Annotated in this window: 47 protein-coding genes (2 of these 47 cut by a window edge); 36 read left to right on the forward strand and 11 right to left on the reverse strand. The window is 46.1% G+C overall.

Features of this window, described 5'->3' with window-relative positions:
• The 4 genes from MHH92_RS05190 to MHH92_RS05205 all read left to right on the forward strand — a co-directional run.
• A protein-coding gene (locus MHH92_RS05190) for an ATP-grasp domain-containing protein (protein ID WP_036606276.1) crosses the window boundary here: on the forward strand, window positions 1-741 show its 3' portion. It extends 309 nt beyond the left edge of the window; only the last 741 of its 1,050 coding nucleotides appear in the window; the start codon falls outside the window, past its left edge; it ends in the stop codon at window positions 739-741.
• Window positions 742-888: 147 nt separating this feature from the next.
• Entirely contained in the window at window positions 889-1,641 is a 753-nt protein-coding gene (locus MHH92_RS05195) for a hypothetical protein (protein ID WP_340902427.1), read from the forward strand.
• An 11-nt stretch (window positions 1,642-1,652) separates the two neighbouring features.
• A complete protein-coding gene (locus MHH92_RS05200) occupies window positions 1,653-2,756 on the forward strand; it encodes a toxic anion resistance protein (protein ID WP_340902429.1) in 1,104 nt (367 codons plus the stop codon).
• 138 nt (window positions 2,757-2,894) lie between these two features.
• A complete protein-coding gene (locus MHH92_RS05205; RefSeq protein ID WP_340902430.1) occupies window positions 2,895-3,461 on the forward strand; it encodes a hypothetical protein in 567 nt (188 codons plus the stop codon).
• A gap of 64 nt (window positions 3,462-3,525) precedes the next feature.
• Here the strand turns inward: MHH92_RS05205 and MHH92_RS05210 are convergent, their stop codons facing one another.
• The 4 genes from MHH92_RS05210 to MHH92_RS05225 are packed head-to-tail and all read right to left on the reverse strand — an operon-like array spanning window position 3,526 to window position 6,495.
• Window positions 3,526-4,188: a DUF2642 domain-containing protein gene (locus MHH92_RS05210; RefSeq protein WP_340027373.1), complete on the reverse strand. Its 663-nt coding sequence runs from the start codon at window positions 4,186-4,188 to the stop codon at window positions 3,526-3,528.
• Window positions 4,189-4,201: 13 nt separating this feature from the next.
• The gene (locus tag MHH92_RS05215) at window positions 4,202-5,548 is read right to left on the reverse strand and encodes an arsenic transporter (protein WP_340902432.1); all 1,347 of its coding nucleotides are present in this window, start codon (window positions 5,546-5,548) and stop codon (window positions 4,202-4,204) included.
• Complete coding sequence (locus MHH92_RS05220; protein ID WP_161799422.1) at window positions 5,549-5,686, reverse strand: hypothetical protein; 138 nt, start codon at window positions 5,684-5,686, stop codon at window positions 5,549-5,551.
• A gap of 53 nt (window positions 5,687-5,739) precedes the next feature.
• Complete coding sequence (locus tag MHH92_RS05225) at window positions 5,740-6,495, reverse strand: hypothetical protein (RefSeq protein WP_340902433.1); 756 nt, start codon at window positions 6,493-6,495, stop codon at window positions 5,740-5,742.
• Window positions 6,496-6,839: 344 nt separating this feature from the next.
• On the opposite strand from MHH92_RS05225, the gene MHH92_RS05230 reads away from it, so the two are divergent.
• The 4 genes from MHH92_RS05230 to MHH92_RS05245 all read left to right on the forward strand — a co-directional run bounded on the left by MHH92_RS05230 (window position 6,840) and on the right by MHH92_RS05245 (window position 12,375).
• Window positions 6,840-7,892, forward strand: a complete 1,053-nt coding sequence (locus MHH92_RS05230; protein WP_340902434.1) for a CotH kinase family protein — start codon at window positions 6,840-6,842, stop codon at window positions 7,890-7,892.
• A 245-nt stretch (window positions 7,893-8,137) separates the two neighbouring features.
• Entirely contained in the window at window positions 8,138-9,946 is a 1,809-nt protein-coding gene (locus MHH92_RS05235) for an ABC transporter ATP-binding protein (RefSeq protein WP_340902435.1), read from the forward strand.
• The gene (locus tag MHH92_RS05240; protein ID WP_340902436.1) at window positions 9,927-11,765 is read left to right on the forward strand and encodes an ABC transporter ATP-binding protein; all 1,839 of its coding nucleotides are present in this window, start codon (window positions 9,927-9,929) and stop codon (window positions 11,763-11,765) included. Before MHH92_RS05235 ends, MHH92_RS05240 begins: the two co-directional genes overlap by 20 nt.
• 274 nt (window positions 11,766-12,039) lie before the next feature.
• Complete coding sequence (locus tag MHH92_RS05245; RefSeq protein ID WP_340902437.1) at window positions 12,040-12,375, forward strand: hypothetical protein; 336 nt, start codon at window positions 12,040-12,042, stop codon at window positions 12,373-12,375.
• Window positions 12,376-12,472: 97 nt separating this feature from the next.
• Here the strand turns inward: MHH92_RS05245 and MHH92_RS05250 are convergent, their stop codons facing one another.
• Window positions 12,473-14,077 carry a bifunctional metallophosphatase/5'-nucleotidase gene (locus MHH92_RS05250; RefSeq protein WP_340902438.1) on the reverse strand — a complete coding sequence of 535 codons (1,605 nt, stop codon included), beginning with the start codon at window positions 14,075-14,077 and terminating at the stop codon, window positions 12,473-12,475.
• Between the two features lie 315 nt (window positions 14,078-14,392).
• Between MHH92_RS05250 and MHH92_RS05255 the strand changes: the two genes are divergently transcribed.
• The 5 genes from MHH92_RS05255 to MHH92_RS05275 all read left to right on the forward strand — a co-directional run bounded on the left by MHH92_RS05255 (window position 14,393) and on the right by MHH92_RS05275 (window position 18,538).
• Complete coding sequence (locus MHH92_RS05255; RefSeq protein WP_445744701.1) at window positions 14,393-15,334, forward strand: phosphate/phosphite/phosphonate ABC transporter substrate-binding protein; 942 nt, start codon at window positions 14,393-14,395, stop codon at window positions 15,332-15,334.
• A 177-nt stretch (window positions 15,335-15,511) separates the two neighbouring features.
• Complete coding sequence (gene phnC, locus MHH92_RS05260; RefSeq protein WP_076253378.1) at window positions 15,512-16,309, forward strand: phosphonate ABC transporter ATP-binding protein; 798 nt, start codon at window positions 15,512-15,514, stop codon at window positions 16,307-16,309.
• A 101-nt stretch (window positions 16,310-16,410) separates the two neighbouring features.
• Complete coding sequence (phnE, locus tag MHH92_RS05265; protein ID WP_340907627.1) at window positions 16,411-17,157, forward strand: phosphonate ABC transporter, permease protein PhnE; 747 nt, start codon at window positions 16,411-16,413, stop codon at window positions 17,155-17,157.
• The gene (phnE, locus tag MHH92_RS05270; protein WP_101314703.1) at window positions 17,154-17,960 is read left to right on the forward strand and encodes a phosphonate ABC transporter, permease protein PhnE; all 807 of its coding nucleotides are present in this window, start codon (window positions 17,154-17,156) and stop codon (window positions 17,958-17,960) included. Before phnE (MHH92_RS05265) ends, phnE (MHH92_RS05270) begins: the two co-directional genes overlap by 4 nt.
• A 317-nt stretch (window positions 17,961-18,277) precedes the next feature.
• The gene (locus MHH92_RS05275) at window positions 18,278-18,538 is read left to right on the forward strand and encodes a hypothetical protein (protein WP_340902441.1); all 261 of its coding nucleotides are present in this window, start codon (window positions 18,278-18,280) and stop codon (window positions 18,536-18,538) included.
• 96 nt (window positions 18,539-18,634) lie between these two features.
• Here the strand turns inward: MHH92_RS05275 and MHH92_RS05280 are convergent, their stop codons facing one another.
• Window positions 18,635-21,421 (reverse strand): DUF5689 domain-containing protein, encoded by a 2,787-nt coding sequence (locus MHH92_RS05280; RefSeq protein ID WP_445744702.1) that lies wholly within the window; start codon window positions 21,419-21,421, stop codon window positions 18,635-18,637.
• 222 nt (window positions 21,422-21,643) lie between these two features.
• Complete coding sequence (locus tag MHH92_RS05285) at window positions 21,644-22,120, reverse strand: RNA polymerase sigma factor (RefSeq protein ID WP_036606312.1); 477 nt, start codon at window positions 22,118-22,120, stop codon at window positions 21,644-21,646.
• 216 nt (window positions 22,121-22,336) lie between these two features.
• Between MHH92_RS05285 and MHH92_RS05290 the strand changes: the two genes are divergently transcribed.
• From MHH92_RS05290 to MHH92_RS05325, 8 genes are all read left to right on the forward strand, one after another.
• The gene (locus tag MHH92_RS05290) at window positions 22,337-23,050 is read left to right on the forward strand and encodes a response regulator transcription factor (RefSeq protein WP_340902442.1); all 714 of its coding nucleotides are present in this window, start codon (window positions 22,337-22,339) and stop codon (window positions 23,048-23,050) included.
• On the forward strand, window positions 23,047-24,513 hold the full coding sequence (locus tag MHH92_RS05295) for a sensor histidine kinase (protein ID WP_047841817.1): 1,467 nt from the start codon (window positions 23,047-23,049) through the stop codon (window positions 24,511-24,513). The genes MHH92_RS05290 and MHH92_RS05295 overlap by 4 nt, the downstream gene beginning before the upstream one ends.
• Window positions 24,510-25,673, forward strand: a complete 1,164-nt coding sequence (locus MHH92_RS05300) for a hypothetical protein (protein WP_340902444.1) — start codon at window positions 24,510-24,512, stop codon at window positions 25,671-25,673. Before MHH92_RS05295 ends, MHH92_RS05300 begins: the two co-directional genes overlap by 4 nt.
• 220 nt (window positions 25,674-25,893) lie before the next feature.
• Window positions 25,894-26,550 carry an ABC transporter ATP-binding protein gene (locus MHH92_RS05305; protein WP_340902446.1) on the forward strand — a complete coding sequence of 219 codons (657 nt, stop codon included), beginning with the start codon at window positions 25,894-25,896 and terminating at the stop codon, window positions 26,548-26,550.
• 45 nt (window positions 26,551-26,595) lie between these two features.
• Complete coding sequence (locus MHH92_RS05310) at window positions 26,596-27,966, forward strand: ABC transporter permease (protein ID WP_340902448.1); 1,371 nt, start codon at window positions 26,596-26,598, stop codon at window positions 27,964-27,966.
• Window positions 27,967-27,994: 28 nt separating this feature from the next.
• The gene (locus MHH92_RS05315; protein ID WP_340902449.1) at window positions 27,995-29,071 is read left to right on the forward strand and encodes an efflux RND transporter periplasmic adaptor subunit; all 1,077 of its coding nucleotides are present in this window, start codon (window positions 27,995-27,997) and stop codon (window positions 29,069-29,071) included.
• Between the two features lie 571 nt (window positions 29,072-29,642).
• Window positions 29,643-32,087: a glycoside hydrolase family 6 protein gene (locus MHH92_RS05320; RefSeq protein ID WP_200869431.1), complete on the forward strand. Its 2,445-nt coding sequence runs from the start codon at window positions 29,643-29,645 to the stop codon at window positions 32,085-32,087.
• Window positions 32,088-32,939: 852 nt separating this feature from the next.
• Complete coding sequence (locus MHH92_RS05325; RefSeq protein ID WP_340907629.1) at window positions 32,940-35,276, forward strand: rhamnogalacturonan lyase; 2,337 nt, start codon at window positions 32,940-32,942, stop codon at window positions 35,274-35,276.
• 409 nt (window positions 35,277-35,685) lie between these two features.
• On the opposite strand, the gene MHH92_RS05330 is transcribed toward MHH92_RS05325, so the two are convergent.
• Window positions 35,686-36,303 (reverse strand): histidine phosphatase family protein, encoded by a 618-nt coding sequence (locus MHH92_RS05330; RefSeq protein WP_340902452.1) that lies wholly within the window; start codon window positions 36,301-36,303, stop codon window positions 35,686-35,688.
• A gap of 181 nt (window positions 36,304-36,484) precedes the next feature.
• Between MHH92_RS05330 and MHH92_RS05335 the strand changes: the two genes are divergently transcribed.
• The 9 genes from MHH92_RS05335 (at window position 36,485) to MHH92_RS05375 (ending at window position 44,629) form a co-directional block, all read left to right on the forward strand.
• A complete protein-coding gene (locus MHH92_RS05335) occupies window positions 36,485-37,498 on the forward strand; it encodes an AraC family transcriptional regulator (protein WP_047841824.1) in 1,014 nt (337 codons plus the stop codon).
• A gap of 190 nt (window positions 37,499-37,688) precedes the next feature.
• Window positions 37,689-39,194, forward strand: a complete 1,506-nt coding sequence (locus MHH92_RS05340) for an alpha-glucosidase/alpha-galactosidase (RefSeq protein WP_340902453.1) — start codon at window positions 37,689-37,691, stop codon at window positions 39,192-39,194.
• Between the two features lie 450 nt (window positions 39,195-39,644).
• Window positions 39,645-40,004, forward strand: coding sequence for a PadR family transcriptional regulator (locus tag MHH92_RS05345; RefSeq protein WP_047841826.1), 360 nt, complete (start codon window positions 39,645-39,647; stop codon window positions 40,002-40,004).
• Entirely contained in the window at window positions 40,001-40,696 is a 696-nt protein-coding gene (locus tag MHH92_RS05350; RefSeq protein ID WP_340019406.1) for a permease prefix domain 1-containing protein, read from the forward strand. Before MHH92_RS05345 ends, MHH92_RS05350 begins: the two co-directional genes overlap by 4 nt.
• On the forward strand, window positions 40,693-41,250 hold the full coding sequence (locus MHH92_RS05355) for a DUF4825 domain-containing protein (RefSeq protein ID WP_340902454.1): 558 nt from the start codon (window positions 40,693-40,695) through the stop codon (window positions 41,248-41,250). Before MHH92_RS05350 ends, MHH92_RS05355 begins: the two co-directional genes overlap by 4 nt.
• A 132-nt stretch (window positions 41,251-41,382) precedes the next feature.
• The gene (locus MHH92_RS05360) at window positions 41,383-42,153 is read left to right on the forward strand and encodes an amino acid ABC transporter substrate-binding protein (RefSeq protein WP_145320967.1); all 771 of its coding nucleotides are present in this window, start codon (window positions 41,383-41,385) and stop codon (window positions 42,151-42,153) included.
• 112 nt (window positions 42,154-42,265) lie between these two features.
• Entirely contained in the window at window positions 42,266-42,925 is a 660-nt protein-coding gene (locus tag MHH92_RS05365; RefSeq protein ID WP_340902455.1) for an amino acid ABC transporter permease, read from the forward strand.
• 33 nt (window positions 42,926-42,958) lie between these two features.
• The gene (locus MHH92_RS05370; protein WP_340902457.1) at window positions 42,959-43,714 is read left to right on the forward strand and encodes an amino acid ABC transporter ATP-binding protein; all 756 of its coding nucleotides are present in this window, start codon (window positions 42,959-42,961) and stop codon (window positions 43,712-43,714) included.
• A 573-nt stretch (window positions 43,715-44,287) separates the two neighbouring features.
• The gene (locus MHH92_RS05375; protein ID WP_237176756.1) at window positions 44,288-44,629 is read left to right on the forward strand and encodes a DUF4190 domain-containing protein; all 342 of its coding nucleotides are present in this window, start codon (window positions 44,288-44,290) and stop codon (window positions 44,627-44,629) included.
• A 128-nt stretch (window positions 44,630-44,757) separates the two neighbouring features.
• On the opposite strand, the gene MHH92_RS05380 is transcribed toward MHH92_RS05375, so the two are convergent.
• Window positions 44,758-46,944, reverse strand: a complete 2,187-nt coding sequence (locus MHH92_RS05380; RefSeq protein ID WP_340907630.1) for a YhgE/Pip domain-containing protein — start codon at window positions 46,942-46,944, stop codon at window positions 44,758-44,760.
• 66 nt (window positions 46,945-47,010) lie between these two features.
• Window positions 47,011-47,589, reverse strand: coding sequence for a TetR/AcrR family transcriptional regulator (locus tag MHH92_RS05385; protein WP_211081901.1), 579 nt, complete (start codon window positions 47,587-47,589; stop codon window positions 47,011-47,013).
• A gap of 698 nt (window positions 47,590-48,287) precedes the next feature.
• On the opposite strand from MHH92_RS05385, the gene MHH92_RS05390 reads away from it, so the two are divergent.
• The 3 genes from MHH92_RS05390 (at window position 48,288) to MHH92_RS05400 (ending at window position 50,650) form a co-directional block, all read left to right on the forward strand.
• Window positions 48,288-49,079, forward strand: a complete 792-nt coding sequence (locus tag MHH92_RS05390; RefSeq protein ID WP_017690356.1) for a hypothetical protein — start codon at window positions 48,288-48,290, stop codon at window positions 49,077-49,079.
• Between the two features lie 251 nt (window positions 49,080-49,330).
• Window positions 49,331-49,492, forward strand: coding sequence for a hypothetical protein (locus MHH92_RS05395; RefSeq protein ID WP_340902461.1), 162 nt, complete (start codon window positions 49,331-49,333; stop codon window positions 49,490-49,492).
• A gap of 381 nt (window positions 49,493-49,873) precedes the next feature.
• Window positions 49,874-50,650 (forward strand): hypothetical protein, encoded by a 777-nt coding sequence (locus tag MHH92_RS05400; protein ID WP_340902463.1) that lies wholly within the window; start codon window positions 49,874-49,876, stop codon window positions 50,648-50,650.
• 182 nt (window positions 50,651-50,832) lie between these two features.
• Here MHH92_RS05400 and MHH92_RS05405 read toward each other — a convergent pair whose 3' ends face one another.
• Window positions 50,833-52,569 (reverse strand): methyl-accepting chemotaxis protein, encoded by a 1,737-nt coding sequence (locus tag MHH92_RS05405; RefSeq protein WP_340907631.1) that lies wholly within the window; start codon window positions 52,567-52,569, stop codon window positions 50,833-50,835.
• 466 nt (window positions 52,570-53,035) lie between these two features.
• On the opposite strand from MHH92_RS05405, the gene MHH92_RS05410 reads away from it, so the two are divergent.
• From MHH92_RS05410 to MHH92_RS05420, 3 genes are all read left to right on the forward strand, one after another.
• Complete coding sequence (locus tag MHH92_RS05410) at window positions 53,036-55,021, forward strand: CotH kinase family protein (RefSeq protein WP_340902465.1); 1,986 nt, start codon at window positions 53,036-53,038, stop codon at window positions 55,019-55,021.
• 371 nt (window positions 55,022-55,392) lie between these two features.
• On the forward strand, window positions 55,393-57,081 hold the full coding sequence (locus tag MHH92_RS05415) for a methyl-accepting chemotaxis protein (RefSeq protein ID WP_340902467.1): 1,689 nt from the start codon (window positions 55,393-55,395) through the stop codon (window positions 57,079-57,081).
• A gap of 35 nt (window positions 57,082-57,116) precedes the next feature.
• Window positions 57,117-57,671, forward strand: the 5' portion of a protein-coding gene (locus MHH92_RS05420; RefSeq protein ID WP_253505998.1) for a Vat family streptogramin A O-acetyltransferase. It continues 90 nt past the right edge of the window; only the first 555 of its 645 coding nucleotides appear in the window; it begins with the start codon at window positions 57,117-57,119; its stop codon lies off the right edge, out of view.

A 57,671-nucleotide genomic window follows, 5' to 3' on the forward strand; every position in this document is an offset into this window, starting at 1 on the left:
TGCTCGGACACGGAATTGCTGGAACAATTGATGGAGAAAGACCGCTTCTATGAATCGGTGCGTGAGAAGGGCATTATGGAGATTCCGGATTATTTCACGGTCAGTAATGCTGCACAATTCCAGCAAGCCTATGAGGCGCTACGTGCACGTGGACACGATGTATGCTTCAAACCATGTAATGGTGAGGGTGGTATGGGATTCCGAGTGATTAATAATGAACGTGATCCGTTGCAAGAGTTGTTCGGATACGCGCTTAACTCCATTTCGTATGAAGATGCCCTGCGTGCGTTCTCTTCTGCTCCGTCCTTTCAAAATGTCATGGTGATGGAGGTACTGGAAGGATATGAATACAGCATTGATTGTCTTTCGGATCGCAATGGGAAACTTATAACGGCTATCCCGCGTAGAAAAGAAAGAGGACGTTTGCGCTTGCTCGAAGAAAACGAGGAATTGCTGGCGATTGCCCGCAATGTGGCAGAAGTATATCGGATTCCTTATAATTTTAATATACAGATGAAATATCGCAAGGATACACCGAAGCTGCTGGAGATTAATCCACGTATGTCGGGTGGGTTGCACATGTCTTGTCTGTCGGGCGTGAACTTCCCGTATCTGGCGGTCAAGTCTGCACTTGGCCATGATATTGGACCACTTCATCCGAAGTTTGGCATACTGGGAAGTCATATCGAACAGCCATTTATAATCGACGTTCAGAAGGTAAGCGGAGTACACCACGTCTAGCTGAGAATTTCCCTCAACATTGACACCTTCTGGATGGTTTTTTTACAATACGGATGAGAGGTTATTCAAAAAGTCCATCTTCTCGGTACTGAAAATCAGACTTTTTGAATATGCACTGTATGTGTTGTTAAGGCAGGAGGACAAGTAATGTTACGGAAAACGAAGATAGGTATAGGCGCATTGGTCGGTTATGGTCTCGCGGCGATCTCGAGTCCCTTTCTACCGGATGTCATCACGTGGGCAATTCCGGCACTGGCAACTGTGGTCGGGGGACTGATTCCTTCACGTTCCACGCCACGTACACAGGTCCAGGGTTCGTCATCAGCCCCTGTACCCATTACAGATATCGGAAATGAACCATCCCGCTTGAATGGTGGACAAGCACCGAGCACAGTGCCAACAGGGGCACGAGAAGCTTCTCTGGCAGAGCCCCAACCGAGCTCCACTCCCGCACAGCATGCGGGCACAGAACAAGCGAAGCCTTCCCGCACCGAACCAGATCCTGTATTTGATCCGGTGATTGAGTACCTGGAAGTTCTGGAGGACATGATCATCTCCGAAGGTCAGAAGAACGAGCTGGATAATGAGATCGTGGAGAAATCATTGGCGTTGTTTGCCCGTTTGCAGCGTGTGATTCCTTCCCTTCAGGAACTAAATAACGGAGATATCAACCATACGGTGCGCAGACTGATTTTGAAAGACCTGAACGGTTTTATTAATCCATTTTTACGTTTAAGTGGAGAAGCCAAACGCAACAATCGGCGTATGCTGCTGAATGGTCTTCGAGACGTGGATTCCAAGATATCGGATATTGTATCAACGATTGAACATAAAGACTTAATGGAGCTCCAGAACAAAGCGGAACTAATACATCAACGGTATAACAGCTCTGAATTATAGGAGGGATTGGCATGGCAACGGAATGGGCTCAGTTGAAGCAGGAAGATGAGCAACGGATTAACCAGGAAGCAACACAGCTTATTCAGAAAGTGTCCCAAAGTGATCCGGCTCATCTGGATACCTTAATGGATGATATTGGCAAGTTGGGCGTGAAAACACAAGAGAGAGCAGGACAGACTCTCAAGTTGCTTGATCGCCCAGTCAATGAATTGATGTCCGGGAACCGGGCAGAGGTATCAACCATGATCCTGAAGCTCCGTGATGAATGTGAGAGTTTGCAGCAGAGTAAAAATGTGAGTTTTGTCGGGAAGTTGTTACGTAAAAGCCCGCTGAAAAACTATGTATACCGTTATCAATCTGTTCGCACGAACATTGATGCGATCATTAACGGGTTGCGGGACGGCAAGGACAACCTGGAAGAAAGCATCGTAAATATGCGCCAATTGAAACGTTCCTCCATTCAGGAGATCTACAATCTGCAGACCAAAATCTCTTTTGGTAATCAATTGAAAGCATTGTTCGAAACCGAGATTGCCAAGCCTGAGAACGAGAATCGTAAAGCACATCTGGAGCGTGGGTTGCGCAAAGTGGTAACACGTACCCAATCCATGACAGAGATGATCATGCTGTACAATCAGGCAATCGCAGCTACCGACATCATTAATGATAACAATGACAAGCTGATTGATTCCGTTAATAATGCCATTGATAAAACAGCGAATTTGATCACCGTTTCGGCCATGATTGCGATGGCTCTTAATGATCAGGAGAAGGTCATTTCTGCTGTGGAAGCTACGAATAAGACGATTGAAGATCAATTCAAGGAGAACGCCAGATTGTTGAAGACAACAACAGAGAAAACAAATGAACTGTTGTCCAAACCTGCGATGTCCCTTGAAGCAGTCAATCAGGCGATGGGTGATCTGATGTCTGCACTGGATCTGTCCGAGCAGTCCAATCGCCGGATCATCGAGAGCTGTAATGACTATACCAACAAGATGACAACCCTTAACGCCAAAATGAGCGATCGACTGGGTCTGGAAGGGCCGAAGGCTGCTGCCATTCCGGAGAAAAACAAACCGGATTCCAGTGCATTAGGATCTTTCCTGGATTAGGGTAGGACTCGCTGCATATCGTATCGAGATTGCTACATGGTTTTATTTTCTACGAGGGACGCCGAGTGCGTCTCTTTGTTTCATTTATTTGATAGAATAAAGCTAAAATCTGGGGTTACACGAAGGAGCTTGCTGAACATGCTGGACTTTTCATTTGAGATTATTGATGAGACCAAGATTAATATTCAATACAAATATGGCAGTGAGTTCTTTAACTTTAACCTGTATTATGCAAACGGGGAGTGGACGCTGCATCCTTTTGACGGCATACTGATCCAAAACCGTGAAATGTGCAGTCTGATTGTATCGGAGCTGCTCCGTAACAAAGATTTTCATGTCATGTTGGCTAAAGAGAAAATCATCTTATCCCAATTACGTACCAGTGTTAACCTCCAGTCCAATGAGTCGGATGAATGGGTAGCAGATCGGAGAAACGCAGATTATTCCAGTCCTGATGATGAGTTGATGGATTACATAGGGAACCACAGTTTCGAAGACATATTACAGCTTGAGCAAGAACAGATTGAGGCCAGAGTGCAATTCTTCCAACAGATCATTCAGAGAATGTTTATGGAGGGGCTTGGACCGGAAGATGCTGATTTTATCAAAGTTCAGGCCGTGATTCGGATATATAAGGAGACATACGATCGTCTTGGTGAGTTGAATGATCATAATAGGGGTGATCGTGGACGCAGAAGATGGTAGGATGTAAAGGTGAAAAAAAGGTTCATCAGCCATAGGCAGATGAACCTTTTTGTTCTTCTGATATTCAAGGGAGATGAATGGTTTGGATATGATCGGTATGCATAATTAAAGAAGTCCCATCCGCTTCTACCAACGCAAGCAAGTGGCTGTCTGCATTTTTCAATAACCCTGCTCGGTAAGGTTTGCAACCGAGGTTGAGTACAACAAGTTCACCTATCATTTTATGAAGTTGCTGATCGAGTGTACGGGAGAGTGACATGGACGAAGGTTGCATAGGGAAATGTTGCTTACTAAGAGAATAAGGTGTGCTGTTAGTAGGGGAAGGAATAATATATTTCAGATGATTAATGGAAACATAGATAGAATGATATAACGGAGAGTAGAACATAAAGTAGTCATTCATAATATTTGTAATATAACCATGCAATGTTTTCCCTCCGATGGAGATTTCACTGAAACGTCCACGGGCGTTCATCAGCATTTTGCGGTAAGAGATGTTGGTGTGATCCATCTCGGGGTCAGGTGTTGGCAAAACTATACTTGAATCATCTGCCGTATTGACATGCATGGATTGAACATGATGAAGTGGAATATACACAAATCGCTGATTTCCATAGACTACAATCAGATCCTGACCTACATCAACGATTTCACCCTGGATCGGTAGTTTACAGCCAGACAGCTCCAATTCGACGGATTTACCCAGCCAATGCGTAAGAAGTTCCACAGTATTCCTCCTCTCAATAGAGAATAGATGTCCAAATATATAGTGAAATTAGGCTAACAATTAGACTTATTGGTATCACAATAAAGGTAACTTTCATATACTGTTTCCAGGAGATTCGAATATGATGGGTCTTTAATATATACATCCAAATTAACGTTGCCAAGGTGCCAATAGGCGTCAGCAAGGCTCCGATATCACTTCCCAGAATGTTGGCAAGATACGCAAGATGCAGTTGAGATTCACTTAGTGGAAGATCTGTAACAGCAAAGGTCCCAATCATGACGGAGGGCAAATTGTTGAATAGATTGGAAAGCAGAGTGAGCATTAACCCCGACACAGCAATGATGCTGGCATTTCCTCCTTCTATTATAGGTTTCATCCACTGAATGATCGATGCGGTCATGCCTGCTCGGTGAAGACTATCCACAATAACATAAATGCTGAAGGCAAAGAGTAGAATGTGCCAGGGCGTTTGTGTTATCACATCTTTGAGTCCAGTCCGGGTGCGATACCAACGCACAGCGAGCATGAGAATAACACCAGTGATTGCAACTACCTCCATACGTATACCGACTTGCTCAGCTAGAAAATATCCTGCACGGATAAATACAACGATACCAATACAGACACGGAACAGCCACCAGTCTACTTTATTCTCGGGTTCAGTTGTCTGCAGCGGATGATATCCTGAACCTGATGAAGACTGCAGGGATACAGGGAAATGATGAATAACTTTGGGAATACTTCTGCGAAAATAATAGAATAGCAGTACAGTCATCACCATGATCGCAAGCATGGATGGCACAAACATCATCTGAGTATAAGTATTCAGATTTAAGCCAACCATTTGCAAAGCAATCAGATTAGCCAGATTACTAAGTCCGATTGGCGCACTGGAAGCCGTAGCGATTAGAGCACCGGAGATCAGGTAGGGTAACTGTTGATGCATTTTCAGACGAAGTATAGAACAGATTCGAATAATGATCGGAGTTGTGATCAGAATACTACCATCATTGTTGAAGAAGATGGTCATGAGAAAACAAAGTAATAGAATTAGCCAGAACAATCGAAAGCCAGAACCTCTTGCTTTCTCAATCATATTCAAAGCGATCCAGCGAAAAAAACCGATGCTATCTAAAATAATCGACATGACAATGGTAGAGAGGATTGTTACGGCTGCACCAGATACGATCCCGAAGATTCCAACTATGTGAGCATAGCTGCTCACTCCAGTTAAAATAAGAAGAAGGGCGCCAAGCGAGGTGGGTATAGATTCATTCAATCCGCCAGGACGCCACATCAGGAAAATGACAGTGATGATAAAGACCCCGAAGGTTAACCACAACTGGTAGTCAGGCATTTACTGTGATTCACCTCCCAGGGGGAGAAGTCCTGACGAAGCCTGAAGCAGATGTTCATGGGATGGAGTGGGCCTTCCGGGTGCAACGATCCAGTAAAAAGGCACACCAATCAAGACTAATGCGACGAAGATCAACATGATAATTCCCCCCTTTAAGCTGGTAGATAACTTAAGTTGTCAGTTTATTTTATTTACTTCTTTTTATTGCCGGATTTGTTACCACGGGATTGACTGCCTTGGTTGCCTTGATTGCCACGCGACTTGTTGCCACCTGATTTATTGCCTTGAGATTGGTTGCCTTGAACTCGTTGCCCCTGAGAACGATTGCCTTGATTGCTTCGAGATTTATTGCCGCCGGACTTATTCCCCTGAGCTTGGTTGCCTTGAGCTGCTTGGTTCCCTTGAGAACGATTGCCACGCGACTGGTTGCCTTGAGCCGCCTGATTACCTTGGGCTGCTTGGTTCCCTTGACTTTTATTATTACTGCTATTGTTGTTGTTGTTGTTGTTGTTGTTGTTGTTGTTCCCACCACCACGTACGAGGGATACGGATTTCACATGTTGCATCGGAATACGAACAATCTCCTGATTTTTCAAAGTCATGATCAATTGGTTCTGGTTGGCATCGGCCAGGATGCCTTCCACTTTTTCAGGTCCTCCCCGGTTAATCTGAACATGGCGAAAGCGGAGTGCTTGCATAACGCCCAAAAACGTGTTGGAAGGAATAGGATTCCCCATGGTTGCATTTCGGTTACCACCGGAACGGCCTGTATCTGTTATGCTTTTGACATGTGATTCATTAACGTAGACAATCCCTTCTTTGCAGTTCATTGCCATGTAGTCCCAGCGTACGTCCGTAAGTGTACCTTGAATTGAATCAGGTCCTCCCCGGTTAATCTTAATCTCTCTTCCCAACAAACCTCTTATTCCTTGACCATTCATAGACATTGTGTTTGACCCCTTCCATGATATAAGTTCAGATGGACAGAAATGGTGGATGTAATTATGATCCCTTCCATTCGTCATTCGTGTCTGTCTGTAGTTTAAGCATATGTGACATGCTTCTTGGAGGGACTAGCCAGTTAACTATATTTATACCATTTCGGCTATAATCTATGAAAATGATGTAAATTTATAGATTAATAACTCGGTTATTCCGCGTTATGACAAGTGAATTTGGATGTGATAAGTATCAGGACTGTGCATTCGCCCGTACGACTTTCTGTGCATCTGCATAGGATGATGTAAGAGCCTACGGGCGAATCTTACAGGTATTCGAAAGGCGGATGGAAATGGCTCTACCTGTCTACCATATCAGCTTGTCTCCAACCGAATATCAACAGTTAACGTCCAATATATGGTCAGAGACGTTTGTGAACAGCACGATGCAGATGGACGGCAAGCCGTTTCCGATCCGGCTTCGATACCGTGGAGGACATACACGCGGTTATCCCAAAAAATCATTTGAGATTCGTACATCCAGCCGGACGTATCATTTTAATGCGGAGTATGATGATCCTTCGTTGTTGCGTAATGCACTTTCTTTTCGTTTTTTTGAGTCGATTCGTGTACCCGCACCGTCTACACAACACTGCGTACTCTATCTGAATGGGCAGCTTCTGGGTGTATACCTGAGGATCGAAGGGGTGAAATCCTTCTTTTTTCGCCAACGGAAAATCCCTGTGCGCAGTATCTTCTATGCGGTGAATGATCATGCTGGTTTTATGATAAATTCGAATTCCTCTTCAACAAGTACCGATCTATTGTCCGGATACAGCTTAATTCGTGGCAAAGATGTGGATCGCACAAGGCTACGTAACTTTATTCAGCAGTTGAACACAAAGTCCAGGCTGGAATTGTTTCGTTTTTTACAGTCGAGGGTGGATACAGACAATTATTTACGCTGGTTAAGTGGAGCTGTGCTTACAGGGAACTTCGATGGATTTCATCAGAATTACACATGGTATGAGAAAATCAAAAGCGGAAAATATGGCATCCTGCCTTGGGATTATGAGGGTACTTGGGGGAGGAACTGTTATGGAACACGAGTTGATTCCAATCTTGTTCGTATTCAGGGGTATAACAGACTTACCGGACGATTGCTGGCATTCCGCAGTTTCCGTCAACAATATAAAAAGCTGATGCGGCAGCATCTGATGAATGCTTTTACAGAGAAGCGAATTATGCCTTTAGTCCATCGATTGCACAATGAGATTCGTGAAGATGTCAACAAAGATCCTTACATGAAATGGCCCATGGATGTATTTGCAGGTGAACCGGAAAGAATTCGCGAATATGTGGTGAAACGTCGGGAGTATCTAAGTGAAAAACTACATCAGCTGTAAGCACTTAACTAGCGTGGGGAAGGGAGACCTTCCTTTTTTTACTGCCAAAATGAAGAGAAGTTTATTGTATTGGGAAAAGTAGGGTAATAAGAATAGAAGCGGCATTGTAAAATACGCTATAATAACCATATGTGTACATAGAAATGATTACATATTGGACGCTGTGGAGAAAACAACATGTCTAATGGAGGCTCTGAGCTGGAACGTGTTATCGGTTTAGGGTGCTCCGAGCCGGAGGAATGCTTATGATCAAGCTGTTGTACTACTTGAAGAAGTACCGAGTTGCCGCGATTGCAGCCCTGGTCATGATGTTAATTGAGCTTGCGGTGGAGCTGGCTCAGCCTTATCTGATCTCCAAGATCATCGATAACGGGATTCAGCAGGGAGACCTTTCTGTCGTCTGGTTGTGGGGCGGTGTGCTGGTTGCTAGTGCTGTTGTGGCTTTTGCTGCCGGAATTGCGAGTTCGTTCTTTGCATCCCATGCAAGTCTGGGGTTCGGATACGATCTGCGGGAGAAGTTGTATGAGAAAGTGCAAACGTTCTCTTATGCCGTCTTTAACCGGTTCGCGACATCGTCCCTGATTACCCGATTAACGGGGGATGTGACCCAGGTTCAGGACACCGTCTTCATGAGTCTGCGCTTCATGACACGTGTGCCCCTGGTGGTGATTGGTAGCATGATTATGGCAGTGATCGTGAACCCGAGGTTGGGTCTGCTGCTGGTTGTCATGGTGCCTGTACTGCTCATTGTTGTGGTGTGGATGATCAAAAAGGCAGCGCTGCTGTTCCGCAATGTGCAGCGCAGACTGGATGCCGTCAATGGAGTCATCCAGGAGAATCTGACAGGCATTCGGCTGATCCGTGTTTTCGTACGGATGGGCCATGAGATTGAACGCTTTGCCGGATTCAGCGGCAAGCTGATGAAAGGCACAATCTCCGCGCTGCGCCTGACGGAGACCACGATGCCGTTCATGCTGCTTATGATGAATGTTTGTATCATCGCCGTGTTATGGTTTGGACGAGTCGACATTGCCTCCGGTAATGCAACCGTGGGTGAAGTGGTCGCCGTCATTAACTATCTGCTTCGCACCATTGGTGCCATGTCTGCGTTGTCATGGATTCTGGTAACCTTCTCCAGAGCAAGCGCTTCGGCGCAACGGCTGAATGAAGTGTTTAATACGGAGGACACGTCGGAGACTGAACAGACGAAGTCGTTATCAACGTCTGCACCATCTGCTGGATCTATGAAATCTTCGCATTTTCCGCAATCTGTATACCCGGCGAAGAAACAGCGCGCTGTGCAGGGAGCGGTTGAATTCCGCAGTGTAGGCTTCAGTTATCCCAATAGTGAAATTACAGTACTGGATAACATCACATTCACGGCAAAAGCGGGGGAGCGCATTGCCATTATGGGAGCAACAGGCTCAGGCAAATCCTCGCTGGTACAGCTCATTCCGCGTTTATACACAGAGGATCAAGGAAAGGTACGGATTGATGGTGCCGATGCATCAGAGCTGGATCTGTCCATGCTGCGTGGTGCGATTGGTTATGTGCCTCAAGAGGTTGTCCTGTTTACCGGTTCCATACGGGAGAATATTGCCTGGGGTCAGGAAGATGCTACCTTGGATGAGATCGTGGAAGCCGCAAAGCGTGCGCAGATCCATGAAACAATTGAGAATTTACCAAACGGTTATGATACATTGCTGGGTCAACGGGGAGTGAATCTCTCCGGTGGACAGAAGCAGCGACTTTCCATTGCACGAGCACTGGTACGTAGACCAAGAATTCTGATTCTGGACGATAGCACAAGTGCGCTGGATGTGGCTACAGAAGGCAGACTGCTCGATGCGCTGGAGGAATTGTCGTGTACCACGTTTATCATCACCCAGAAGATCAGTTCAACCACTTCGGCGGACCTGATTCTGCTGCTTGATGATGGACAACTCATTGGACAGGGAAAACATGAAGACCTGATGGAATCGTCAGAGCTGTATCGTCGAATCCATGAATCACAATACGGGGAGGGTGCACAGCATGTTCAAAGCATTCATTGAGCCTTTCCGTCAGCCGCCACCGCCGATTGATCCGGAGACGTTACGATCAGGTGGTGGTCGCAAACCCAAGGCACGGGCGAAGAACTGGTCAGGTACGCTAGGTCGTATCTGGACCTATCTGGCACGTCGCAAGGTTAAGCTGTCCATGGTACTGTTGATGGTGTTTGCCAGCTCCGCGCTCGCTTTGCTTGGCCCTTACATGGTAGGGGTGGCCGTGGATGATTTCATCGCGGGGGAAGGCGGGGCAAGCTGGACTCGGTTTCTGATTGGATTAACCGCAGTGTATGTCTTGTTCTCTCTTACATCCTGGTTACAAAATATATGGATGATCGAAATTGCACAGGAAACCGTGTTCCGCATGCGGTATGATCTGTTCTCCCATCTGCACAAATTACCGATTCCATTCTTCGGTAAACGCCAGCAGGGGGAGATTATGAGCCGGGTGACCAATGATATCGAGAATGTCAGCGGTACATTGAACAGCTCGGCGATCCAGATTTTTTCGAGTGTATTAACACTGCTCGGAACGTTTGGGGTTATGCTCTGGCTCAGTCCGCTACTGACCCTGCTTACCTTTATCGTTGTGCCTCTGATGGCCATCGGCATGCGTTGGATTACGCGCAGAACGGGACCGCTCTTCAAGGAGCGGCAGCGCAATCTCGGTGAACTTAACGGTTACATCGAAGAGACTTTATCCGGGCAGCGGATCATTAAGGCATTCTCCCAAGAGGAGCGAGTGATTCGCGGTTTTGAGGAACGGAATACCCGCATCCGGATTTCCGGTTTCTGGGCACAGACGATCTCTGGTTTTATCCCGAAACTGATGAATGGATTGAATAACCTGAGCTTTGCGATTGTGGCGGGCATCGGTGGTATTCTGGCGATTCAGGGTTCGGTTACAGTCGGGGTGATTATTATCTTTGTGGAATATGCCCGTCAATTCACTCGTCCGCTGAATGATCTGGCGAACCAGTGGAATACGTTATTGTCCGCGATTGCGGGGGCTGAGCGCGTATTCGAGGTGCTGGACGAAGATGAGGAAGCGAAGGATGAAGGGGCAGCGATATCTCTGGACAAGGTAGAGGGAGCCGTTCGCTTTGACAAAGTATCCTTTGGATACGATGAAGGACGTAACATTTTGCATGAGATCAGCTTTGAAGCCAAACCGGGGGAGATGATTGCCCTTGTGGGTCCGACCGGAGCGGGGAAAACAACATTAATTCAGCTGCTATCCCGTTTCTATGATCCAACAGGTGGCACATTAACGGTAGATGGTCGCGATATGACCACCATTCGGCGTGAGAATCTGCGGTCACATATGGCATTTGTACTACAAGATTCATTTCTGTTTCAGGGCACGATTCGGGAAAATATTCGGTTTGGCCGTCTGGACGCGACGGATGAAGAGGTGGAAGCAGCCTCCCGGCTGGCGAATGCCCATTCCTTCATTGTGCGAATGAAGGATGGATACGACAAAGTGCTCCAGGCCGATGGGAGCGGCATTAGTCAGGGGCAGAAGCAACTACTCGCCATTGCCCGGGCAATCTTGGCAGATCCATCCATACTTGTACTGGACGAAGCGACGAGCAGTATTGATACTGTTACGGAGATTAAAATCCAGGAAGGGTTGCAACGCCTGATGCAAGGTCGTACCAGCTTTGTTATTGCCCACAGGCTGAACACGATCCGTCAGGCCGACCGAATTCTGGTGCTGAAGGATGGGCATCTGTTGGAGCAAGGCTCGCATGATGCGTTGCTGGAACAAGGGGGTTTCTACAGCGAGCTGTATTACAGTCAGCTGCGTAAAAAGGCGCAATAGTCATTTTGTATAATATGGGACATGTATTAGAAAACTTGTAGGTATGTAAAATGAGCAGGGATGAGGGCACGATGCTCCTCACTTCTGCTCTTTTTGCATATTTTATTGAATAAGCGTGGGATATGGAACTGTGATTGTATGTTAAAATAAGGATATATTGGAATAGGTCCGTTTTTGGACGGTTGCCAGCGGTTTTGAAGCATGAGAATGAATTTTTACACGTATGCCTGTAGTCAGTCATGTGATGCATTAAAAGAGAGGAGGGCAATGCGGAATGGAATTCAAATTTGGGAATGTTGCTATTCTTCTACCCCCTGTTCACATTATTATTATCGCAATCATTATTATTTTCATTCTAGTAAGGTGGAGCAAGCAGTTAGAAACAAGACGTTTTACGGTTTTCTTTTACTTTTTGATTAGTACGTTCATTACGCCAATTTATTCTCAAAGTACAACAAATGGTGTCTTTGAGCTATGGATCCCCGCAGGGTTTATTTTGGTTTTCTTTTATTTGATTCGTAGCGAAAGAAATCATCCATCTAAAATGAAAGCGAGTATCTTAGGATTTTCAATAGCATTATATCAGTTAATCCTTCAATATGTCGGATGAAGGGACAGGACAGGATAGGATAATTCAACAAGAACAAGTAAGCAATAGGTTGAAAACAAAAGAGCAGATCCTGATCACAGGACCTGCTCTTTCTCATTTAACTTCCAATAACTTTCCAGTTATTAGCCTGCTCCACCGTTAACGGCTGGTGTCTGCGGATGTAATCTTCCACCAGTGCGGCCATGTCCGTGGCACCTTCGTGCAGTACCTTTTTGCCCGGATACATTGCATAATCCCCGCCGCCAGCAGCACGGTAGCTGTTCATCACCACAGAGTACATGCCATTCATGTCCATTGGCTTGCCTTCATGTTCCAACTTCACAACTCGACTGCCAACAGGTTGGGAGATATCCAGCTCGTATTCCATGCCAGCCCACATATCGTAATTATAATGTTGGGGTTTGGGTTCCATATAAGCCGGATTAACTGCCACCTCACCAGAAGCATTCACTTCAAAGTAACGTGCCGTTTGTTCCAGTGCCTCCCGGATATCCTGACCACTCAACTCCAGCACCGTCAGAGTATTAGGATAGATGAAGTTGGATAACACGTCCCGAACGGTGATGTGACTCCCGAAACCGCGAGCTTCTTCACTCAGCATGGCGGTATTGGAGAGCTGCGCTCCAGTCGCTTCCATCTGCACTTGATGTACAAAAGCAATGAATGGATGTGCCTTGAGTCGCAGAGCCGTAGCATTGGTGATGGATAAATCCCCAGCCACCTCGCCAATGGGTTGATCAAGCCATGCTTGTGCCTCGATTTCTACCTCATCTGTAAGTTTCAAGACCGTAGCATCAGGCTTAATTTCACTATGTTCATCCAGAAGTAACAACCGAGCCTTCTTATCTGTAATCTGCCATTTCCCGCCTGATGATTGTTCCAACTGAATGGATACATGTCCTGCACCATTTCCACTGAATCCCGGCTGAATGACGGTTACACCATGAATATTAGCGGTAAGCTGACGATGCTGATGTCCGGTAAGCAACACATCGATGCCTTCGATGTCCCGACAGATGGCATAGCCTTGATTTTCTCCAGTTAACCGTTCGGCGGGCTCGCCTGTCTCCAGATCACTCTCAAATCCGCCGTGATAACTGACAACCATTACATCTGGTTGTTCATGCTCATGGATATAGCTAACCCATGCATGAATCGTCTCCAAGGCATCAAGGAACTGTAACCCCTCAATATTTTTTGGATGCTCCCAGTTTGGGATGTAGTGCGTAGTTGCGCCCAACAGGGCAATTTTCACACCCGTAGACAATGTTTTGATTAGATACGGAGGACCGAAGGCAGGTACGTCTGGTTGCTCATCTTTTACAATATTGGCAGACAGCCAGGGGAAATTGGAAGCTTCAACTGCTCCGCGCAACAGATTCTGACCATAGTTAAACTCGTGATTGCCCATCACCGCAGCATCATAACCGAGTTCATTCAGTACTGTTATGAATGGATGCACTTCGTTTTTGGATACCTGTGAAGCTGCATAGGAGGCCAAGGGTGATCCTTGCAGCAGATCCCCGTTATCCACCAGCATCAATTCAGGTGCACGTTCACGTTCCTTACGAATCAGGGAAGCCAGCAGGGCAAGTCCAGCCGGGCGGTAGGCATTGGTATTGTAATGAATGGGACGGATGGCCCCGTGCAGATCACTGGTATACAGAATATCGAAGCTTGCCGTATGGTTTATGGATGTCATTTTACAATCTCCTCTAATATATAAGTTCAGATATATGGAATTACCATAAAACGGAGAAGACAGAATAGGCTGAAGAACCGAAGTATATGCCGTTATCTCCGATGTTCTTCCTATATCTTCAACCATAATGAGCCTATTCTAACAGATACAAGTCCTGCTGACAGCCTGACAGGAAACTTTACAAAACTCCAAATTTCGTTTCACATCGCGCTAATATTTGGCAACTATAGTAGATAAGTACTGAAAAATAGAAACTCTTTGGAGGGTGTTCGTTTGAAGAAGTCTGCTTTATTTTTACCATTGTTGATTTTGGTTATGTTTCTGAGTGCTTGTGGGTCTAGCAGTAGTACAACAGGTTCGGCTAACGGTGATAATTCGAGTTCCAATGCATCCGGTACGTCTACGGCAGAGACAGAGAAAGCTGTCGAAGGATATGTGCCAACTGAATTGACGGTTCAATTTGTTCCTTCCCAGAACGCAGATACGCTTGAAGCTAAAGCGAAACCGCTGGAGAAGCTGCTTGGTGACAAACTGGGCATTCCGGTAAAAGTCAGCGTATCCACCGACTACAACACAATTATTGAAGCAATGGCTTCCAACAAAGTAGACGTAGGTTTCTTGCCTCCGACAGCTTATGTACTGGCTAAAGAAAAAGGCGCCGCGCAGGTTATTTTGCAAGCACAACGTTTCGGTGTAAATGATGAGACAGGTGCTCCAACCGAAGAGTTGGCAGATTCATATAAATCCATGTTCATTGTGAAAAAAGATTCGCCGATTCAATCCATCGAGGACCTTAAAGGTAAAAAAGTCGCTTACCAAAACGTAACGTCTTCCGCAGGTTATGTATGGCCAGCAGGTCTGTTACTGGACAGAGGCATTGATCCATTAAAAGATGTAACACCTGTAACGTTGAAAGGTCATGACCAAGGTGTTATCGCTGTATTGAACGGTGACGTTGATGCGGCAGCTATTTTTCAAGATGCCCGCAACACGGTAGCTAAAGACTATCCGACTGTATTTGAAGATACACGAGTACTGGCGTTCACTGAGCCTATTCCTAACGATACCATTGCCGTTCGTACAGACATGAATGCAGATTGGACTGCGAAGATCAAACAAGCCTTCATCGATATCGGTAAAGATACTGAAGGTCACCAGATCATCAAAGAAATCTATACGCATGAAGGTTATGTAGAATCCGATGATAGCAAGTTCGAGATCGTTCGTCAGTATGGCGAAAAAGTGAAAGGTGAATAATTCTGATCCAAAAGTAGTTTGGGATCTGTTCACTTTGTAGTAGCTCTCTTGAATGGGAACAGCTTAATCGTAGCAATGGACAGGCCAGTTCAGCGTGATCTACGCTGCGCTGGCTTGTGCCATTATAGCAAGGACTCATGTATGGTTGATCATTATGAATGAAAGAAGGATATTGTCATGATTGAGCTTCATAACGTTACCAAAACTTACGCTAACGGTACCAAGGGCCTGGATAATATTAATCTGAAATTTAAGCAGGGTGAATTCATTGCTGTAGTGGGTCTGTCCGGTGCGGGTAAATCAACGCTCTTACGCTCCATTAACCGACTGCACGACATTAGTGAGGGCGAGATTCTGATTAACGGAAGTTCCATCACGAAGGCACAAGGAAAACGGCTACGCATGATCAGACGTGACATCGGCATGATCTTCCAGAGTTTCAATCTGGTGAAACGATCCAGTGTACTACGTAACGTACTCGCTGGACGCGTTGGATATCATTCCACTATGCGTACCATTATGGGTCGTTTTCCAAAAGAGGATATTGAACTGGCATTCACTGCGCTGGATCGTGTGAATATTTCGGAGAAAGCTTATTCCCGTGCAGATCAGTTGTCTGGTGGACAGCAACAGCGTGTCGCTATTGCTCGTGTACTGGCACAGGAAGCAAAAATCATTCTGGCCGACGAACCGGTTGCTTCACTTGACCCGCTTACAACCAAGCAGGTCATGGATGACCTGAAACGCATCAATCAAGACCTTGGGATTACGACCATCGTCAACCTTCACTTTATTGATCTGGCGAGAGAGTATGCGACCCGTATTGTCGGATTGCGAGCAGGCGAGGTCGTATTTGATGGTCCGGTGGAAGAGGCAACGGATGAGCGCTTTGCAGAAATATACGGCAGACCAATTCTGGCTGACGAATTGTTGGACAAGCAGGCTGTGCATGAGCAGGGAGAAGTTGTGGTATGAAGGGGCAGTCCAACGTTCCACTTCAGAATTCAGGCGGAGTGGGGAAGGAACCTGGTTTCAGCCCGGCTCAGGTTGTGAATCGCCCAAAACCGCCTGGGCGTATGAAACATTTGCTCACCTTAGTGATCATTCTGCTCCTTCTGTGGGCCAGTGCCAAGCAGACGGATGCCAGCTTCACGGAGTTGTTTGAAGGTTTTCCCAACATGTTGGATCTGCTGAAGGAGATGTTTCCGCCCCGGTGGAGTTACTTTGATAATATCGTGCAAGGCATGCTGGAAACGATTCGAATGGCCCTGATTGGGACAACCATTGGTGCGATTATTGCGATTCCGGTCTCGATTATCTGTGCCGGTAACCTGATGCCAAGTCGCTGGATCTACTATCCGGCGCGCTTTCTGCTGAACCTGATTCGGACCGTGCCGGATCTGTTGCTTGCTGCTTTGTTCGTTGCTGTGTTTGGTTTGGGGCCAATCCCCGGAATCTTGGCACTGGCTGTGTTCTCAGTAGGTCTGATTGCGAAGCTGACGTATGAGACGCTGGAAACCATTGATCAGGGACCGCTGGAAGCGATGACGGCTGTTGGTATGAACCGGATTCAGCTCATTGTATATGGCGTGGTGCCGCAACTGGCTGCCCAGTTCACATCCTATGTGCTGTATGCCTTCGAAATTAATATACGTGCCGCTGCCATTCTGGGACTGGTGGGGGCCGGAGGAATTGGACTCTATTACGAGGCCACACTTGGATTCCTGGAGTATGACAAGACCAGCGTAATCATTCTGTTTACCCTTGTCATTGTTCTGGTCATTGATTATGTAAGTACTAAGCTGCGGGAGAAATTGCTATGATGAAAAATGAAACAAGTCGCATCCGGCCTAAACCACGGAAAAACCCGCTACGCTGGGTCATTGTGTTACTGTTAATCCTTATGTATGCCTGGGCGCTTGCCGGTGTACCGTTTACTGGTTTCAAGGAAACTGCCGCTCAGATTATGAAAGCCATTGTAGCCGGAATTTTCTCACCGGACTGGGAGTTTGTATATTTGCCTGAGGGAGAAGACTTGCTGCGCGGACTGCTAGACACGTTGGCAATCTCCGTACTAGGTACTGTAATCTCGGCCGTGCTCTGTATCCCGTTTGCGTTCTGGTCTGCCCGTAACATGAGTGGGCATCGTTCCATCTCGGGTGCAGGTAAAATGGTACTCAGCTTTATCCGCACGTTCCCTGAGATTATCATGGCTTTGTTGTTCATTAAGGCAGTAGGCCCAGGATCGTTCGCAGGGGTACTCGCCCTTGGATTGCACTCCATCGGCATGTTAGGCAAATTATACGCGGATGAAGTTGAAAATATCGACTATGGCCCATCTGAGGCGCTGCTTGCCTCTGGAGCCAATCGCATGCAGCAGTTGTGGTTTGCCATCCTGCCACAGGTTATGCCTGGATTCCTGAACTATACATTGTATCGTTTCGAGATCAATGTACGTTCCGCGACTATCCTGGGTGTAATTGGAGCAGGGGGGATTGGTACACCGCTGATCTTTGCATTAAGTACCCGGAACTGGCCGCGAGTAGGTATTATCCTGCTGGGTATTATCGTGATGATCACGATTATCGACTTGATCTCGGGGTATATTCGTAAGAAGCTGGTGTAGAGTTAATGTGGCGCTACGAAAATATTAGATGACAAATTAAGATTAGTTGAGAGCGGAAGAAGAGAGGGCTATTCGGTGCCAGAATATTGGCAGGGATAGTCTTTTTTTGTGTCTGCAAATAAACAACGGTGCGTTCTTGTTGCTCTGTTAACCGTTGAGGAATAAGAGGATTCCAAGAATATGTTTAAAGATGATTGAATTATTTTCCAAATACATGTAAGATTAATAGGTTTCTATATAAAGGGAATTAAGGATATTAATTAATACTCCTCTTAGATATCCATACAAGAAATGAATTTTTTAAAGGAAGGTGACCTATGGAATTATTTCAATATATATGGATTGGGTTTATGGTACTCCTATTGCTGTACAGAATGATCTTTCAGAAGTTTAAAAAACATAACAGAGAAAATATTGGGCTCAGTGCAATCCTGATCATTTTCACGGGAAGCAGTTATGCGTTTACACAGATGAACTTGATTTTTGTCATCATTGTCATCGCCTTGGCCGCTTGTTCTGCTGTGTGGAACAGTATTCTATTTGTTAGAAATGGATATGAGCCGGAACGTTTGAAATGAATGAAAAAAACCGAAACCATATTGCCCTGTGAATCAGGCAATGTTGGTTTCGGTTTTTTAGTTACTTGGTTAAACGTTAGACTTCTTAGCTGAGACTTAGCTAGCCAAAGGCAAAGCTTTGGTAACTTGAACCGTAATTGTCTCGGTGCTGGTTACGCCTGCGGCGTTGATCAGCTCAGCACGGTACGTATACGTTCCGTTAGCGCGACCGGACAATTCAGTTGTAGCACTTTGGGAAGCTGGTGTTGCCGCGTTCAACGCTTGTGTATCAATCAATACATCATTCTCATAGAGACGGTATTCGGTTGCATTTGTACCCCACCAGAGGTTCATGGATACGTTATAGTTGCCGTCACCATCCCAGTTGTTTTGGGACAACGTAGCTTTGCCTGGAGCGGCATTGGTTACTTGTACCGTCAGCACGTCACTGCGTGTTGTGCCTTTGTCATTGGTCAGCTCGGCTACATAGGTATACGTGCCGTTGGCTTTACCTGTAATAGCTGTTTTGGAAGACTGAGCCGATGGTGAAGCTGCAGTCAACTTCTGTGTATCAATCAGAACGCCGTTCTCATACAGTTTGTACTCAGAACCATTTTCACCCCACCAGAGGTTCATGCTTACGTTGTACGAACCTTCGAACAGGCCAGTGGTATATCCATTATCAGAAGAAAGCACCGGTTTACCCGGTGCTCCTGCAGCTGGAGTGGAAGGCACTTCGCCGCCACCTTGCTCTTCAGCAGGTACAAAATCATTCAAGCTTCTAGGTTTCAATTGATATACATCTTTGAAAATAGCGGAAACGCCTGTGATATCGATTTTGTCACCAGCAGCATAAGGGAAGGCAGTCTCCGTCACACCTGTACGGGTGTCTACACGTATGTGTGTGCTCGTTCCATCTGCTGCTACCGCGTCGAATTCAAAAGATCCAACGGGTGTAGCACTGATGATATTCTCAATCGTTACATTTTTCAATTGAACCAGTTGACCTTGGTTCGCATCTGTAATTGCAGTAACCTCGATTGGAGCAGGTACGGAAGCCGTACCTGTTTTCTCAATCGCAACGATATCGGTAAGCTCGAACTCGCTGTTATAGATGGTTGTTGCTGCTGTTACTTTCACCTTGTCACCTGCATGGAAGCCGCTCGTATGCTGGAATACGTAGATTCCAGCAGTTTCATCTTGAAGATAGAAGGCTTGTCCACCAAATGCACCCGGCTCTGTCGTCACAACACCTTCGATCGTTACGGTAGTGCCAGCAGCTTTGGTGCGTGCTTCAGCAACGGTGATAGCTGCTGGAATCGGTCCTTCTTCTTCCGGAAGCTGTTCTGCTGGCACATTGCCAACAGTCACGGCATTGGTGATCAGGTTGCTGCCATTCAGACGCAGACGCAAGCTGGCAGCGCCAGTTGTACCTGGTTTGATCCGGACGTTCAGATCTTTGATCCCGCGACCTTGGCTGTCCGAGGTTACACTGAATGTGGAGCTATACCCGTACGAAGTTGGCCAAGTACCACTTTCATTCTGGATCATGGCGACCTGTGTTCCGCCAGTCAGATAGATACCGGCACTATAACCGGATACGGTTGTGTTCGGAGCCATGTTCTCCACAACTACACGAATCTGGAAGTCTTCTGCATTTGGAAGAGTATCCTGTTTCACGAAGCTGTATGCAGCGTTCGCACTGGATGCAGGGCCACCATAAGAACCAGCCTTGAACGTGGAACGATCGTACCACTTATATCCGGCAGCAGGTGCGGACCAAGGTTCAGCCTGTGGTTCTGTGGAAGCAGCCGGCTCTTCGAATGGCAACAGCGCTGTAGCTGTGTCCAGTTCAAGTCCGTTCACTTCAGTTAGGCTTGTGTAGTTCTCTTGTGTAGCAAGCCAGTTTACGGTGTTCACGAGCAACACGGCATCATCGGCTTCTTTAAAACCGTCATAAGTTGTTTTGCGTGTGCCTGTCTCTTCACGCAAGTATTTTGGTGATGCATCTTCTACTGGAGAGGAGTCACCGATGAAGGCAGCTTTACCTGCGCCCAGCTTGGATACAGCCACGTAAGGACCTTCTTCAATCCCGCCACCGTTGTAGACACCTTGGTCTACCGCATTATTCCATTTAGCATTGGTTTTAGGCAGGTATACAATACCTTTTGCTTTTTCCGGATCGGTGATTGCAAGTGTTGAACCGGCGTGCATGGCTACAGCCGATACGCCTTCTGTGATGCCGAAGGCTTGATCTGCCGGTACGACGATATTGGCGTTGATATCGCCAAGTGCGTTATAGCGGAAACGTACGCCGAAGTTATCGGACAACCAGTCCGAGCCGGTTACATTTTGCATCGCTTCAGAATTACGCTCATCGGTGCTCATACCTTTGGCCGGATCTTCGAATGCTCCCCGACGATAGCCGTTGATGACTTCAGAGCCATCCCAGCGGTTTTTATTACGGTCTGCATTATAGTGATCTCCAACAAAGAAGATGCTGCCGCCCGTTTCAACATATTGTTTCAGTGCTGCTTGTTCGGATGTTTTGAAAGGAATTTGAGGCTCTGCAATAACGAATACGTTATACTCTTTCAGATCATCATAGGTAAATGGAGTTGTCTTGCGAAGTTCTTTGACATAGTAACCATCATTCGCGAGTGCATTGCCGAAGTCGGAGAAACCTCCATCAATGACCCAGTCTGCAGCTCCAGCCGTTTGGCCGTGAGAGTTGTCGAACAATACTTTTTTACCTGCATTTTGGTTCACAACCTTTGCCTGGATGAACGGTGCCGGGTCTGTCGGTCCTTCCGCATGAACCGATGCATCTCCGTTCCATAATCCGACCTGAAGCGGCAAAGCCATGGACAATGCCAGGAGTGATTTTAAAAATACTCCTCGCATACCTGTTAATTTACCCAACCAAATCCCTCCCAAATATTAGTTGATTCATGAGTTCGTCCATATTCTACCACATGAAAATCTCACATAGTCATAACAATTTGTAAAAATTAACTCGATATTTGTAAAATTGGGTCTTTTGACATATCCATAGGTATTTCGGTCCCGTCATAATCCATCCAATTCTGCGTGCATATTGATTTTACGCAAATAAAAAGCCATCTCTTATGAGATGACTTTGGCCCGAATTCGATTGACGGCATGGAAGACAGAGGATTTAATCATGCCTTCACTGCGATTCACCAGCTCTGCCGTTTCCTTAATGGAGTATCCATGGATGAGGCGAAGTTCTAATATTTTACGATGTTCGGTGTTGTTAATATGGGAAACAAGATCATGAACACCTTCGCTAATTTCAAGGTGGGATGTATCGACGTGATGGGTAGGTACCTCCAGACGGCTGTCTCGTCTGAGTGTACGGGTCCGCCTGCGGAAGCTGTCCATCGCCAGGTTACGGGCAATGCGTTTGAGATAATAGAGAATGCGATCTTCAGGGATATCCACGGTAACGTTCATTAGTCGAATGAAACAATCCTGTGCCAGATCTTCTGCATCTTGCGGTTGTTTGACGATATGGGATAGATACCTTGTGATTTCTGATTTATAGTTGATATAAGCATCATTAATTTGTGTGCTGTTCATATGATGTGAATCCCCCTTGGATACAGATCAGGCTTGGGTCCGGTCTGGTATGAGTCTCTTTATGATCCAAGTATATCGGGAGGTTGTTTCCAAAAGGTTCAGAGTTGTATCGGAGTTGTAACATTTCGTGCTTCCCTCTATTCAAGCATACGGCTTGGGATACAAAATATAGGCAGATGAAGGAAATTCATAGAGCAGGGAGATTACGAAAGTATCATGAGACAAAAAGAGATTTTAATTATTGAGGACGAGGAGTCCATTCGCGATATTTTGTCCTATTCGTTACGTAAGGAAGGATTTGAGATCAAGGAAGCAGCTACGGGAAAAGAGGGTCTGGGTCTGCTTCGGGATTCGAAGCCGGATCTGATCCTGCTGGATCTGATGCTGCCAGATATGAGCGGTTTTGATGTGTGCAGGCAACTATCTGTGAACTCCAAGATACCTGTCATCATGATCACTGCGAAGTCGGACATGCTGGACAAGGTACTTGGCATGGAGCTTGGGGCGGATGACTATATCACGAAGCCTTTTGATATCCGTGAGGTGGTTGCGCGCATTCGGGCGATTTTTCGCCGGATTGATCTGATCAGCGAGACACTGGAGAATCAGTCCTATGAGGTGGTAAGGCTAGGCAAACATATTGAGATTCGCAAGGATGAACGGGAAGTGTGGAAAGACGGGGAACGGGCAGGACTCACGAATAAAGAATATGATCTGTTGTTATTTCTCGTGACCCATCATCGTAAGGTTCATACACGTTCTGAACTGCTGGACAAGGTATGGGGATTTGATTTTGCAGGGGATACCCGAACGGTGGATATTCATGTGCAACGGATTCGCAAGAAACTGGATAGTGGTGTGCAAGGCATTTCGATGATTGAAACGATATTCGGTGTGGGGTACAAGCTGAATATTCAGGTACAGACATGAAGTGGACGATCCAGTTCAAAATGGTGGTGCTATTCTCGGTCATTGTCTTTATCGGATTCTCCGTCCTGCTGATTCTGTCCAATAAGGTAGCTCAGGAGAATATGTACCGGGAAGTGCATGAGGATATGGTGCAATCCAAAAGAAATCTGGACATCGCGCTGAATCAGTACTTTCTGATACATAACAAACGCATGAGCAGAGACTCGCTCGAAGCAGGGAGTCGCGAGCTCGCGGAGCAGATTGGATCAGCCGTTGGTGGGGAGATTATAGTATATCGCCCCGATGCTTCGCCATACGAATCTGTTGGCAGCGAGGTTAACGTTGCTAAGCGGTCTGACCATCCTGATGTGGAGGAAGCCGTACATTCCCGAATTGCTTACACCACAGTTGTGGATAAGGGTCGGGTCACAGCCAGTCTGTCCTTCCCTCTCCAGATGGATCAACAATTGATTGGAATCGTACAGATGAAGAAGGATTACACCGACTTGTACAAACGCAATCTCCGGTTCCAGAATACGATCAAGCTGTTTGCAGCGGTTATTTTCGTATTTGTATTTATCGCATCCATCTTTATTTCCCGGAAAATTACACAACCCATCCGTGTACTCACGAAACGTTCTGCGGAAGTGGCCCAAGGAAGTCTGAATGCGGACATTCAGATTACAACCAAGGATGAGATCGGTGAACTGGCTTCAAGCTTCACCGTCATGATTAATCGGGTTCGGGAGCAGATTGATGTGATTGAGCGAGAGCGGGACGAAGTGAAGCAAGTACAGGCCAGAAGCAAAGTCTTTTTTGACAATGTGACACATGAATTGAAGACACCCTTAACGACGATTCTGGGATACGCCCAGATTTTACGGGATAACGGATTTACCGACCAGGACTTTTTTGACAAGGGCATGAATTATATCATCAAGGAAAGCCAGCGTCTCAACACCATGGTTGCGGATATTCTGGAGGTCTCGGTCTCCTCTGCGGTCATTCAGGCATACCGGTTCGAACGTATCGATATATCAGATATTATTCGTGAAGCTTGTGAGGACATGTCGATTAAGGCGAGCAAGTACAATATAGGCATTCACTATGAGCTAGAGGAACATCAGTATCTACAGGGAGATCGGGATAAGTTGAAAGAGGTCTTCCTCAACATCCTGGATAATTCGGTCAAGTACAGTGATGTGAACTCCATTATCGAAGTACAATCCTTCCGGTTAGGTGATTCTATCGCTATTGTGATCCGTGATCAGGGGGAAGGAATCGGTGCTGAAGCGCTCCAACATGTATTTGAACCCTTTTACCAGGATAAAGGAATCAACAGGGCCGAGAAAGGCAGTGCCGGGCTGGGTTTATCTATTGTGAAGAACATCGTTGAGCGTCATGGAGGAACAGTGGAGATGAAGAGCATCATGCGGGAAGGGACACAAGTGAATATCAGTCTTCCGGGGGAAATGAACGCATGAGACATCCTGGATTTTGGCGTAAAAATCGTGACAGATTGATGCTGTCAGGGTTGTTGATCGCATTTGTCAGCGGGATTTTTGGGATTGGGAGCCTGTTCAGTCTCGGAAATCTCAAACCAAGAACGGTGATTTTGCCAAGTGAGCAGTTCAACAGCCGTCTGGCACCACCACCGAGCAGTACGATTCAGATCGAGTCGGCTACCAAGATTCCAAATGATTTTGCGATCTTTGATTTTGAAGTGTTAGACCGGAATACGATTATATTTAATCAACCGGAATTTTCCTATTCAGGGCTCAAACTGTCTCTCCTGCATCTGGATGATAAAGAAGTGAAGAACATTGCGGCTAATACGGATTACGGCGTAACGATCAGCCCGGATCACAAGAAAATCATTTACTCCCAGTATCGGGCAGGTCAGACGCAGAAGACAACGTATGAGTATATGATACAGAGCGGGGAACGTCGCAAGCTTCCGTATGACAACTCGTATTATCGAGTGTTTGTAGGGAACGAATCCTACATCGGTCAGGATGATCTGTTATTTAAACAAGTTGATCTGAGCCAGGGGACGAGTCATGTCATCTACACGTATGAAGAGCTGATGAGCATGTTCACAGGACCAAAACAAGGGAAAGGTTCGAGTGATACGTTTATCGTTATGGATGTGTTGCAGGTCAGTGAGGATCACCAGCAATTTTATATACTGGTGATGCTGAAAGACAATTATGCCATCTATCGTGTATCGCTTGAGGATGAGCATGAAGTGAAGGCGTATGCTGCAATGGAGGATATTCAACAGTACAAGTTGCTGAAAAATGGTGACATGCTCATCCAGGGAACGATGAATAAGGTACAGGGGCTGTATCGGTATCATGCAGCAGAGGAGCAGTATGATCTGTTATTACAAGGTTCGATCTGGAGTTTCGATCTGGATGCAGATGAATCCCGAATAGCTTACTTTTTCCCGATGGACAGTCAGAATCAGAAAAATGAGTTGCATGTTGCCTACCTGAATGACAGCAAGATTTCGTCGGATACGGTGATCTATCGCAATATTGATAACTTCATCAGTCTGAAATGGAATGACGATGAATTATTTGCTGTGAGCAGCTCAGTGGATAAAAGTGAAATGTACCGCTTTAGTTTCAGAGCCTGGTAAGCTGCGGAAGGTATACGAATATAAGACCTTGGTCTGATGGAGCTGGCGATATCTGCTCTGTGGACAAGGTCTTTTTTTGTTATGACATGTTACAAGTTGGATACAACTCCGGCCAGCCCGGATACATCTCCACCCTATAATGAAAAGGGAATGTGCTACGCGAATCTTTACGTAACAACCTCTGTACATATTTAGCAAGTAGAAAGGAAGAAATGCAGTAATGCTTCAAGTTGAACAATTATCCCACTCGTTCCGCAATGGCCAGGGAACTGTGCCGGTGCTTCAGGATATCAATCTGACGATTGGAGAAGGCAAGATGGTAGCCCTGCTGGGCAGTTCTGGTTCGGGTAAATCCACACTGCTGAATCTGATGGCAGGGCTGATGAAACCGGATCAGGGCAAGATTCTAATTGCGGGACAAGATATTGTACGTTTCAGTGAGAATCGCCTGGCTGAGTTCAGGCGCAGTCATATCGGGTTTATTTTTCAATCCTATGAACTGCTGTCCAATCTTACGATCCGGGAAAATGTAGAATTACCCTTGGTGTTTATGGGGATAAGCCCTTCGAAACGCAAAGCAAAAGCATTGAAGCTGCTGGAACAGGTTGGATTGGGTGAAAAAACAAAATTGTTCCCGTCCCAGTTGTCGGGCGGTCAACAACAACGTGTCAGTATTGCACGTTCGCTCATTACTGAACCCTCGGTGATCTTTGCAGATGAGCCTACCGGGAATCTGGATACTGAGACGGAGGAAGAGATTATTGCGATTTTGCAGCAGCTTAACCGGGATATGAATACAACCTTTGTCATTGTGACACATGAAGCAGAGGTCGCGGAGCAGATGCAAGTTGTGCTTACACTGCAACATGGAATATAGGTTGAAGAAGCTGTAAGGGAAGTTTGAGGCAAAAGGAGAGGAAATGTGAGAATACGGGATGTAGCACGTATGGCCTGGGGACAGATCATTCGCAGAAAAATGGTCACACTGCTGTGCATGATGGGGCTGTCCATCGGCTCTGCCGCCATGATCATTGCACTTAGCGTGGGGCAGTCCGTACAGACCTATAGCGAGAAAACATTGAACGACAATTACAAGATGGATGAAATCACGATTACGCCCAATGAAGGCATACGTACTGGGAACGGTAAGGGGAATGGTCAGACATCGAAGTTTGAACGGGGAGCATTGACGTTGGAAAAGATTCAGATTATCCAAAGACTTCCTCATGTTGTTGCTGTGGCTCCCATGTTAAAGCTGGAGTCGCTGGAAATGGTGCTTCCGGATGGTCGCAGCACGTATGTTGAGGTCATTGGTACTCAGCTGGAGACCCTGGGCGGGTTTGGATACAAGTATGCTGAGGGACGTGGGGCAGAGGATGGTCGTATGGCGGTAACCAGTTATGGGGCTGCATTTGGACTCGTGGACCCCAAAGTAACTCAGAAGTTATTTGAGCAGTTGAATGCTGATCCATATAACAATGAGCTTTTGGAGCAGTTTACGGAAATGTCTGCGAAGCAGGATCAGTTGGTGCAGCAGCGTATTCAGTTTCGATATGAAGATTATGCGAATGCGAGTAAAACCAAAATGAGTGGTTCTATACGCGTGTCTGGAGAACTGATGAAGCCTTCCAACATGGATGATATGAGCGCTCAAAACGATAAAAAAGTATATCTGCCGCTCGATACAGCTCGTGCATTGCAGGATGAGCTTGGATTACAGCAGGCCGACAGCAGTGCGGCCAAGCATCTTAACTCAGCTCTGGTCAAGGTTGAGGACAAACGTTATGTATCCCAGGTGGAAGAACAGATTAAAAAGCTGACGTTAAACACACAGAGTAATCTGTTCCAAGAGGAAGCGATGGCAGGTCAATTGGCGATGTACCAAAAAGCGGCATTGGGGATCGGTGGTTTTATCATGTTGCTGGCCTCATTATCCATTATTGTAGCGATGATTATGTCTACGCATCAGCGTCGTAAACAGATTGGTGTGATGAAGGTGCTGGGTGCAAATCTGTGGCAGATCCGTCAGATGTTTATTTCGGAAGCAGCGATGCTTGGATTAATGGGCGGCGTGGCTGGTGTGGGGATCGCCTTTGCTGCCCTCGGCGGGGTGAACAGTCTGCTGGCGAGTCAGATGGCAGATCAGATGAATGGTCCGATGACCGTCGTTATTCAGCAGTCGGCTCTGCCACTTGGCATCGTTTTTGCTATTCTGGTTGGCATTGTATCAGGTATATATCCGGCAATCAGCGCATCTCGGACCAATGCATTAACTGTGATCAAATCAATGTAATTTTATTAGCGAAAGGGAAATTGGGCACATGAAGAAATGGATTAAAATTATCATCACCGTTGTACTTTTCGCAGGTGCAGGGTACTGGCTGTATGAAAAGTACAAGCCAAAACCGGAGGCGCCTATAGAGATTCCACCCCCGATTACCTTTGATGTGACACAGGAAACGATGACGCAAACGATACAGGTGAAAGGGAAATCCGTATACACCGATCAGACGGATATCTTCGCTCCGTATGCTTCCAACATCAAGCAGTGGCACGTGAAAAGTGGTGAGCAGGTGAGCAAAGGCGATATCCTGTTTACCCTCGATACTTCCACGTTACAAACGGAAGTAGAACAGTTGCAGAGTGACCTGGAGAAAGCTCAGCTGGAAAATAAGATGAATCAGGTTACCCTGGATCAGGCGAATATGAGTGAGTCCCTTGGCGTGACGGAAGAGGAGCGCAAGAAGGCATTTGCAGATCGGGAAGGTAAACGCCTGACGAATGAATTGAATCAAAAAGCGTTGGTCCTCAAGGAGAAGGAGATACAGAAAAAGCAGGCAGTAATAAGTAAGTCTGTTGTGTATGCTTCCGCTTCCGGTATATTTCAGATGAATGAAGAGGATAGCAAGACACGTGCGGTGACGGAAGGACAGCTGATCGGGTCCATTACAAACATCAGCAAACTGAAATTCATGACGATTGTTGGTGAGGAAGAAATGTTCAGGCTCAAGGTGGGCATGCCAGTTAAGGTACGAATGACTGCGCAGAAAGACCTGCAATTCACCGGGAAGGTAAGTAAGGTGTCCAAATTCGCCCGCAAGAGTACCGATGCGGACCTCAAGCAAGCTTCACAGTTTGACGTGGTCATTGATCTGAAGCCGGATGCCAGAATGTATGGAGGCGTGAGTCTGGAAGGCGATATCGAGACGATGCGGAAGGATAAAGTGACGGTAGTGTCCAGTCTCGCGATCATGCGGGATCAGACCGAGCCTTACGTACTGTTAGACAAAGGCAATGGACAGACCGAGCCGCTGACGATCCAGGCTGGAATGGAATCGGGGGACAAGACGGAAGTAGTTAGCGGGTTGAAACCGGGAGACATTGTCGTTTTGCCCTAGATGTAGGAATATAAGAACGAGACATTATATGTAGTGACTAGCTAGACGAGAGGGTTAATTCGGCATTGTAAAACACGAGGTTCATTGTGGCAGATTGCCAGGATGGACCTCGTGTGTCTTTTGGAGCAAGGGATGTCCAGATTCCTGCCTGAATTATGGAAAAAAATATAATTAAATTTATATAATTCAATTTACAGTAAAATTTACATGTCGTATAATCAGAACATAAGGAGGTGACACCGAACATCATGTTTGTAGATGAATAGGAGAAGGCCTTTTTTTTAACTATTTGAAGAAAGCGCTTACCCAATTTAGGATTCAGACATCCCATAAGTCGTTTTTCACACTTCTTCATGTTTAACACACGTTCAACCACACCCACCATATTATACTCATTCACATGATTTGCCCTCACACACCATTTGTTTGCTCAAGATTCCAGTGATACAACCATTTCTTTTGGAGGTGATACAACCAACTCATCCGAACGTTCTCTTCGTGCTAAGCATCATAATGACACAGAGGATCAGACATGAGTACAACCCAATCTAACTAAAGGAAAGGTGGAACTATGAAGACTAAATTGAAAACCAAATCGAGAGGTAAGAAGATCCTGCGCAAAGGTGTAAAACAAATGCTTGCAGCAACGCTGCTCGCTGCGGGGATTTTCCCTGGACTGTCTCCAGGCTTGACTCAGGCGGCTGAAGCACATGTGGATAATCCATTTGTAGGGGCAACCGCTTATCTGAACGAGGACTATTCAGCTCTCGTGGATACGTCCATTGCACTGACCAACGATGCGTCGTTGAAGGCCAAGATGGAGACGGTCAAATCGTATCCAACCGCAGTATGGGTTGACCGGATTGCTGCAATCTATGGCGGTACGGACAACGCTGGTCGCAAAAGTGTAGAGCAACATCTTGATGCCGTTCTCGCTCAAAAGAAACCGGGTACGCCTATAACGGCTTCATTTGTTATCTATAACTTGCCTGGACGTGATTGTCATGCACTCGCATCGAATGGTGAACTTCCACTAACACAGGCAGCACTGCAGACATATAAAACGGATTATATTGATGTGCTCGCAGATATCTTCGCAGATCCGAAGTATCAGGATATTCGTATTATTGCTGTCATTGAACCGGACAGTCTGCCTAACCTTGTGACCAACCTGAGTACACCAGCTTGTGGTCAAGCCAGCTCAACAGGTATCTATGAGGCGGGTGTGAAGTATGCATTGGACAAGCTGCACGCCATTCCAAATGTGTACAACTATCTGGATATCGGCCACTCCGGCTGGCTTGGATGGGATAACAACCGTTCTGCAGCAGTCGCGCTGTATACAAGTGTTGTGCAAGGGACAGCCGCAGGTCTGAGCAGTGCAGATGGTTTCATTACAAATACAGCGAACACTACACCGCTGGGGGAGCCGAACCTGTCTAACCCTGATCTCAATATCGGTGGACAACCGATTAAATCTGCCAAGTTTTATGAGTGGAATCCTTATTTTGACGAAACCGATTTCACTGCTGCGCTGTATGCCGATTTCGTACAAGCTGGCTGGCCAAGCAGCACAGGTTTCCTGATTGATACTAGCCGGAATGGGTGGGGCGGGGTAGACCGTCCAGCATCTGCTACGGGCAGCAACATCAACGATTATGTGAACTCTGGACGTGTAGATCGCCGGGAGCATCGGGGGAACTGGTGTAATGCCAGTGGCGCAGGTATTGGTGAAGCACCTAAGGCTGCACCAGGACCAGCGCATCTGGATGCTTATGTATGGGTGAAACCTCCGGGTGAATCCGATGGCTCCAGCTCCGAAATTCCGAATAACGAAGGCAAAGGTTTTGACCGGATGTGTGATCCAACCTTCACAACTCGGGATGGTGTATTAACAGGTGCGTTGCCTAATGCTCCGGTATCGGGTCACTGGTTCCATGATCAATTTGTGGCACTGGTGAAAAACGCATTCCCTGTACTGCCTGCAAGTAACGGTGGAGGCAACCCTCCGGGCGGAACAACAGCTCCGGCAGCACCAGCAGCATTGACAGCTTCTGCCGGTAACGCTCAAGTCTCCTTGACGTGGACTGCTTCTACAGGGGCTACAAGTTATAGTGTGAAGCGGGCACTGAGTGCATCAGGTCCATTCACAACAGTTGCAGCTAATGTAAGTGGAACATCTTACAGCAACACCGGCCTGATCAATGGTACAACCTATTATTATGTGGTAACGGCAACAAATGCAGTAGGTGAAAGTGTTAACTCTGCAACAGCAACAGCTACACCTGTTGCAGGTGTAACGGCGCCAGCTGCACCGACTGCTCTCACAGCAACTGCAGGCAATGCGCAGGTGAGCCTGACGTGGACAGCTTCTACAGGTGCAACAAGTTATGATGTGAAACGCGCACTGAGTGCAACAGGTCCGTTCACAACGATCGCGGCGAATGTGAGTGGTACGTCCTACACCAACACTGCCCTGACGAACGGCACAACGTATCATTATGTGGTAAGTGCAGTGAATGCAGCAGGGCAAAGTGCCAATTCCGCTGTAGCTTCCGCGACACCTCAAAGTGTCGTTGTACCAACGAGTGATCTTGTCGTGCAATATCGTGCTGGAGATACCAATGCTCAAGATAGCCAGATCAAACCGTATTTCAACATCAAAAACTTGGGCAGTACTGCTGTGAATCTGAGTGATCTGAAGATCCGTTATTACTTCTCCAAAGAAGGCTCGGCTGCGATGGATTCGGCCATCGATTACGCTCAAGTTGGCGGAGCCAATATCCAGCGGACCTTCACAGACTCGTATGTTGAGCTGAGCTTCACATCTGCCGCTGGCAGCATTCAGGCTGGTGGACAGACTGGAGACATCCAGCTTCGCATGTACAAAACAGACTGGTCCAACTTTGACGAGACTAATGACTATTCCTTCGATCCAACGAAAACATCCTACCAGGATTGGAACAAGGTAACACTCCACCAAGGTGGAAACCTGGTATGGGGTATTGAGCCTTAAACTTTATTTGTAACTGTCTTAACCGCGATCCTCAGTGTGTTAGAGGATTGCGGTTTTTTGCTATGCATTCAAGAGTCATTCTAGATTGAAGTTCTCACATGAAAATGTATTTAGAATCGTTTGGAGATCCGTAATTAGGATGTGAGAGCGGATGTATTAAGCTGGGCTGTCCTCTGGTCATGAAAATGATCAGGGGGAGGGGGCAGCCCTATTTCTTTTCTAACGAACAGAGGGCACGTTATTTAGTTGAATTGATGCATTTGAAAATTCTAACGAATCGTAGACACGCTATTCAGTTAATTTGGGTGGATTTTGCCCCGTTTAGACCCGATTTGGTCCAAATAAGGTTGCTGAGATTCGTTAGGATTCGTTGTTGGAGTTTAACGCCCCAATAGGGTGTGTGAGATTCGTTAGAAAAAACTTGGCGGTGAGCTTAAATCACCTTTCCGACTGAAGCGTCATCGGGTTGATTTTCCAAATGACTCTAAAAACACTGATTATTGATCGTTTTGGACGGATATTTGCCTAGGGTCTGGCAGGCAGGATGTCTATAATAGAACCCGATGGGCGGGATCACCCCGCTCGGATTGGAAAGAGAATGGAAGGGGGATCGCACTCTGGTAGTCGGGCAAGCTGATTTCTCTTTTTTAATTTTGTAAGCGTAATCATTATGGCGAGTCTGGTCCGTCGAAGAAGGTCTGTACGAATGATCGAACGTCTAATCATCATCGATGTGTATATGCGTCACCTATTCTGTCTCAAGGAGCGTGAAGGTGGATGAACTCAGGAACAACAGTGCCGGTACATAAGGGATCGGTGTCAGGTCGGCAATCAGGCCGCAGGAAGGCACGTATGCCACTTGCAGCCAAGGTGCTCTCTTCGGCACTCAGCGTAGCTTTGTTTGTTGGGGGAACAGCGGGGATTACCGGAGCAGAAGCTTCGAACGGTAGTGGGGCGACGGAGGCCAGCCTGCAATCACATAAGGGGGGCAGTCACGTGAAAGAGATTCAACTGGAATATCTGGATCGGGGACTGGTGGCTGCATCGACATCTGAAGGTGTTTTTCTCAGTTGGAGATTGCTTGGTGACGAGGCCACAGGGTATAGCGACAAAGGGCTGACAGGTACGGACTTTAACGTCTATCGTGATGGCAAAAAGATCGCTACCGTCACCGACAGCACCAACTATGTAGATGCCGCGGGCAAATCTTCTTCCCGTTATGAAGTGGCAGCGGTGAACAAGAAGGGGAAGGAGAGCAAACGCAGTGCATCCGTCAAACCTTGGGCGAACGGGTATGTGGACATTCCACTGCAAAAACCCGCCGATGGTGTGACGCCTGCGGGAGAAGCTTATACGTATTCCGCCAATGACATGAGTGTGGGTGATGTGGACGGGGATGGTCAGTATGAGTTTTTCGTCAAATGGGACCCTTCCAACGCCAAGGACGTATCGCAAAAAGGGTACACCGGTAAAACCTACATTGATGCTTACACCCTGGACGGTCAGTTGTTGTACCGGATCGATCTTGGGGTCAATATCCGTGCAGGTGCTCATTATACACAGATGCTCGTTTACGATTTTGACGGGGATGGCAAGGCCGAGATGATGTTCAAGACCGCTCCGGGTACGAAGATTATCAAATATAACAAAAAAGGAAAAGTAACCTCCGAGAAGTACATCACGCTTCCGAAGCAGGATCGCAAGGCAGGGTACTCGAACGAAGATGATTATCGTTTAAGTGCGGATGGTTACTACGATCACGTGGTGGATATGTTCAGAAACTGGCATAAACACGATGAGGTTGTGAAGGGGAACTGGCCTGCGACATTGGAAGAAGCTTTTGGAATTGAGAAAAAATATAACTACCCATTATCTCAGCAAGATGCCGAGAGCCTGGCCGACTATTTCATTGATGTGTACGCAGTAGAACGCAGTAACCGCAATGAGCTGCGCAAGTTCGAAGGTTTTATTGTGGATGGTCCTGAGTATGTTACGGTATTTGAAGGCAAATCAGGCAAAGAGCTGGAGACCATTCCATATGAACCCGAGCGTCATGATGATGGCCTGATGTGGGGCGATTATGCGATGGCACGGATCGAACCGGGCAATCGAGTGGACCGTTTCCTAGCCGGAGTGGCTTATCTGGACGGCAAGAAGCCGTCTGCAATCTTTGCACGCGGATACTATACACGTTCAACGATGGTTGCCTACAATTGGGACGGCAAGAAACTGAAAAAGGAATGGAAAGTGGACAGCGGTTGGACGCCGATGAAGAACCCATTCAATGACGGACCGCACGGCGTAGATGGTACAGATCCGCAGTACGGCTCCATTACAACTCAGGGAGCGCACTATTTCAGTATGGCGGATGTGGATGGTGACGGCAAACAGGAGATTATCTATGGCTCCGCCACGATTGATCATGACGGCAGCGTGCTATACAGCTCAACAGACCTGATGCCTGCCGAAAGTGCTGCACCGGGAACCATTGCCCGTCTGGGTCATGGGGACGCACTTCATGTGGCAGATATCGACCCGGATCGTCCGGGACTTGAAATTTTCATGGTTCACGAGGGTGGTCCGTGGGCGCCATACGGCTACTCCCTGCGTGATGCGAAGACCGGAGAAGTAATCTATGGTGGGTACACGGGGAAAGATACCGGTCGCGGCATGGTGGGTGATGTTGATCCGACTCGCCGTGGGCTGGAGACATGGGCTGTAGGTTTGTGGACAGCTAAGGGTGAGAAAATCAGTGATCAGGCGCCGGGCACAAATATGAATATCCGCTGGGCTGGTGATATGACGACACAGATCGTTGATGGTGCGATTGATGTTACACCAACCATCAAAGACTGGAATCGTGGCACGTTGCTGACGGCAACAGGCACATTGACTAACAATCACACCAAAGGTACACCTTCTCTTGTAGCTGATATCTTCGGGGATTGGCGGGAAGAGATGCTGGTGAGAACCACGGACAGTTCCGCGATTCGTATCTATCTGAGTACCGAGAAAACGGACCGTAAGCTGTACACGCTGATGCATGATGCGATGTATCGTGTGGGCATTGCCGGACAGAACAGTGGATACAACCAGCCTTCCTATCCGTCCTTCTACATGGCATCGGATATGGACTGGTCCAAAGTAACGCTGCCTAAGTTCTACACGCCAGGTAAGGGAGGAAAGTAAGCAGGCCGGAGTAATAATAGCTAACAATAGCAACATAACATGTGTTCATGATCAGGCTGTAACGTAACGTAGCGTCGTTAGTTTTAAGCGTTGGCATCGAAGCTTGGAAGCTCTGGAATTCCCATGTGTCTCGTCACATGGAGGTTTCAGAGCTTTTTTTACATTAGGATCTGCGGGTAGAGGTTGGCGTGATTCAATCCATCCGTGTTACATCATTCTTTTTCATATGTTAAGTCTAAATAAGTTGAACTAATCATTTACACGATAACGGAGAGGACAGAAAAAACCTGAAAAAGCGAAGCGTTCGCCTTTATCCCCGGATTTTCCCTTTAGTAAAAGAATCAATAAATCTGGGGATAACAGCGATTGGAAGGTTGTTCTGTCATCGTAGTGTCAGTGTAAATAATCTTTATTTCAACTTATATAGATGCACGGTATAAGCGAACGCTTTAATAGTGTAGTTACCTTGATCATGGATCAAGGTGGTGATGGAGCACTCGGGAATAAGTTGGTTCTGCATAGCTATAAAATCGGAATGCCAGACGTTAAGCTCGCCCTCGGTAAAGGTTTGCACCAGAAAATCAGTAATGAGTCCACCATGTGCAACCACAATAATGTTACTGTTCTCTGGCTCTTCATTAGCTAATTCGGTTAGGAGGGAGGTCAGCCGTTCACCAGCCTGTTTGGCCGAGTCACCCACGGGTGGAATGTAATCTGGGTCAGACGTACATCGATCCCACATCGCAATGAATTCTTCGAATGACTGATCCGGGCAATCGCCCCAATTGGCACGTTCGCGCAGGCGAGGATCTTCGGTTGTATGGGAATGGGTGTGGCGGGCAATCATGTTGGCGGTTTCTTGGGCTCGTCGAAGTGGGCTGGTAAGGATTTTAGTAACGGGAAAGGTAGCTCTGGCAAAATGAAGTGCTGTGGCTTCGGCTTGTAAAACCCCTTCGGAAGTGAGGGAGACATCACCGATTCTTCGTTCTTTGAGACCATGTCTCACCAAATGAAAGGTGGTACTCATGATTGGAAACCTCCTTAGTTATAGACAGTTCACATAAATGATTAGATAATAAACTAATTATATATTCATCTAATTAAATATTGCAATGAGGCTTTTAAGCAAGACAGTTTATATTCAACCTATAGAATTGCTACAATGGAGAAAAGTGAGGATCGATCGTTGAAGGAATGGAGGTATCGACATGAGCATCACAAAGCCTTGGACAGGAAGCCTGTATCAGGAGGGTTTGCGAACAGAGGATTGCGGGCCGCGATTTTACGCGTACTACTACAAGCAATGGGACAACTATCGTATGTCCTATCACCATCATGATTCCACAGAGATTATGTATATTATTTCGGGAATGTGCCGGGTGGATGTGCAGATGCCGGATGGGGGCTCGGAGCAGGCTGTTTTGAAAAAAGGACAGTTCATTATGCTCGATGCCGGTGTCCCGCACCGTTTGCTGGTGGAAGATGGTGTCCCTTGCCGGATGCTCAATGTGGAGTTTGGATTCTCAGGCTCACCTCCCGGACAGTTATCCATCCGTCAGCTAGCGCTGGAGGAGGAAGAAGTTCACACTCTACTTACTAATGCTTCGCCATATCTGGTATTGCCTGATCCGGAAGAGGTGTACCATATTATGAAAAGTCTGGTGCTGGAACTCGATCAGCGTGGTCTGCTGGAGCAAGGAAGATCGAACGTGCCGATGAAGATCATTCCGCCAGAAGAAAGGTTGCATCACCGCGAGGCCCGAAATCTAACGTCTCCAGAACAGGGCATGCTGGTGCGTACATTGTTCATCCAGTTGCTGGTCCGTGTTGCACGTCTGCGTGGAGAAATGAGCCGGAGTGCGCCAGATCAGGCGGAACTGTACGTCAAACGAACCATTGAATTCATGCATCACAATATGGATCGCAACATTCAGATGAAGGATATTGCGGCAGCAGTTAATCTGCATCCAGGCTATTTACATCGTATTTTTCGTCAGCACACGCAGCGCACACCGACCGACTACCTGACGATGCTTCGCATGGAGAAGGCCAAGATGCTGCTTCAGCAGACGAATATTCCTATTTCGGAAATCTCCGACTATGTTGGAGTAGGCAGTCGTCAGTATTTTCATATGTTATTCAAGAAGACGACGGGCATGACTCCGGTCGAATTTCGCTCCTCTATGGAACGACATGTTAGTCAGTACCCGTCGGATGAATGAGCCGATTGCAGTTATTTTCGAAGACATATCGATTAGTGGGACTGGCGCGTAAAAGTTAGGATTTTTGACAACAAGATCTTGAACAGGTCATGATTTTGATAACGCTTCCCTATTTACGGTTGGTACAATGATTTCATGAAGAGGGTCATTAACCGAAGCGAAAGATTCGGATTTAGGGGAGGACATAGACATGTCGTTTAAAGTGGCGTTTATCGGGGCAGGAAGTATCGGATTTACACGGGGATTGCTAAGGGATTTGCTGACGGTACCAGAGTTTAACAACATCGAGATTGCGTTCTGCGACATTAGCCAGCACAATCTGGACATGGTGACTGAGCTGTGTCAGCGGGATATCCGTGAGAATGGATTGAATATTCAGATTCAGCCGACAACGGATCGGAAAGAAGCTTTAAAAGATGCGAAGTATGTACTGTGTACGATTCGTGTTGGGGGACTGGAAGCATTTGCAACCGATGTGGATATTCCACTGAAATATGGGGTAGATCAATGTGTAGGCGATACGCTGTGTGCAGGCGGCATTATGTATGGACAACGCGGAATCGCCGAGATGCTGGACATCTGTAAAGATATTCGTGAACAGAGTGCACCCGACGTGCTGCTCTTGAACTATTCCAATCCGATGGCGATGCTCACATGGGCTTGCAACAAATATGGCGGTGTGCGGACGATTGGACTGTGTCATGGCGTACAGCATGGTCATCATCAGATTGCGGAAGCTTTTGGCTTGAAAAAGAGTGAAGTGGATATTGTCTGTGCCGGCATCAACCATCAGACCTGGTATATCCAGGCTTCTCATGAAGGCAAGGACCTTACAGGCGATTTGCTTGAAGCTTTCGAAAAACATCCGGAGTACAGCCGCACCGAGAAAGTGCGGATCGATATGCTGCGGCGCTTCGGGTATTACAGTACGGAATCGAATGGTCACCTGAGTGAATATGTGCCGTGGTACCGCAAACGTCCGGAAGAGATTAACGAATGGATCGACCTGGGCAATTGGATCAACGGAGAGACGGGTGGCTATCTGCGGGTATGTACCGAGGGGCGCAACTGGTTTGAGACTGATTTTCCTAACTGGATGAAGGATGAACCGATGCAATTCATTCCGGAAAAACGGGGCGAGGAGCACGGATCGTACATTATTGAAGGACTGGAGACGGGACGTGTCTATCGCGGACATTTCAATACCATTAATAATGGAGTAATCTCGAACCTGCCGGATGATGCGATTATTGAGGCACCGGGATATGTGGATCGTAACGGTATCTCCATGCCTCATGTAGGCGATCTGCCACTTGGTCCGGCTGCGGTATGTAATGTGAGCATTTCCGTGCAACGTCTTGCGGTTGAAGCAGCGGTGAACGGAGACGACAAATTACTTCGTCAGGCGTTTATGATGGACCCGCTGGTGGGTGCCGTGTGTAATCCAAAAGAAATTTGGCAGATGGTCGACGAGATGCTCGTTGCACAGGCCGAGTGGTTGCCGCAGTACGGAGATGCGATTGCAGCTGCAGAAGCAAGACTTGCTGCAGGTGACTTGATTCCAACAAAGGAATATGAAGGTGCAGCACGTCTTAAGGTGAAAACAGTGGAAGAGATGCAGCAGGATCGCGATGCCGCGAACAAAAACGCGGGGGAATCCGATAAAGGGAAAGATCGCGAGAAAGTGCAGCAATAGATAAAAATGCGTAAGGGCCTCTCCGAAATGGAGGGGCCCTGTTTGTTTCTATTTTTTTTCGACACCACGGATAACAAAGGCAAAAGAGGTATCACCCAAGGAAACCTGGGAATTTTGAGGGGAAGTCCAGCGGGCAAAGACTCCATAATAATGAGTCCTTTTTCCTGCGCTAACTGGAATGAACCTTCTCGCAAAGAGTTGAGGGTGAGGCAGTTTTGTTTGTACCATGACTTGGAGTAGGATTACAGCCGGATAATATAAGCAAAGTTGAAAGAAATAACAATGGGGTCAATGTTCTTATCGTATTGAAGAATTTTATTTGCAAGAGAGGAATGTTGCTAGTGTTACTCTTGCGATGCATATTTACCATGTGATACATATTACCTTTACAGACATAGTAATATGTCTTATAGTATACACAGGACGGAAGAAAGTCGGTGAAACTCGTAGATGGATGTGCAAGTGATTAACAGTGATCTGATTCGGGGCAATATTGACCCCATCATTCTGAGTGTACTTATACCCGCAGATAACTATGGCTACAGCATTATTAAGGAGATCTATCGCAAGAGCGGAGAGCAGTTTGAATTGAAGGAACCTACGCTTTATTCCAGTTTGAAGAGGCTGGAGAAGAGTGGATATGTGGAGTCCTACTGGGGGGAAGAGACGCAGGGAGGACGACGCAAATATTACCGAATTACAACGCAAGGCCTCGAAGCCTATAGAGAGCAGGTTCATGCTTGGCAAGCAGCCAAGGCACTGATTGATTGCATGATTGTCACTGGAGAAAAAGGAGATGAAGACCTATGAGATTGGAAGCTCGCATCACTCGCCATGTGAATCGTTTGTTCGCTCACGCACAAGATACATTAGACAATCGAGAATTAAAAGAAGAGATTCACAGCAATCTCGCTGCGCGGATTGACGATTATATCTCGCAGGGTATGAGTGAAGAGAAGGCGTTCCAGACCGCCATTCAGCATATCGCTGGTATGGATGAAGTGATGAGTGACCATCGAAGGGTACAACGTGTTCCTTACTGGACAGCGTTGTTGCAGTCTGCTCTGATTTATAGCCTCATAGCCTGGATCATTACCATTCCAATGAGAGTGCTGATGCAAGGCTCCGCCATAAACAATCTGCTTATGATCGTGAGTCTCATTGTTGGTGGCATGTATGTATTGTATCTGTTGATCAACAAGACGAACGATTCTGCAACTTCCGTGAAAACCACGGTTATTCGAATCCCTGCCTTAGTGCAGTGGAATCGCAGAATATGGTGGTTGTGGGCGGTATTAATACTCGTACTATGGGGAACGCAGGCAGCATTGCGATTCGGAAGCAACATCTGGTTTAATCGACCCATTCAGGTGGATGGACCCTATCAGTTTGCTGTGATCGTCATTGCCTTTGCCATCCCATTACTGAGTGTTATTATTCCTTTGGTTGTGCATCGGGCGTATCGGATCGTTAGTAAGTATGAAGTGAGTGATGCGTTATGAGAATTAGAAACATATGGATTATAACACTTGTTGTGTTGGGCATCAGTGGCTTAGTGATTGTTGAAGGTTTCGTTAATCCGAAGATCGAGGCGAAACAGGCTCGGTACGAGGAAGAGCAGCAGAATCCGCTGACACATGATTTTGCCACTTTAGCCAAATATCGCAGTCCCTACATGGGTGATAATTCAAACCTTAGTCATCTGAATCGGGCTTTACCTTTACGTGAAAGATTGAATGGTTACCAACTGTACCCGGAGACGTTCACGGTCCAAGTGAATTATAGCTTGGATACGCGTGGGATGGATGCAGAGGCACTTGAGCGGATACTTGTATATAATGCGGTTGCGAACTTTGTTATGATCGATAATCTGGAGCAGATCGTCTACCAGTTTGAGAATACCAGCCATACCTTACATCGTGAATCTGCCCAACAATGGACAGGTACGGAATTAAAGGAGCTTCAGAACCCGGAGCTATGGAATTCGACTGTACGCGAGAAGCTGGTGGAACCGGCACAAGTGAAAGAGGTTTTTTCACAGATTGTTGACAATTAAGCTGCATGAAATAGAAGGAAATAGGCAAGAGACTCGACTCTTCTCCCATGCTATGTTATTATAAATCTCTGATAACGTGGTAACGAACTAAAGCGTTTGGGTTTTGGTTATAGACATGGAGGGGTTCGAGAGATGAGAAAAAAAGCGATTCTACTATTATTCATTAGTATATGTGTATTGATTGTGGCTGGTTGTTCCAGTTCCGCAAGCAAAGACGATAACACGATTGTTGTAGGAATTGATGATAAGTTTGCTCCAATGGGTTTCCGGGACGAGCAGAATGAAATTGTTGGTTTTGATATTGATTACGCAAGAGCTGCAGCGGAGAAAATGGGTAAAGAAATCACATTCCAGCCAATCGACTGGTCTTCCAAAGAATCAGAGCTGAACAGTGGCCGGATCGACATGATCTGGAACGGGTACACCATTACGGATGAGCGCAAAGAGAAAGTGCTCTTCACGAAGCCGTATTTAGAAAATAGTCAGGTAGCCATTACCTTGGCAGACTCACCAATTACAAAGCTGGATGAACTCGATGGCAAAAATGTTGGATTGCAGGCGCTGTCCTCAGCGGCAGATGCACTGGCAGCAAGTCCCCTGAAGGATAAAGTGAAAGCTTCCGAATTCAAGGATAACGTGCTTGCACTGACGGACTTGAAAACGAAACGTCTGGATGCGGTCATCATTGATGAAGTGGTAGCGAGATACTACATGTCCAAAGAAGAGGGAACATTCAAACTGCTGGATGAATCTCTTGCACCGGAACAATATGGCATTGGTATCAAAAAAGGCAACGAAGAGCTTCTGAATCAGCTGCAAAAAGCACTGGATGAGCTGAGTGCAGATGGAACAGCAGCTAAAATCTCCACCCAATGGTTGGGTGAAGATAAGGTTCTGAAATAGGCAGGTTATACACCTGATATATAGTTAGAAACAAAACGGACCCCGTATTCCATGCTGGAGCGATTCATGCCCCAGAGGAATGCGGGGTTAACAGATTAGAGGAGACAAAACAATGAGTTGGGATTATCTATCGACCATTTTAAAACCGATGCTAGAGGGTGCGCAGACCACCGTTTTCATGTTCTTGCTAGCGATCGTGTTATCTGTACCGCTTGGATTTGCGGTCACGCTTGCGATGAGAAGCCAAATTAAACCACTGGCGTGGATTGCCCATACCTATGTATATGTGATGAGAGGAACACCGCTACTGCTCCAAATTCTATTCTTCTGCTTCGGTTTACCGTTGCTTCCGGTGATTGGAGAGTATCTGGTGTTTGATCGTTTTGTTGCAGCGGGGATTGCGTTCATCCTGAACTATGCGGCGTACTTCGCTGAAATCTTCAGGGGCGGACTGCTTTCCATTGATAAGGGGCAACATGAGGCAGCGAAGGTACTGGGGTTAACAAAGTGGCAAACGATGACTAAAGTCATTATTCCTCAGATGATTCGTGTAGTATTGCCCGCAACGGCCAATGAGTCCATTACGCTCATCAAGGATACGGCACTGCTCTATGCCGTGGCTGTACCTGAGCTGTTGTATTACGCCCAAGCGGCGGTAAATCGCGACATACAGCTGTTACCTTTCTTCGTGGCGGCGGTTATGTATCTGCTCATGACACTCGTACTCACCGTGCTGTTCAAGGCACTGGAGAAGCGGTTTTCATTTGAATAAATTAAATCTGATTAATCAAAGGACTGTCTGCATATGACACATATAATAGAAGTAAATCAGTTGAGAAAATCATTCGGCACACTTGATGTGCTGAAGCAGGTATCTTTCAACGTGGAACCAGGCGAAGTGATTGCCGTGATCGGGCCTTCGGGTTCAGGGAAAAGTACGATGCTGCGCAGCCTGATTCATCTGGAGGATATTTCGGGCGGAACGATTCGCATTCAGGATCAGACGTTGGTCGATAATGGCCGTTACGCGGGTGCCGCAGATATTCGCAAGATGACGGATCGCATGGGCATGGTGTTTCAGCATTTTAACTTGTTCCCGCATCTGACCGTACAGGCTAATCTGGAACTCGCACCGAAGACTTTGAAAAAAGAAAGTTCAAGCGTCATCAGGCATCGCAGTCTTGAATTACTTGGAAAAGTAGGGCTATCGGACAAGGCCGATGCCTATCCGGCCAATCTATCCGGTGGACAGAAACAGCGTGTAGCCATCGCTCGTGCACTCATGATGCAGCCGGACATTCTGCTGTTCGATGAGCCGACATCGGCACTTGATCCGGAGCTGACCGGGGAAGTGCTGCGTGTCATCAAACAACTTGCACAGGAAAATATGACCATGATGATTGTCACGCATGAGATGGGCTTCGCCCGTGATGTTGCGGATCGCGTATTCTTCATGGATAACGGGGAAATCGCAGAAGCAGGTCCACCAGAACAGATCTTCGGCAATCCGAAGCTCGCACGTACCCGGACGTTTTTACAGCGGGTGGAAGTGGAAGGATAGAAGGCATTCCAAATCTAAGAAATGTCAAAAGGACGCAATCCTATGAGTAATAAGGGATTGCGTTCTTTTTGCTTTTTAAAATAATAGCTTATGTCCAAAGGTATATGTTCCAGATAATCAATACCAGGGTCAACACGATATAAGTTACTACATTCCAACGTGTTCGAATTCGATAAGTGGTGTAACTCATGATTCCAAACAAAACAATACTAAAACATAATACAGCTACATTATTTCGATAAAGAGCAATAGGTAGAAGCATCACAATCATAAGTATGTTCATTACTTTATCGATTTTCATCTGAGTTAATCCCCCAATGTAATCTAGAAAAGTACTACCATAATAATATCTATATGTTAGAGGTATTCTTGATTTGTATCATCACACGGATAAACGGTTCTTAAACTCATATCCTTGAAGTACAATTTATAAGCTTATGGATGTAGGTATATGTCCAGGGATGATGGGAATAAAATAAATCTAATGGTAATTCATAATTAACACAATATGGATATTATTTTTCCTAATAATCGATTATAATGAACATACTTAAAGAACAGGGAGGATTTACCTTGGAACATCACGAAAATGATGTAGATCGTTATTATAACGACACATTGCCACCACCGCCTTATGTAGTACCAAAGACCAATAGCAAGTCGATTGTATCACTAGTTTTGGGGATTCTGTCCGTCACGATTCCTTACGTGGGAATTTTAATCGGAATCGTCGCGATTATATTTGCATCTTTAGCCTTCAAAGAGATCAGAGTTCGCATGGAGCAAGGCAGAGGATTGGCCATTGCTGGACTTGTTTGTGGAATCATCGGTACAGCGATGTATGTATTACTTATTTTGCTCGTGCTATTGTTTAGTTTCGCTATCTCAAGTTCTGAAATTTACTCTACATACTAGAAATATGAAGTTAGCAAACTTAGATTTTATCTCAAACTAAAAAAGCAAAGGCGTACTTTAACTCACACCTCTTGTTGTCCAGAAGAGGGTGGGGCTTAGGTACATGCCTTTGCTTTTTATTTTACTTTTTACAGGTGAAGTGAGACTTCACTGCTGACGTTTGCGTTCTCCGTGGTATGAGGCATCAGGAAATACGTTAAGGTTCCTCCCAGGCCAATCACGGCGAAGATGCACAGAATACCAATCTGATCCCAAGCCACACCGAACTGTCCACTTGAGATAACTGCTTTATAACCTGTTACCGAATAGGTCATAGGCAGCCATGGATTAAACACTTTCAGCCAATTTGGAATCAGTTCGAGCGGGAAGGTGCCTGCGCTGGTGGTGAGCTGGAAGATCAGCATCAGAATCGCGAGGAATCGTCCCGGATTCTCTAGCCACGTCACTAGCGCCTGAATGATGTACATGAAGCTTAGGCTGGTAACAAAGCTGAATAAGAGGAACAATGGAACGCTCTGAACATCCAGACCCAAGCCGTATAAGACCAGCCATGAAGCAAGCAGGGACTGCGCTGCACTCATGAGTGTGAAAGCCAGCGTTTTACTCACAAAACGATTCCAGCCACTTGCTTGGCTAACTGTGCTGCCACGTGTGGGTACAACCAGTGTGGCAATCAATGCGCCGACAAATAGCCCGAGTGACAGGAAGTATGGCGAGAATCCTGTACCGTAGTTAGGTACCTCATTATATTTATGTTCATCGACCTGAACAGGCTCTGCATACATGGTTACGAGTTCATCGGTCTTTTTTACACTACCCGTCTGCTCAGCCGCTTCATTCAACTTGGTGGCAAGTTCGCCAGAGCCGTCTGTTAGCTTAAGGGTGCCTTCTTTTAACTGACCAGCACCTTCATCCAGCTTATGTGAGCCATCTGCAAGGGTTGAGATTCCGTCTGTAAGCTGGCTTACACCCGCAACCAACTTGCCTGCACCAGCATTCAATTGACCTGAACCATCCGCAAGTTTGGCTCCTCCAGCGGTTGCTTCGGATAATTTGGAATTGAACTGTTGTAGACCAGTCGCAAGCTTTTCTTGTCCGGCAGATAATTGCGTGGCTCCTTGTACCAGTTGTTGTTCACCCTGTACCAACTGGCTGCTGCCTTGATGCAGTTGTTGCTGTGCAGCATGCAGGTTTTGACTGCCAGCGACCAATTGCTGCCCGCCCTGATACACTTGTTCGCTGCCAGCGGCAACTGCCTGACTTGCTGCCAGGAGTTGCTGCACAGCTGGACTTGCGGCAAGTTCAGGACTGGCTTCAGCTAATTGGGCGAGCCCTTGTGCAACCGCTTTGGCACCCTTGCTAACTTTGGCGCTGCCCTCAACAGAACTTTGCAGTCCAGCAGTCAGCTTTGCACTGCCTTCCTCGGAAGCCGCCAGTCCTGCATCCAGCCTGGCTGCGCCTTCCTGAGCAGATTGAAGCCCAGCCTGTAGCTGTTTGCTACCTGTCTCAGCCTGGGCTGCTCCATCACCCAGCTTAGTGCCTGCTGCTGCCAATTGAGACAGGCCACTGGACAGGGCACTCGCGCCAGTATGAAGATCACCTATGCCATGGGCGAGCGTAGTCGTACCTTCTTTTAACGGAACTACGCCCGTTTCCAGCTTGTCAGTGCCTGCGGCCAGTTTGGACAGGTTCTCTTTTAATGTAGCAGCACCCTCATCCAGCGTGATCGCACCATCATGAATCTGACCTGCTCCATCCCCGGCATCTGCCAAACCACCAGAGATTTTTTCAACCTGATCCAATAACGTTTCGGTATACGATTCTGTGACTTTGGCAGCGACTTTGGAGCGAATTTGTTTGACCGCCGTGCCGCCAATCTGACCCGCGAGGAAGTTGTATCCTTCATTGGGTTCGTAGATCAGGTCGGCCGGCTCGGGGTGCTCATCCATCAGGGTTGTTGCTTTGGTGGAAAAGTCCTCCGGAATCACAATCGTCATATAATACGTGTTGTCTTGCATACCTTGTTCTGCTTGTTCACGAGTCACGAATTGCCAGTCGAAATCATCACTTTTTTTCAATTCATCGACGAGATCCTGACCTACCTCCAGTGATTTATCATTGTAGACTGCACCCTGATCCGTGTTGACCACGGCTACAGGTAATTCATTCATTTTGCCATAGGGGTCCCAGAATGCGTTCAGGAACAGGCCACTATACAGCACTGGAATGAACAGTACAACGAGGATCGGAATAAATACTTTTGGTTTCTTAAAGGCGGACTTCAGATCCTGCCCAAATACGTGGAATGATTTCATCATGTTCTCTCCCTATCCTCACGGTTTTATCTCTATTATGTGTTGAATCTAGTGGCATGCCTTTCTCTATGTGGGGGATAAGCCATTCTTGAGAAAGAGGCCCACAAAATCCTTGATCTGATCTTTGTGCAACGTTGGATGCGCTTTGTTCCAATCTGAGGTTAAGGTGACATACAGCTTCAGCAGGACAAAAGAAACCAGCTTGGGATCATCTCTGCGAATCTGCTCTAACTCCATGGCACGGCTCACTTGACGCTCCAGATATTCGAGAATGGCTGTCTCCACTTTTTGCAAACCTTCTTTGGCCTGTGGTGTACCGAACTCGTTAACCTCCTGAAAGAGCTTGATCAACAGCTCATGTTCCTCACGATACTCCAACAAAGAATCCATACTCATATGCACGTTATCCAGAAAGGAATTCTCTTCTTTCACCGTCTGCTCTGTAATCTGTCTCATATCCGCAATGATTGAGCGCAGAATCTCGCTGAACAGTTCTTCTTTATTATCAAAAAAAGTATAGATCGTTCCCTTGCCCACATTGGCAAGTCTCGCAACCTGCTCCATCGTTGTGGCCTTGTAGCCAAACAAGGCAAAGGATTTCTCGGCAGAATCCATCACCTGTTGCCTTCGATCTATCGTTTTCATCGCATATACACCTCCTTGTAGGTTGAAAGGATAATGGTAAGGTAAGTCCTGTATTGACCATTTTACTATTATGGTCAGTTGGTCGTTAACAACTGTAGCACTTGAGCAGGGAAGGTGGATGTGATCTTTGTCATAAACGGATAGGACAGGTGCGAATGTGATGCTCACATGAAAACCCTGGGGGATTCGCACCTCAGAATTTGTCGAAATGGGCAAAATTGTTACCTTAAGGCAACATGTAAGCATAATTTGATTGAATAATGATATGGAAAGTCATAGAATAATAGTGAAAAAACATGTTTTTGATGGCTCGGGTTGTTGAGATACGTTTTTTTTCGCTGTCGCACTCCGTATGAGTGCGTGGATTGAAATAATCCAAGCGCTTTTATGGGTTATGTGTTCAGTCGCACTCTGTGTAAGTACGTGGAATGAAATCTTTGTAGTAGCGTTGTTACAGGTACGGGTGTCTGATCGCACTCCGTATGGAATGCAAATCGAATCCCTAAAAAAGTCTTACCTTTCTCATGCTAAGCATGGATAAGTGGGTAGGACTTTTCTATTTCAGAGAAATAAAAAACTGAAAACTGAAATGTGCTATTAAATGCAGCATATTTTAAGATCTTTTGTTAAACAATAGATTTGACCTATGGTAGAAAAATCAATATAATGTTATTAATTGTAAAATAAGGAGGAAGGGTATGTCGAGGTATTATGATGGATACGGATTAGACTCGACTGTGACACTTCTCAGAATAGCTTATGGTCTTGACAACTGGAGAGAGGTCGTTAAGTTAGGTGAAACACTTTATGAAGAATCACTTCGTATATATAATTTACAAATGTTGACTAAGGAACAGGACATCGTTGAAATACATACGCAACGGGCAATAGTATATTACATTGGATACAGTCGTTTGATGCAAGGAATAGCGTATCAAAAACTACTAGAGTTTGATAAAGCTAGGGAATGCGTATTACAATATAGTGATTTTCAGTGGATTAAATTGACTAATCAAGAGACACTTAATGAAATTGAATTTTATAGCGATATAGCCAAGATCAATTTAATGGTTTTGGATTTACTTGAGGGTAATGCTACAAAGCTTGATGAATACGTAGCTTACATTCAAAAGTCAAAAGGTGAGATCATGTCTGGAATATTAACTCTCCTTGAAGCCAATCGTTTAAATAATTTACCTATTCAGGAGTTTGAGTATCTATTTGAAAAACATCGCTTGATTAGTGATACTACCATAATGACTGATATTGATGTTTCTTATTATCTAAAATTTAGTTTTGAGTTGGCGATGTACTATAGCCGTAATGGTAATGACTCCGATGCAATCGACATCTTACTGAATTGTTTGGCAATATCTCCTAAAATTAATCAGAATAAGATAAAATATGTAGCCTTTTTTGAAAAAATCAGAGAGCAGGCTACACATGCACAGATTAACACTTACAAATCTATCTTAGAGGGGATGTTATGATGAAGAAAAGAAATGCTCTAAATATGGTGTATTCAATTGTTTTGGCAACGTTAGCAGTACTCCCAATTGAGAGTATAATGCAGTTATTTAATCATGGCGTTGGTCATTAATTTTTAAATAATCTACTGAATACAGAAAATCTGTCCAAAGTATAAACTATACCCTAAAGAGTAGACACTTTAAAAAAGTTCTCTATGGGGTATTTTTGTTGTATGCCACGATTTAGGATTAACTCAGGAGTAAAAACATTTATGCGTTACTTTCTGCTATCGCACTTTATACGAGTGCGTGGATTGAAATCACGGCGTATGTATTCCGGACTTGTTCATGGAGTGAGTGGACTGGAATCCATCAACCGTCTGCGTATGGTGTACCAGACGGACGTCGCGCTATGTATGGAGTGCATGAATTAAAATTGTAGTAAGAAGACGAGGAGTATGGCCTCAGTACCTAACTTAGCTTCTAATACGAGTAATGAATTCACAGATGGCTGAGCTGTCTGTGTTTTTTTATGGTAACGGACAGCACAATGGTTGCAACCGAAGTGTTGCTGCTCATTTTTTAGATTTTCTCGCAAGTCTTAGAGTTGCACAACTTCAAATGAAACCTGAAGCTTTGCAACATGTTTATTGATGTATTAGAGATGCCACTTGCATGAATGCAGTACACCAAGGAGCACATTGGCCAAAATAACTGTTTCCTGTTCTTATGTGTTTATTGAGTTGAATAGCTATCGTAAAAAGCTCGTAACTATGTCTTAGTTGAATCCGTCTAATAGATTGAGGTGATTGTGAATGAAACCATTTAAATATTGGAGCCCACGTTTGAGTATACTTTTGATTCTAGTCATTATTGTTGGCTGTGGAACATCGAATAAGGGAGAAATAACATCCAAACCCCAGGAAACGGTTACGGAAGAAGTTTCAAAGGAATCAACGAAACGATGCCCGGGAACCCTTGAATGGATTGATTTTCTGATGTTCAATGATGTTACATACTTTCAAAACAACGAAGGGACCAAAGAGGTGCCTGCAGAGCAAATTGGGGATAGGGTAGGGGAAGTGAGCTACATGCTGAACGAGCATGCGTGTGCGGATCACGTGACCGAGAATGGTGATGCGGCATATCTTCCAATTGGAACTGTTATATATGAACTGAAAGGTTATAAGTCGCATTATCGCGTAGTAGCGAATAATAAGGTTTACGAAGCAAAAGAAAATCCCAATGCTAAAACAATGGGAGACCTGATGGACATTGAAGACAAAGTGGAAAAAGTCAGCCTTGAAAGCGGGAACGATGGCAGCCCAATCGGTGACTTTCCCCAGGAAGCCACATCCGATTTTATGAACGAGCTTTTGCCGTTGCGATATGTTGGCTTTGATGAGGTGTATAAGAAATCCAAACATGAGACAGGGATTTTTTTACGTGTGCACCTTCAAGATGGCACATCTTTTCGAATGGTTTATTATCCAAAAGCGAATGCTTTCTCAGCAGGTGCTTTTGGAACAGAAAAGATACAATCATTGATCGTTTCTCAGAGAAAAGAAATTAAAGCAGCTGCAGGATTATAGTGGATTGGAGGTTCAACAATCAGTTGATGACACCACTGTCTGTTAAATGATACCGGGAAGTATAGAACTAGAACCTACCTACCCTACCCTGGTAACAACAAAAAACCAAGGCTTTGAGTGTAGTCACTCATGAGCCTTGGTTTTTACTGTGTCTTATTACTTTTATCTGTATCCTATTAATTCTATTCTGCGCGTACTTTAAAGAATGAGATCAGTTCTTGAAGTTGCTCGGATACAACCGAGAGTTCATCGGAGGCACTCACAATGGCAGCCATGGAGGCTTCCTGCTCATCAATTGACTGCTCAATTTGTTTACTGCTGCTTGCTGCCTTGCTGACATTGGCAGACAGTTCATCGGCTGTGGCAGACATTTCTTGTGTGCTTGCTGAGATCTCTTCAGTAGAACTGGAGATATCCTGAATCTGGTTTGCAACTCTATTCGTAGCAGTCAGAATATTCTCGAAAAATACGCCAGTCTCTTGGGTAACTTCCAAGCCTTTGGTAACTTCCTTGGAACCCAACTGCATCGCCTCGGAAGACTGAATGATATCCCGTTGAATTTCTTCAATTAACTGTCGAATTTGCTTCGCTGATTCCTGCGATTGCTCTGCCAGATTACGTACCTCACCTGCAACCACCGCAAAACCTCTTCCTTCTTCACCTGCGCGGGCTGCCTCAATTGAAGCGTTAAGTGCAAGCAAGTTGGTTTGTCCAGCAATCTCCGTAATCACGTTAACAATGTTGCTAATCTGGTTCGAGTTATTTTCCAAAGACTGAATCGAATTTGACGTATTTTGGACCGCACCCGAGATCAGGCGCATCTGCTCAATGACTTGTTGCATCACCACATTACCTGTGCTGGAGCGCTGCTCCATGCTGAGTGCTTCATCTGCCACATCGGCTGAGCTGCTGGCGATCGTCTGCACTACCGTTGACATCTCTGTCATGGCACGTGCGTTCTCCACAGTGGCTTTGTCTTGTGACACCAGTCCAGTAGATATTTCTCGAATATTGGTGCTGATGGATTGAATGTTCACATTATTTTTCTCGGAAATGCCCAGTAGTTGTTTGGAAGATTCCGAGAGGTGATGTGAAGCATTCTGTACTTTATAGATGGTTGTATTGAAGCGATGGATCATCGCATTAAACTTCTCGTTGATGATACCCAGATCATCTCGCCCGGTATCGATGGTTACGTCCAGATTACCCGTGCTGACTTCTTCGATACCTTTCATCAGATTGCGGATCGGAAGCAACGTTCTTTTCAGCAAAATGAATTGCAACACCATGAACAGGATCAGGAAACCGACCAGGAACATCAAACCGTACGTAAGCAGTTTGTTCAGACCTTTTGGAACGGCACTTGCATCTACATCGAAGTAAAGAGCAGCGTACATGGAGCCATCTGCGTTATTAATCGGATAGATCAGAGTGGTCCAGGTTCCGTACTCATCCGTGTAGAAATCACTGAAGGCAGGTTTTCCGTCCTTTTTCATCTGTTCCAGCACTACGACGTTATTCTGAGGCAGCGGGTACATGGCACCTGCGGGCAGATTACCTTCCTCGAATGGTTCCAACAGGTTCGTTGGAATCGCGATGATGGACGTTCCGTTTCCTTGCTCAAGTTCCGAACCAAAAATGTACGCTTGCGCGATGTTTGGATAGAATTCATGGATGGAATCGAGATAAGCTTTCATTTCCAGCTGTACAGGACCGGAGTAGCTTTTTTCCTTAGCCGCTTCTGCCACCTTGGCAGTGTCGAGATCGTCATACCATTTCTGGGTGATGACGGTAGCTTGGTCGTGCAACTGTTCAACCAAGATATTTTTTTGCAATTGATACGCAGCAGTAATCAGGATTACCCCGATCAACATGATGCTGCCGAATGAAATCACCAAATTTTTGATGAAGAAAGGCATGGTACTCCAGCGAAGCTTATTAAACAAGATGGTTCACTCCTTCTACGATTGTGACGAAGGACTTATCCTGGGTGTTGTACACGCTATGTAATTGTTGACTTAAAAACTGTGAAATCGTCCCTAAAACACTGTTTGATCAAATTCTCTTTTGTTTCTAAAAGCTTTTCGTAATGAGTTTTGCTATTCACGTATATGAACTCCAGGTAAGTTCTACTCTTCAGATATATCGTTATATAGGCATATTAATGTTAGATATTTGCAACAAAATAGGACTTATGAACCGGTTCCAAGGTTATAATTGCGCTTTTTTTCATTATGTTTCTTGTATATCCATGAAAATTTCATAGTGATACATACTATTTATTTTTGTGGTTTATCGCGTTTAAGATTCACTAAAGGTTCATCTCCTAACATGTTTACATAAGCCACAGTTGCTTAACAGAAACCAAGAAGGAGGATTCATCACTTGAATATTTTATTACGAAAAGCTGCAGTAACAGCATTATCCGTGACCATGGTAACGTCATCTTTTGGGCTGATCGGAAGTCCGAATGCAGCATATGCTGCAGAAAGTACAGCGACAACCACGAGTGCAGGCGTGACGCAAGCTTATGAATCGTTGTTCCAGACGGATAACGTCATTGATGTGAATGTAACGATTGATGATGCAGACTGGAAGAGCATGCTCGAAAGTCCGCTCGATAAGGATTATAAGAATGTTAGTGTGGAAGTGGACGGCAACAAGCTGGACAACGTCGGTTTCTCCACCAAGGGCAATCTGACCCTGAAAGCCGTAGCCTCAATGGAAGATTCGGACCGTTACAGCTTCAGACTGAAGTTTGATAAATACGACAAAACACAAACGCTGCTTGGACTGGACAAAATGGTACTGAACAACAACTACGCCGATCCGTCGTATATGCGTGAAGTTCTTCACTATGAAGCACTGCGCAGCATTGGCATGGATGTACCAATGACGAACTATGTTAATCTGTACGTTAACGGCGATCTGGTGGGTTTCTATACTGGCGTTGAAGCAGTGGATGATAGCTATCTGGAGCGCAATTACGGTGAGGATTACGAAGAAGGTGTCCTCTATGATACGGGTGAGAAGAGTTATCTTCAATATGAAGAGGACAGTGACTACAGTACAATCACCAAAGATTTGGGTACGGATAAGGACAAAGCCAAACTCAAAACCTTCATCCAAACGCTTAACGAGATGCCAGAAGGTGAAAAAGGTGATATTGAAAGTGTACTGGACGTGGATTCAGCGCTTCAATATATTGCAGGCAACATGGTTTTTGGCAACTATGACAGCTATAACGGCGACAAAGGACACAACTACATGCTTTACAGTGATGCCGCGGGCAAGTTCACCGTTGTTCCTTGGGACTTCAACATGTCCTTCAACGGGTACTCGGGTGGAGGTGGACGTGGCACAACAACCGGATCAACCACGACCAACACCAACGCAACGAACGTATCTGTGGACGAGCCGGTACTGGGCATTAACATGGAAAATGTACCGATGATTAATAACCTGCTTGCTGTGCCGGAGTATAAGGAAAAATATTTGAGCTACGTCAATGAACTGACGGACTACATGGAAGGCATTCAGGATCGTATTACTGGCCTTGCCGATGAGATTCGTCCTTATGTGGAAGCAGATCCCACGAAATTTTATACGACAGAACAGTTCGAATCCAACATCGCTTATTCTGCAAATGCAGACGCGGCAGGTGGTATGGGCGGTACACCACCAGCAGGATTTGAAGGCATGACCCCACCCGAAGGCATGGAAGGAATGACTCCGCCTGAAGGTTTCGAAGGAATGACACCTCCAACTCAGCCGGGTGCCGCAACTGGAAACGGTACAACAGATGCAACAACGGGTAGAGATAATACCCAGACACGCCCTGGTGGTAACTTTGGCGGCGGTGGGGGCGGAGGCATGGGCTCCATGGCAGCCGGGTCACTGACGACATTTGCACTGAACCGTCTTGCGAATCTGCAAGAGCAACTTGGACGTGAAGTAACGCCTTTGCCTGAGACTTCGGAAGAGACAGGTTCGAATACCTCATCCGGAACAACTGACAAAACCATTACCGTAACTCTCGATGGTAAATTGATCACATTCCCGGATCAGGACCCGCTGCAGCAAAGTGGCCGAGTGATGGTACCTGTGAACGCAATCCTTGAAGCAATGGGTGCAGAAGTGACTTGGGACAAAACGGAGAAGACGGTAACAGCTGTACTGAATGATCAGACCCTTGTGCTCAAGATCGGGAGCAGCACCGCAACCGTAAATGGAGAGACACTCGAAATTGATGCACCAGCGATCATTCAAAACAGTCGCACACTTGTGCCTGTACGCTTCATCTCAGAAGGACTGGGACTTACCGTGGACTGGGATCAAACCGCTGCACAAGTAAGCCTTACATCCAAATAAGAAATATCTCCTGCAGATCAACGTTGTTGTATGGAAAATAAAAAAAGGGATTCGATGGTCAGATCGAATCCCTTTTTGTTCTGCTTTTTGAGGTTAGACGGAGCGAACATCCAGCAAAATCCGGCCTCGTCCATGTCTGGCCTCACTTTTGGCATGCGCTTGATTCGCTTCACTCAAAGAACATTCTTACATGATTACGGATAATTCGTAAAATATTAGCTTTCAACAAGTTATTTTTGTGATAAAAGTCACTGAAATATTATAAATATTGTGATCACTCCTACCGATAAGACTATAGTGATATTCGAAACGGAATCGAAATTGGCTTGAATATCCCCACAATTACATAGGGAAAAGGGTGGCTCACACACATGCGAAGCATGAGCATCGGTACCAAAATCAGTTTGATCGTTATCTGTATATTTATCGTCTTCTCTTCAGCCGTGGCGGTAAGTGTAATCCTGGAGATGAAGCAGGGGATCACGACATTTGCTACAGAGAAGGCAAAGCGAGATTTGGAGATGGCGAATAGTATCATTACATATAAGCATCCAGGAGATTGGGCCATTAAGAACGGACAATTATTCAAGGGAGATACCGCGCTGGAAGGCAATTTCGAATTGGTGGATGAGATTGGACAAGCGTCTGGGGACACAGTGACGATCTTCCGAGGTGACGAACGTGTTGCAACAAATGTCATGGTGGACGGAAAGCGTGCTGTTGGCACGAAGGTATCGGACGAGGTCGCCCAGACCGTTTTGCAGCAAGGGGAAAAATACTTCGGTGAAGCCGTGGTTGTGGGCCAGAAATATCAGACGGCCTATGAACCAATCAAGAACGCATCCGGAGAGATTATCGGAATTTTCTATGTTGGCGCTTCTCAATCGTTAATTGATGTAATTATCTCCTCATTCCTCAAGACATTCCTGATCGTATTCCTGCTTGCAATGTTGGTCGCAATTACCCTGATCCTGCTGTACGTTCGCAGGGTGAGAGTAAGAATCGAACGGGTATCCGTAGCGATTAAACGTGCGGGTACGGGCGATTTCACACAGCCAGTTGTGGACAACGTCCAAGACGAGATTGGCATGCTGGGCATGGGATACAATGAGATGAGAAGTAATCTCCAGGTCATCATTCAAGGAGGACTTCAAGCTGCGGAGAAAGCAGAGCATTCGACTGGGCTGCTACTGAAGATTGCGGACCAAACGTCCAAAGAATCGGCGCAGATTGCATCCTCCGTTGAACAAGTCGCACAAGGAGCCGAGAGTCAGACAATTAGTACAGAAGAAAATCTGCAGGCCATGGAAGAAGTGGCGATAGCCGTACAACGCATGGCGGACAAGGCCTCCAGCATCTCGGACTCTGCTTTGTATTCACGCAAACAGGCTGAAACAGGAGGTGAAGCGGTGCAACTTACCGTTCAGCAGATGTCTACAATTGAATCTTCCGTTACCACAACGGATGAAGTTATTCGTATGCTGGAAGGGAAGTCGGCACAGATTAGCCAGATGGTTTCCGCCATTCATGAGATTGCAAATCAAACGAATCTGCTTGCCCTCAATGCATCCATTGAAGCAGCAAGAGCAGGGGAGCATGGCAGAGGATTTGCTGTTGTATCTACCGAGGTTCGTAAACTGGCTGAACAAGCCGGAGACTCTTCAGATCGTATTGAAGAACTGGTCGAAGCCATGGAACAAGATATGCAGCAATCGCTATCGGCCATGTCGAGAGTGAAGGACGAAGTACAGGAAGGACTGCGCTTGACCCGGGAAACGGAGCAAAACTTCAGCCTGATCCGGGATACAAACCTACGTATTGCTACAGAGATTGAGGACATGGCTGCGACAAGTGAAGAGATGTCCGCAGGCGTGGAGCAGATTGTAGCTTCTGTGCATGAGATCGCTCGCCATGCGCAAACGGCTAGTACCAATTCACAACAGGCTGCCGATTCTGTCCATGAACAGCTCAAGTCGGTAGAGCAGATCAAGGCATCTGCGGCTATTTTGTCTGATGTGTCGACAGAGCTCCAGACCTCACTTAGTCCGTTTAAGATTTAATATCTGTTACAATAGGGAAAAGGAGGGACTACAATATGGCCCCTGATAAAACAAAACTTTTCCCGAATGATAATATCCGTACGGTATGTTACATTCAGAACCTGCCGCCCCGTTCAAACGTGGACATCGGTGATTATACGTATTATAGCGATAACACAAATCCGCCAGAGCAATTCTATGACCGGATACAGCATCATTATGACTTTATTGGTGATCGCCTGGTCATTGGAAATTTCTGTGCAATTGCGGAAGGTGTGACATTCATTATGAATGGTGCGAATCATCGGATGGAGGGGATGACCACGTATCCGTTCAACATTTTTGGTGGAGGATGGGAGCGTGTGACACCTACACTGGAACAACTTCCATATAAGGGTGATACGTTACTGGGGAACGATGTATGGCTTGGACAAAATGTGACGATCATGCCTGGTATCACGATTGGAGACGGGGCAATCGTTGCCTCCAATTCAACCGTTGTTAAAGATATTGAACCCTATACGATTGTTGGTGGTAATCCAGCCAAGACTGTTAAAAAGCGTTTTGACGAAGAGACGATTGCACTGCTGCTGGAATTAAAGTGGTGGGAT

Source organism: Paenibacillus sp. FSL M7-1414, from assembly GCF_038003195.1.
In the GTDB taxonomy this organism is placed as follows: Bacteria; Bacillota; Bacilli; order Paenibacillales; family Paenibacillaceae; genus Paenibacillus; species Paenibacillus amylolyticus.

Excerpts from the sequence above, each read along its gene's own strand:
- MHH92_RS05365 (WP_340902455.1), top strand. The coding sequence starts at position 42,266 with ATGAGTTGGGATTATCTATCGACCATTTTAAAACCGATGCTAGAGGGT.
- MHH92_RS05325 (WP_340907629.1), top strand. The coding sequence starts at position 32,940 with ATGCCACTTGCAGCCAAGGTGCTCTCTTCGGCACTCAGCGTAGCTTTG.
- MHH92_RS05395 (WP_340902461.1), top strand. The coding sequence starts at position 49,331 with ATGCGTTACTTTCTGCTATCGCACTTTATACGAGTGCGTGGATTGAAA.
- MHH92_RS05360 (WP_145320967.1), top strand. The coding sequence starts at position 41,383 with ATGAGAAAAAAAGCGATTCTACTATTATTCATTAGTATATGTGTATTG.
- MHH92_RS05285 (WP_036606312.1), bottom strand. The coding sequence starts at position 22,120 with ATGAACAGCACACAAATTAATGATGCTTATATCAACTATAAATCAGAA.
- MHH92_RS05275 (WP_340902441.1), top strand. The coding sequence starts at position 18,278 with ATGGAATTATTTCAATATATATGGATTGGGTTTATGGTACTCCTATTG.
- MHH92_RS05300 (WP_340902444.1), top strand. The coding sequence starts at position 24,510 with ATGAGACATCCTGGATTTTGGCGTAAAAATCGTGACAGATTGATGCTG.
- MHH92_RS05345 (WP_047841826.1), top strand. The coding sequence starts at position 39,645 with ATGGATGTGCAAGTGATTAACAGTGATCTGATTCGGGGCAATATTGAC.
- phnC (WP_076253378.1), top strand. The coding sequence starts at position 15,512 with ATGATTGAGCTTCATAACGTTACCAAAACTTACGCTAACGGTACCAAG.
- MHH92_RS05245 (WP_340902437.1), top strand. The coding sequence starts at position 12,040 with ATGGAATTCAAATTTGGGAATGTTGCTATTCTTCTACCCCCTGTTCAC.
- MHH92_RS05390 (WP_017690356.1), top strand. The coding sequence starts at position 48,288 with ATGTCGAGGTATTATGATGGATACGGATTAGACTCGACTGTGACACTT.
- MHH92_RS05405 (WP_340907631.1), bottom strand. The coding sequence starts at position 52,569 with ATGCCTTTCTTCATCAAAAATTTGGTGATTTCATTCGGCAGCATCATG.
- MHH92_RS05240 (WP_340902436.1), top strand. The coding sequence starts at position 9,927 with ATGTTCAAAGCATTCATTGAGCCTTTCCGTCAGCCGCCACCGCCGATT.
- MHH92_RS05315 (WP_340902449.1), top strand. The coding sequence starts at position 27,995 with ATGAAGAAATGGATTAAAATTATCATCACCGTTGTACTTTTCGCAGGT.
- MHH92_RS05225 (WP_340902433.1), bottom strand. The coding sequence starts at position 6,495 with ATGTCTATGAATGGTCAAGGAATAAGAGGTTTGTTGGGAAGAGAGATT.
- MHH92_RS05350 (WP_340019406.1), top strand. The coding sequence starts at position 40,001 with ATGAGATTGGAAGCTCGCATCACTCGCCATGTGAATCGTTTGTTCGCT.
- MHH92_RS05335 (WP_047841824.1), top strand. The coding sequence starts at position 36,485 with ATGAGCATCACAAAGCCTTGGACAGGAAGCCTGTATCAGGAGGGTTTG.
- MHH92_RS05320 (WP_200869431.1), top strand. The coding sequence starts at position 29,643 with ATGAAGACTAAATTGAAAACCAAATCGAGAGGTAAGAAGATCCTGCGC.
- MHH92_RS05290 (WP_340902442.1), top strand. The coding sequence starts at position 22,337 with ATGAGACAAAAAGAGATTTTAATTATTGAGGACGAGGAGTCCATTCGC.
- MHH92_RS05330 (WP_340902452.1), bottom strand. The coding sequence starts at position 36,303 with ATGAGTACCACCTTTCATTTGGTGAGACATGGTCTCAAAGAACGAAGA.
- MHH92_RS05400 (WP_340902463.1), top strand. The coding sequence starts at position 49,874 with ATGAAACCATTTAAATATTGGAGCCCACGTTTGAGTATACTTTTGATT.
- MHH92_RS05295 (WP_047841817.1), top strand. The coding sequence starts at position 23,047 with ATGAAGTGGACGATCCAGTTCAAAATGGTGGTGCTATTCTCGGTCATT.
- MHH92_RS05355 (WP_340902454.1), top strand. The coding sequence starts at position 40,693 with ATGAGAATTAGAAACATATGGATTATAACACTTGTTGTGTTGGGCATC.
- MHH92_RS05235 (WP_340902435.1), top strand. The coding sequence starts at position 8,138 with ATGATCAAGCTGTTGTACTACTTGAAGAAGTACCGAGTTGCCGCGATT.
- MHH92_RS05255 (WP_445744701.1), top strand. The coding sequence starts at position 14,393 with ATGTTTCTGAGTGCTTGTGGGTCTAGCAGTAGTACAACAGGTTCGGCT.
- MHH92_RS05205 (WP_340902430.1), top strand. The coding sequence starts at position 2,895 with ATGCTGGACTTTTCATTTGAGATTATTGATGAGACCAAGATTAATATT.
- MHH92_RS05380 (WP_340907630.1), bottom strand. The coding sequence starts at position 46,944 with ATGAAATCATTCCACGTATTTGGGCAGGATCTGAAGTCCGCCTTTAAG.
- phnE (WP_101314703.1), top strand. The coding sequence starts at position 17,154 with ATGATGAAAAATGAAACAAGTCGCATCCGGCCTAAACCACGGAAAAAC.
- MHH92_RS05230 (WP_340902434.1), top strand. The coding sequence starts at position 6,840 with ATGGCTCTACCTGTCTACCATATCAGCTTGTCTCCAACCGAATATCAA.
- MHH92_RS05200 (WP_340902429.1), top strand. The coding sequence starts at position 1,653 with ATGGCAACGGAATGGGCTCAGTTGAAGCAGGAAGATGAGCAACGGATT.
- MHH92_RS05250 (WP_340902438.1), bottom strand. The coding sequence starts at position 14,077 with ATGACATCCATAAACCATACGGCAAGCTTCGATATTCTGTATACCAGT.
- MHH92_RS05280 (WP_445744702.1), bottom strand. The coding sequence starts at position 21,421 with ATGCGAGGAGTATTTTTAAAATCACTCCTGGCATTGTCCATGGCTTTG.
- phnE (WP_340907627.1), top strand. The coding sequence starts at position 16,411 with ATGAAACATTTGCTCACCTTAGTGATCATTCTGCTCCTTCTGTGGGCC.
- MHH92_RS05195 (WP_340902427.1), top strand. The coding sequence starts at position 889 with ATGTTACGGAAAACGAAGATAGGTATAGGCGCATTGGTCGGTTATGGT.
- MHH92_RS05305 (WP_340902446.1), top strand. The coding sequence starts at position 25,894 with ATGCTTCAAGTTGAACAATTATCCCACTCGTTCCGCAATGGCCAGGGA.
- MHH92_RS05415 (WP_340902467.1), top strand. The coding sequence starts at position 55,393 with ATGCGAAGCATGAGCATCGGTACCAAAATCAGTTTGATCGTTATCTGT.
- MHH92_RS05340 (WP_340902453.1), top strand. The coding sequence starts at position 37,689 with ATGTCGTTTAAAGTGGCGTTTATCGGGGCAGGAAGTATCGGATTTACA.
- MHH92_RS05220 (WP_161799422.1), bottom strand. The coding sequence starts at position 5,686 with ATGTTGATCTTCGTCGCATTAGTCTTGATTGGTGTGCCTTTTTACTGG.
- MHH92_RS05370 (WP_340902457.1), top strand. The coding sequence starts at position 42,959 with ATGACACATATAATAGAAGTAAATCAGTTGAGAAAATCATTCGGCACA.
- MHH92_RS05385 (WP_211081901.1), bottom strand. The coding sequence starts at position 47,589 with ATGAAAACGATAGATCGAAGGCAACAGGTGATGGATTCTGCCGAGAAA.
- MHH92_RS05215 (WP_340902432.1), bottom strand. The coding sequence starts at position 5,548 with ATGCCTGACTACCAGTTGTGGTTAACCTTCGGGGTCTTTATCATCACT.